This is a genomic window from Arcanobacterium wilhelmae (genome assembly GCF_029632765.1).
GTDB classification, from domain to species: Bacteria; Actinomycetota; Actinomycetes; order Actinomycetales; family Actinomycetaceae; genus Arcanobacterium; species Arcanobacterium wilhelmae.
Genome location: NZ_CP121247.1, coordinates 1,379,260 through 1,436,930 on the forward strand (window position 1 = coordinate 1,379,260; position 57,671 = coordinate 1,436,930).

Here is a 57,671-nt window from a genome sequence, read left to right on the forward strand (position 1 = left end):
GGTGGCGTGATCCCGGAAGCGGCCGTGTCGGTGGCTTCCCACGGGTTGGTGGCGTCCACGATCACGCCGCGAACCGCCGCAAGATCGAGTTGCGCGGTCACCGGGTGCGGCACGGCCAGGACGACGACGTCGGCGCGCTCGGCGAGCTCCTCGAAGGTCACGAGTTGCGCCGCGGGCAGCACCGAACCGAGCACCAGCTCCAGCATCGGGTTCGACCGCGAGTAGACGAGCACCTCGAGCCCGCTCGCCGCTGCGATCCTGCCGATCGCCGTGCCGAGCTTGCCGGCGCCCACAATACCTACGGTTCGAATCTGCGTGTTCATACTTTCTACAATGCCACGCACACCGAAGAAAATTCCCGACGTCGGGGCGCAGCTTGGTGGACAACTTTCGCGACGTCGGTGCTCGGCCCGCGACGTCGGTGCTCGGCCCGCGACGTCGGGACAGCTACTCCGGACGCTACTCACACCCTGGCGTCGGTGGAAATGCGAAAACGACAGGAATAGAAACCGGTAGTTCGCGTTTCAACTACCATGACGACGATTAATCCAGCAGATATTCATTTCGGGCTCGACACCTTCGGTGACGTGCACAATAACGATCCTATCCAGTCGCTCAAGGACGTGGTGGAGCAGGCCAAGCTCGCGGACGAGGTTGGTATCTACGCGTTTAACCTGGGCGAACACCATCGCGACGACTTCGCGATTTCTTCCCCGCACACCGTGCTGGCAAACATCGCGGCCGTGACCACGCAGATCAAGCTCGGCACCGCAGTGGTGGTACTTTCCTCGGATGATCCGGTTCGCGTGTACGAACAGTTCTCCACGATCCACGCACTCTCGGACGGGCGCGCCGAGCTCACGGTGGGCCGCGGCTCGTTTATCGAGTCGTTCCCGCTCTTCGGCTACGACCTGTCCGACTACGAGCCGCTTTTCGAGGAGAAACTCGAAATGCTCGTGAACCTGTGGAAAAACCGCCCCTTCGATTGGAACGGCAAGCTCACGCAGTCCCTCACACATCAGCATCTGTTCCCGCCGATGGACGCCGAAACCTTGCCGATCTTCGTGGCAGTTGGTGGCTCCCCACAGTCGGTGGTGCGCGCGGCACGGCACGACGTCGGGCTGCGGCTCGCGATCATTGGTGGACAGCCGGAGCGCTTCGCTCCGTTCGCGGATCTGTACCGCAACGCGCAGGAGCAGTTCGGCCACACCACACCGCGATCGATCGGCTTCCACTCCCCTGGCCTCGTGGCCGATACGGACGAGGAAGCGATCGAGGCGTTCAAGGCCGAGCACATGGCACACAACGCCCGCGTTGGCGCTGAGCGTGGCTGGCCGGCAATGACGGAGGCACGCTTCGCTAGCGAACTCACAAACGGCGCGCTGTTCGTCGGCTCGGTGGAGACCGTCTCCCAGAAGCTTGCCAAGGCGATTAAGGTCCTCGGCGCGGACACGTTCGATCTGAAGATCGGTACCGGCTCGCATTCCGCCCAGATGAAGTCGATCGAGCTGTACGGCACTCAGGTGGTGCCGCGGGTGCGTGAGCTTCTCGCAGAGAACTGATTGCCGCAGGGCAAAACGCCGGCGCGGGTTTCCCCGCGCCGGCGTTTTTACATGAATCCCTGCGGCACGAATCCTCGCGCCGCACCAATCACTGGATCACACCATTGAATACTTCAGTCGAAGCCGGATGGGTCCAGATGCCGTCACGTAGCGTGGCGGCCGGCGCACCCAGGCGCATCGCGAGCGCCACCGTGTTGATGAGCTCCTGCGAATCGATCGAGTACAGCACGGCGCCAAGAATCTCGTCCGTATCCGCATCGATCATGAACTTCGCCATGCCTGCCGGGTTGCCCACGATCTTCGGGCGAGGCATCACCGGGATCTCAGCGATCTTCTTCGAATCCACGCGCACAGTGCGGCCCGTTTCCTTCGCTTCCTTCTCGCTCATGCCAACAGTGGCGAGCGGCGGGTTGATGAACGTAGCCGTCGGCACGGCCACGCGATCCGCAGTAGAGCGCGTGCCGTCACCGAGCAGTTCGTCAGCCAAAATACGGTGATCATCGAAGGAAATATAGGTGAACTGCGGGCCGCCATTGACGTCACCCACGGCATACACGCCATCAACGTTCGTGCGAAGGTGGTCATCAACCTTCACGAACCCGCGCTCGTCCGTGGCAATACCGGCAGCCTCCAAGCCGAGCCCCGCCGTCGCCGGCGTGCGACCAACCGCGAGCAGAACGGCATCGGCGTTCACGCGCCCGCCGTCGAACACCACATCCAGCCCGTCGTCCGCCTTCTCGATAGCGCTCGCGCGATGCCCGAAGGAAAACTCGATCCCCTGCGCCTGCATCGTCTCGAGCGCGAGCTGTGCAACGTCGTCGTCAAGGCGCGGGAAAAGCCGCTCCCCCGGCGTCACCACGGTGACCTGCGAACCGAACTCGTTGAACATCGTCGCAAACTCAAGCCCGATGGTTCCACCACCCACGATCGCCAAGCGCGCCGGGAACGGCTGCGCGTGCTGAATCGTCGTGGAATCGTACACACCCTCCAGGTCCGTGCCCGGAATGTTTGGAACCGCGGGCACGGCGCCCGTGTTGATAATGATCGTCTCAGCCTTCAGCGTCACTTCGTCAGTGCCGCCGTTGGTTGGCGTAATACGCACCTCGTGCGGGCCAACGAACTCTGCGCGGCCGTCAAACAAGGCAACCTTGCCCTCGAGCATGCCGTGGTTGGCAGAGTTCAGCTTCGAAATCAGCGCATCGCGCTTGGCCACCGATGTCTCAAAGTACGCCGCCGGATCGTCGCCCTCGCGGCGCGCCTCAGCCGCCGTGATCAGCGTTTTCGTGGGCACACAGGCCACATTGATGCAGGTGCCGCCGTACATCGTGGCCGACTGCTCTACCAGCGCCACCTTCTTGCCGGCCGCGACGAGCTTCCCCGCCACCGACTTTCCGGCCTTCCCCCAGCCGATCACCAACACGTCAAATTCCATCGGATTCCTTTCTCGATACGGGAAAAGTGTAGTTTCACCGCCCGACGCCGCAGCGCAAGTTACGCCCGTAGCCTGCGGTAATTTCACTCAGGACGGAACGCGAAAGAAACCGGGCCCATTCCCGTTATCCTGAACAGAGTTTTGATGAAAGGAGAACCATATGGCTACCCCTACTTTGACATTGAACGATTCCCGAATCATTCCGCAGATCGGTTACGGCACGTTCCTCGTGCCGCCGAAGGACACTGTTGAGCGCGTCACCTCTGCTCTTGCGGCAGGCTACCGCCATATCGATACGGCAGCGATCTATGGCAACGAAGCCGAAGTTGGCAAGGCGATCGCCGAATCCGGCATCCCGCGTGAGGAGCTGTGGGTCACCACGAAACTGTGGAATGATCGCCGCGGAAAGTCCCAGACTCGCTCCGCGCTCGAAGAGTCGCTCGAGAAGCTCGGCCTGGATTACGTGGATCTCTACCTCATTCACTGGCCCACCCCCAAGCAGGGCCCGATCCAGGAAACCTGGGAGACGTTCGGCCAGCTGCGCGCCGAGGGCCTGACGAAGTCAGTGGGCGTTTCAAACTTCGATGAGCGCTACCTGCCCGCGATCCTCGAAACCGGCCTGGTGCCGGCCGTGGATCAGATTGAGCTTCACCCGCAGTTCCAGCAGCGCCCGGCCACGGATCTCGCGGGCGAGCACAACATTGCGATCGAGGCGTGGGGTCCGCTCGGCCAGGGCAAGGTCGATTACACCGGCGGAGCGATCGGCGAGATCGCCGCAGCTCACGGCATCACGTGGGCTCAGACAGTTCTGGCATGGCACGTGGCGAAGGGCCACATCGTGTTCCCCAAGTCCTCCACCCCGGAGCGCATGGCCGAGAATCTTGCCTCCGGAGAAGTCACGCTCACATCCGAGGAAGTGGCACGCATCGACGCCCTCGATAAGGGCGCCGAGGGTCGAGTTTCTGCCGACCCCGCCGAACTGAACTAACAGCGCCGACGCCGGAGCACGCCGAGCCCACCAGCGTCAGTTGCGCACCGGCGTCGCCGAATTCGTCAACGCGAGCCGAGCCCCGGCGTCGCGAATCACAACGCAAAAGTGCCAGGCGGTTTTCCGCCTGGCACTTTCGTTGAACTCAGCCTTCTTACGCGGCCTTACCGTTGAGCTTCGCGCTGGTTGCGATCTTCTCTCCCGCGCCGAAACCAGCCTGGTCAGCGGCCTTGACCGTGACCTCGTAGGCGATCCCGCGATGTTCAAACACGTAGATTTTCGCGGCCGGCTTGGCGTCCGTCTTACTCGTCACGTCGAACATCCAGGCGACGGCTCCTGAGATCGTCACATCCGCCCCTTCGCTCACCAGGTACTCCTTGAAGGATTCACCCTTGGACAACAAATCCAGGTAGTCGGCCTTCGTCGTCTCACCCAGCGGCTTGCCGAGCTTCGAGAGCAACACCTGGGTTTCGCCGGCCTGCAACCAGACCTCCGACAGCGGGTTCGTGCCCTTCGTCAGCGCGCGAAAATCAGCAGGCGCAGTGAGCGTAACCGCGCCATCCACAGTGGTGTAGGCAGTCCCGCCCTCGGTGGGTTCCACCTTCAGTTCGCGAGTTGCGGGCAGATCCGGATACTTCTTCTGCGCCGGTTTCGCGCTCGCCGACGCGCTCGCCGACGCCGGGGCGCCACTTTGCGTCGTCGCGGCCGGCTGGCTCGCCGTCGAACATGCGCCAAGCGCGAGGGAACACACAGCGGCAATCACCGCACAACTTTTCTTCATAGGGTCAATCCTAAAACGTTGCGGGAGCCCGCTGACTCATCCGACGGGCTCAATTTTCTTCCACACCATGAGTTTGCCGAGTATGGCGGCTCGTTTCAGGGCCAACGCCGGTGTACGGTTCGACGCCCACACTCCGCTCGGAAACGCCGAATCGACGAGGAAATCGTTGCCAAGCGTCCGCGGGTTCAGGAGGTCAGCTGCGAACAGCATCGCCATGATTGAGGCGGTGCCATCGGCTGGGAATGAGGTGATACCAAACGCACCGATTCCGCGATAGGCGGCTTTGAGGATGGGCGTATCGAGCACCGAATGGGTTTGCGCGAGCGGTGCAACATGGTAGGAGACGCGTTTACCGCGGGCACGCAGGTCCGTTGCCCGCCAACGGCCGATTCGCTTTGCCGCCAGGTAGTTCGGGCCTTGGAGGGGAATCACGGCGTCGAAAACTCCCCCGGCCATCGCCCCGTTTCCACGGGGCCGTCCGCTCCACTCGGCACCGCCGGGTTGGAGGTGTGAAGGGAGAACGAAGGCGTCGAGTGGGGAACCGAGGTAGCTCACGAGCACGTCGCGTGCCTCGGTGACCATGCGGATCACCTGGTCCGCTCCGATCGCGGCCGCGAGGAACTTTGCTCCGGGCGCGTACAGGCACTCAAGAATCGCTTCGACGTCGTTCTCGATCAGCCATCCGGCGATCACTTCAGGTTCCGTGGCGACGTCGCCAACGGCAGGCACGTGGAGAGTGCCAGGAAGTTCGCTGGTTTCGGCGATCAGCCCCGCAAGGCGGGGCGATTGCGGCCGAATCACTGCGAACACATCTGCTCCGCGCGAGAGCAGGAAACGCGTTGGCGCGAGCTCCGCGCCGGCCCCGATCACCGCAATCTTTCGGCCAGACAGATCGAGACCATCGAACGCGGCCCAGGTGAGCCGGTCCGCAGCCGACGTCGTGATCGCATTCGCATGCCGCCAATCCGGCAGGGAACGCACGAACGCCCCTGGAGAAAGTTCTTCGCCGTCGAAGGGGATTGACAGCTCGCCCACGCGGCCGGTACCGACGTATGTTTGTGTTGCGGGCGTTGCGGCGGGGACGATGTCGGCGAGCGTTCCCTCACCGCTTCGCAACGCGCCGAGGAACGCGAGCCCGCGGCGGGCGACGTCGGGGCCCTTGGAGGGATCGTCCCAACGAGTCAGTTCGAGCGCGAGTGCGCCGTATTCCTTGCGCCAGTTCGTGATCCCTGCGCTCACCTTCGCCGCAGGAGCGACGCCCGCAAGCGCGGCCTCCATCATTCCGCGGCTCACCGCACTCGACGACGGCTTTCCGTTGACCAGTGGAAATTCAACGCCCATCTCGGCCCCTTTCGTTCATCTCCAGTGTATGCCAAACGCACAGCGTGCTGTGATCACGCGTTGTGTCATCGGCCGCGCAAACCTTGCTGGGCAAGAAAAAATCCCGATCAGAACTGATCGGGATTTTTCACAACTCGTAACGCTCAGGCGAGATCGAGCTTGCCCTGCTGAGCAGCCTTCGCCAGACGACGCGGGATGCGAACCTCGCGGCCACCAGCGTTGACCACCTGAAGCTCCGTGAGCTTGGCCTTCCACTGGGAACGGCGAGAGCGGGTGTTGCTGCGGGACATCTTGCGCTTGGGTACTGCCATGATCTCCGCTCCTTCCACTACTCCAGGCCGGCGGTTCCGGCCAAGTCTTTCCAGTTGCTCATTATCGAGCACACATCGGGATAGTCTAGCCGATTCGCTCCCCTCGCGCTAACCTGCGCAGGTGATGTGTGTCCAACCACACCGACGTCGTCGCGAGCATGGCATGGACTGCAATAATAGACGTATGTCTTTACTCCTTGCGCGCCAGAACTTGGAGCTCGCCGGCGAGCTCGAAATCAAGCGTTCGCGGTTCATCACCCGTATTCGGCGGGTCTCCAGCGCCGACGAGGCACGCGCCCTTGTGTCGGATTGCCGCGCCGAGTTCCCTGACGCCCGCCACCACTGCTCCGCGTTCGTCGTCTCGGTACCAGGAGCCCAGCCACTCCAACACTCCTCCGACGACGGCGAACCCTCCGGAACTGCAGGACGCCCGATGCTCGACGTCCTCACGGGAGCCGACCTGACCGACGTCGCCGCCGTCGTCGTACGCTACTTCGGCGGCACTTTGCTCGGTACGGGTGGGCTCGTACGCACCTACACCGACGCCGTCGCGGGCACGCTCGCGGGAGCCGCTGTTGTTCAGCGGGTTCCGTACGTAAGGGCGCGAGTTGCACTCATGCACTCGGTTGCCGGCAAGGTTGAGGCAGATCTGCGTGCCGCAGGCTACGAAATCGCGGATGTGAGATACGAAGCATCTCGGGTGCAGCTCGAGGTGGCCGTCGAGAGCCTCGATTCCTTTAATACCGCGCTTGCCGAGCTCACCTCAGGAGCCGCGAGCGCCACAGATGCTGGGGAAATTTGGGCCGAAGAACCAGCCGGAACCCTTTGACATTTGAATCATTCCGATTAAACTACCGAATGTAGTTGAAAGTTGTTACATCTGGAAGGTGGTGTTGAGATGACCGCGATGAACGTAGCCTCCACCACCCGTTGCCAGTGTCTGTAGGGCGTCGGGCTTTTCCCGTGCGCTGATGCGCTCGCTCGCCGCTCATTACTTCGCAACCCCCATTATTTTGCGCGCAACGCGCACTGACTTTGAAGGACACAAGATGACTATTTACAACAACGCAACCGAACTCGTCGGCCGCACCCCTCTCGTCCGCATTAACCGCCTGGGCGACGGCAACGCCAACATCATTGGCAAGCTCGAGTTCTTCAACCCCGCAAACTCGGTCAAGGATCGCATCGGCGTGGCGATCATCGACGCCGCCGAGAAGTCCGGTGCACTCAAGCCGGGCGGAATGATCGTTGAAGGCACCTCAGGCAACACAGGCATCGCACTCGCCTGGGTGGGCGCGGCTCGCGGCTACAAGGTGGTGCTCACCATGCCGTCGTCGATGTCGAAGGAGCGCCGTGCGCTTCTGCGCGGCTTCGGTGCCGAACTCGAACTCACGGACCCCGCCAAGGGCATGCAGGGCGCCGTGGACCGCGCCAAGGAGATCGTGGCTGAGAACCCTGGTTCGATCCTCGCCTCCCAGTTCGCCAACGAGGCAAACTCTGCGATCCACGAGGCAACCACCGGCCCGGAGATCTGGAACGACACCGAGGGCAACATCGATATTTTCATCGCAGGCATCGGCACCGGCGGCACCATCACCGGCACCGGCCACTACCTGAAGTCGCAGAACCCGGACGTTCAGGTGATCGCCGTTGAGCCGGCAGAATCGCCGTTGCTTTCCACCGGCACAGCCGGCTCCCACAAGATCCAGGGCCTCGGCGCAAACTTCGTGCCCGAGGTTCTCGACACGAACGTTTACGACGAGATCGTCACCGTGAAGTCCGACGACGCGATCGCTATGGCGCGCCGCGCAGCTCACGAAGAGGGCCTGATGGTGGGCATCTCCGCCGGCGCTGCACTCCAGGCCGCTGTCGAGGTAGCCGCACGCCCCGAGAATAAGGGCAAGAACATCGTGGCGATCATCCCCGATTTCGGTGAGCGCTACGTTTCTACCGCCCTCTTCGAGGGCCTGGTGGACTAAAACGCATAGGCATACGTAAGGAGTGGTGGAATACTGTGAGTATTCCACCACTCCTCGTCGGCTAAACAAAAGAAAGGGTCCCACATGGGCATTCTCGCCAGGATGCGAGGCGATCTCGCCGCAGCGATGGACAACGATCCAGCGGCGCGTAACCGCCTCGAAGTGGCGCTGACCTATTCGGGTGTCCATGCCGTGTGGGGATACCGGCTCGCTCACTCCCTGTGGAAACACAACGCCAAATTCGCCGCACGTGTGGTCTCACAAGGTGCCCGATTCTTGTCCGGCATCGAAATTCACCCCGGGGCTACGCTCGGTGAACGCCTCTTCATCGATCACGGCATGGGAGTTGTGATCGGCGAAACCGCCGAAGTTGGCGACGACGTGGTGATCTACCACGGCACCACACTTGGCGGAACCTCACGAAACGGCGGCAAGCGCCACCCCACCGTCGGCAACCGCGTAGTGATCGGCTCCGGAGCGAAAGTGCTCGGCCCGATCACCGTCGGCGACGATGCCCAAATCGGCGCCAACGCCGTCGTCGTCAAGGATGTGCCAGCTGGAAACACCGCCGTCGGCGTACCAGCGAAAAACCGCCCACAATCAAAGCCAGACGATCCGCTTATCGACCCAGCCCTGTGGATCTAAAAAACGGGCCCGGAAGCTTACGCTCCCGGGCCCGAAACTTCACTGTTTACTTGTTTTCATAGTCGCTCATCATCTCGATACGCGACTGGTGACGCGAGCTCGGATCAAACTCGAGCGAGAGGAAAATATCCACAAAACGCGTCGCCTCCTCGATCGAATGCTGGCGGGCACCAATCGAAATCACGTTCGCGTTGTTGTGTTCGCGGGCAAGCGTGGCAATCTCCTCGTTCCACACGAGCGCCGCACGCACACCCTTCACCTTATTCGCCGCCATCTGCTCGCCATTACCGGAACCCCCGATCACGATTCCGAGAGAACCCGGATCCGCCACAGTCGCCTCGCCACACGCGATACACACCGGCGGGTAGGCATCCAGCTTGTCGTATGTTTCGTAGCCGTGATCCACAACCTCGTGGCCGGCTGCTGTCAGATGCTCAACGAGGTGAGCCTTCAATTCAAAACCTGCATGATCTGCAGCAATATGTACGCGCATGCTCCTAGCATAACCCGTGCTGGCAACTGTTCTCATCCACTTTGCCCCATGTACACTCTTTTCATGGATATTGATGCAACTACCAAAGAAGTTCTTGCCGGCCTCGATCACTCCGTGCGCCCGCAAGACGATCTTTTTCGCCACGTCAACGGTGAGTGGTTGAAGACCGCCACCATTCCCGCTGATCAGTCCTCCACGGGCTCGTTCATCGATCTGCGCAACCAGTCCGAAGTGGATGTTCGTGCGATTATCGAAGAGCTCAGCGCAGATTCTTCAGATCCGGAAGAAGCACAGATCGCAGGCCTGTACGAGTCGTTTATGGACGAAGTGCGCGTGAACGCGCTCGGCGCCGCTCCCCTCACCGAGGATTTCGATCTCATCAACGGCGCCACCTCGAAGGATGAGCTCGCCACGGTTCTCGGCGGGCTCCTGCCCACCGGCGTGGACGTTCCGGCCTACCCATACGTCTCGAACGATAAGAACAACCCGGATTTCAACGCGGTCTACCTCTACCAGTCAGGCCTGGGCCTGCCGGACGAATCCTTCTACCGCGAGGAGCAGTACGCGGAGATTCTCGCGGCCTACCGCGAATTCGTGCCGGTGCTGTGGGCACTGACGACGGGCGCTGAAGCTGAGGTTGCACAAGAGGCCGCAGCCGCGATTTTGCGCGTTGAATCCGCTTTCGCTTCGCATCACCTCACGCCGGTGCAGATGCGCGACGCCGAAAAGACCAACAACGTCATGGCCTTCGGCGAGTTTGTGGCGAGCGCTCCGGGCTTTGCGTGGGCACCGTTCTTCGCGGCAGCCGGCCTGAGCGAAGAGAACATGGCGAAGTTGATCGTCACCTCGCCGTCGACGATGGCCGGTTTCGCCACCGAGTGGGAGAAGGCGGACCTTCAGGATCTGCGCACGTACGCCACCTGGCACGCGATCCTCGCCCGTGCCCCGTACCTGTCGGAAGAGATCTCGCAGGCGAACTTCAACTTCTACGGCAAGGTGCTCTCGGGTTCGGAGGTGCAGCGCGATCGTTGGAAGCGCGCCGTCGGCTTCGTGAACGGTGCTGTGGGCGAGGCCGTGGGTAAGCGTTACGTGGCTAAGCACTTCCCGCCGCGCTCGAAGGAGCTCATGGACCAGCTGGTGGCCGATCTTCTCCAGGCTTACCGCGAGTCGATCACCACGCTCGATTGGATGACGGAAGAAACGAAGGCAAAGGCTCTCGACAAGCTCGAGCACTTCACCACGAAGATCGGATACCCGGAAAAGTGGATCGATTACTCGGCGCTCGAGGTGAACGCCGAGGATCTCGTGGGTAACGTGCGCGCGTCGGCTCGCTTCGATTGGGCGCGCCAGATCGACGAGCTTTCGAAGCCGGTCGACCGCTCGAAGTGGCTGATGACCCCGCAAACGGTCAACGCCTACTACATGCCACCCACCAACGAGATCGCGTTCCCGGCCGCTATTTTGCAACCGCCGTTCTTCCAGCCGGATGCCGATCCGGCCTGGAACTATGGCGCAATCGGCGCAGTGATCGGCCACGAGATCGGCCACGGCTTCGACGATCAGGGCTCGAAATACGATGGCACCGGCCAGCTCAACAACTGGTGGACCGACGCCGATCGCACCGAGTTCGAAAAGCGCACGGCCGCCCTTGTGGGCCAATACGATGCCTACGTTCCTGCCCAGCTCGGTGAGGATAGCCCGCACCACGTGCAGGGCGCCCTCACCCTCGGCGAGAACATCGGCGATCTTGGCGGCCTGAGCATTGGTCTGAAAGCGTACGATATCGCCTGCAAGCGCGCGGGCCTGGCTGGCTCTGCGGATGCTCCGGTGATCGAAGGCTACACGGGCGTCCAGCGCGTCCTCCTCTCCTACGGCCGCATTTGGCAGGAAATCCGCCGCGACGAGCTGATGATTCAGCGAGTCGCCACCGATCCACATTCGCCGGCGGAGTTCCGCGCGAACGGCGTGGTGAAGAACGTCGATGCCTTCGCTGAAGCGTTTGACGTGAAGGAAGGCGACGCCCTGTACCTTCCTCCGGAAGATCGCGTGCGCATCTGGTAAACACGCCGAATTTGCTTCGTGGGGAGCGTTCCAGCAATGGCTGGAGCGCTCCCCACTTTTGCGGCGGTGACGCCGAAACCTCTAGGCCGACGCCGAGGCACCGCCACCGCGCGAACCCACCAGTGCCCTACGCTCGCCGGCGGGACGCAACCCTCCCGAAAAGAAACTTGCGCCGGGCGGGCGCAACTTGGGCACCGCCGTCGGCGGAAAAATTCGCCCTTCACCTACTTTCACGCGTACCCTGGAAGGGATTTCGTTTTTCTCGTGAAAGGACGTCCATGCCAGGCGAAAACTTAACCCGTATCGAAGCCGAGGCGCGTGCCGCTGTCGTCGCCAACCCGGGGTACCACATCGATCTTGATCTGGTGGGCTCGGAACACACTTTCCGTTCGATCACCACAATGACCTTTGATGCCGCCGCTGGCGAGTCCACGTTCGTGGACCTGCTCGCGAAGTCGGTGGAGAAGATTACGCTCAACGGCGCCGACGTACCGGCAGAAGCTTTCGACGGCGCTCGCATTGCCCTCGAAGGCCTCGCCGAGCACAACACGCTCGTCGTGGATGCCACGATGGAATACTCGCACACCGGCGAGGGCCTGCACCGCACAGTCGATCCGGCCGACGGCGAAGTCTACCTCTACTCCCAGTTCGAGGTGCCCGATGCACGCCGCGTTTTCGCCGTGTTTGAGCAGCCGGATCTGAAGGCCCAGTTCGAGTTCTCGGTGCGCGTGCCGAAGGGCTGGCGCGTGTTCTCTGTCTCGCCCACCCCAGAGCCGGTGGAGGTCGATAGCGAAACTGCCCGTTTCGATTTCACGCCCACAGAGAAGATTTCGTCCTACCTCAACGCGATCGTCACCGGCCCGTACGTGGGCGGCGAAGACACTGCAACCTCGCGCGATGGTCGCGTGATCCCCATGGGTGTGTACGCACGCGCCTCGCTTGCCGAGTACCTTGATTGGCAGGAAATCATTGATATCACGAAGGCTGGCCTCGATTTCTACGAGGACGCTTTCGATGTGAACTACCCGTTCCGCAAGTACGATCAGATTTTCGTGCCCGAGTACAACGCGGGCGCGATGGAGAATCCCGGCTGTGTGACGATCCTGGACGATTACGTGTTCCGCTCCCGCGCCACCGGCGCCCTGATCGAGCGCCGCGCCGTGACGGTCCTGCACGAGCTCGCCCACATGTGGTTCGGCGATCTGGTCACCATGAAGTGGTGGAACGATCTGTGGCTGAACGAGTCGTTCGCCGAGTTCATGAGCCATGTGGCCACCGCCGAAGCAACGCGTTGGACGGACGCATGGGTCACCTTTAACGCCTCGGAGAAGCAGTGGGCGATGGCTCAGGATCAGCTTCCCTCCACTCACCCGATCGCGGCGGAGATCCGCGATCTGGAGGACGTGCAGGTGAACTTCGACGGCATCACCTACGGCAAGGGCGCCTCAGTGTTCCAGCAGCTCGTGGCTTACGTGGGCTGGGATGCGTTCATTGGTGGCGTGTCCGCTTACCTGAAGAAGATGAGCTGGGGCAACGCCACGCTTGCCGATCTACTCTCGGAGCTCGAGAAGGCGTCGGGCCGCGATCTTGCCTCGTGGTCGAAGCTGTGGCTCGAGGAGTCAGGTATTAACACGCTCTCGCCGAAGCTCGAGGTTGGCGACGACGGCGTGATCACTGCTTTGTCGATCGAGCAGGGCTCGGACGGGCGTGCGTCGCTTCGCCCGCATCGCGTGGGCGTTGGCGGCTATTCGCTCGAGGGCGGCAAGCTCGTGCGCGTGCTCCACACGGAGCTGGACGTGGACGGCGCTTCGACGCCGGTGGAGGAGTTTGTGGGCAAGGCACGCCCGGATATTATCCTGATCAACGACGGCGATCTGACGTACGCGAAGGTCCGCCTGGATGCAAATTCGCTCGCGTTCGCCGCCGAGCACATTAACGATTTTGAGGAGAAGCTCCCCCGCACGCTCGTGCTCGCTGCCGCGTGGGATATGACTCGCGACGGCGAGATGCCGGCGTCGCAGTACGCTGAGCTGGCTCTCGAGGCGCTCAAGACGGAAGATCACGGAACTGTTCTTCGTTACGTGCTCTCGCAGCTTGAGACTGCAACGAACCTCTACTCGTCGGTAGCGAAGCGCGATGCCCTGAAGGCACGCGTGGCGGCGGCAATGTTCGAGCTGGTTGCTGGTACCGAGCCGGAGTCGGATCGTCAGTTGCAGATCGCGATGTCGGCAGTGAATCTTGCAGATTCGGATGCAGAGTTGGATCGCATTGCAGGCTGGCTCGAGGGCACGGAGGTTCCGGCGGGTTTGGCGGTTGACGCTAACTTCCGCTGGGTCATCCTGCGCCGTCTCGCAGCCGCTGGCCGCATTGGCGAGGCCGAGATCGAAGCGGAGCGCACCGAGCGTGACAACACGGCTTCTGGCGCCGCTGGTGCAGCTCGCGCTCGCGCGTCGGTATGCGACGCCGGCGTGAAGGATCGCGTGTGGAACGACATCCTCGGCGGCGAGGTTCCGAACACGGTTCAGCGCAACCTGGCACTCGGTTTCGCTGGCGGTAGCGTCGAGCTTCTCGTGCCGTTCGTGGATCGCTACTTCGCGTCCCTCGAGCAGGTATGGAACGATCGCACGCTGGAGATCGCCTCGAACATGATTTCCTACACGTTCCCCACGAAGCTTGTGGGCCACGAGGATCTTGGTGAGGATGTTGTGGCTCGCGGCCAGCAGTGGCTCGCAGATCACAAGGGCGCAGCACCGGCACTGCTCCGCCTCGTCTCGGAGGAAGTGGATCGCGCCGAGCGCGCAGCGAAGGCGCAAGCAGCCGACGCCTAATCACGCGTGATTCGCCACAAGGCGGCGGGTTTGGTTCAACGACCAAACCCGCCGCCTTGTTTTTGGGCCTTTAATCCGCGTTGTTTTCGTTAAGAAAAATCGAGGCGGGGAGGCTCACCATCCTCCCCGCCTCGTGACACTCAAACGTGCGTACACGTGCGTGTCCGCCGGGTTTCCCCGGGCGAGCTGCCATCGGCGGAGGCTAAGCCTGCAACGCTTCTGACGAATCGGCAACTCCCCAACTCACCACTAGGAGCGCCGATGCCATAATCGTAGCACACAGTTTTTTCATTTGGCTAGTGCAATTTCACAGATTTTTCACTCACGACAGGAAGAAAATGACGCCAGATAAAGGTTCCGTCACGATCGCTCGCAAAGATTCAAAAGAGTCCTGAAACAGATCCTCAAAATCGTTCTATTCATTAAACAGTTCACTGACAACTCTGAACAAAAGGAACTTTTTCTGACACACCCGAAAGAAAAATATCCACATTGTGTTTGAGGAAATCCTCTCAGCCGATGACACACCCACGTCACACGATCACACGTTCCGTGTGGAACAGCCCAGCGAAATAGCTCAAAGCTTTGTGAGGACGCCGAATACGCTGATGGGAGTGTGCAGGTCTAGTGCCCTGCACACTCCCATCGCCAGTATCGCGAAATCGCGTACGCCTCTCAGTGGCGCTTCGCTTCCTCTTCAGCCATGGCGGCATTCAAGGTGGAAACCAGCGACTGCAGACGCGGGTTCGTGGAAAGATCCTCCGTGAGAACCACTTCCTCGGTGCCGTCCGCGAGCGGGATACACCAGTTGGGGTACTCGTTGAATGTGCCCGGCTGGTTCTGAGCGCGACGTTCACCAACGGCGTCGACGAGCGACACGCAAACGAGCGGAGCCGGTGTACGAGCCACATACACGTGCAAAGCCTCAACGATCTCACGCTCGGACGGGTTCTCCCCCACCAATCCGTACTCACGCAGACGGTGAAGCACCTGCTCCTTCTCAAGCTCCGCATCGGCCCGGACCTTCTCCACTGGCTCAACAAGCAATCCGAGACGCTCGCGCAGTTCCACGTGCTCGCCCGCAAGATATCCAGCGGCCGGGGGAAGATCGTGCGTATCAACCGAAGCCAGAACATCCGAACGGTACTGCTCAGGCGGGAGCGGCATGCCGTCGTCGCTCTTCTCGAACCAGAACACAGACGTACCGAAGATGCCGCGCTCCTTGAGATAATCGCGGGTCCAGGGTTCAACCGTGCCCAGGTCCTCGCCCACCACGATCGCGCCAGCACGCTGCGCCTCCAGCAGCAGCACGCCAACCATTGCCTCGTGGTTGAAGTACACGTACGTGCCCTTCGCTGCCGAAGCACCAACCGGGATCCACCACAGGCGGAACAAGCCAGCGACGTGGTCCACGCGGATCATGCCAGCATGGCGGAGCACCGTGCGAGCCATGTCGCGAAGCGGCGAGTACGCCATCTTCTCCAGGGAATCTGGGCGCCACGGCGGCTGCGACCAGTTCTGGCCCTGCTGGTTGTACATATCCGCAGGAGCGCCCACTTCAACGCCATTCGCAAACGCCTCAGGGATCGTCCAGCGATCCGATCCGGCCGAGTGCACACCAACGGCAAGATCGTGGGCGATACCGAAGCGCATGCCAGCGCGCGTTGCGAGCTCTTGAGCATCCTCAAGCTGGGAATCCATCACCCACTGGAGCCACATCCAGAACTGCACGCGGTCCGCGAGCTCGCGCCGCTCACGCGCCACGTATGGCGACTTGATATCGCGCAACTTCTCCGGGAAAGCCCCTTCGTAGTGCTCAACAATTGCGCACCAGAGCGCGAAATCTGCCAGGCCCTGGCCTTCCATCTCGCAGTAGCGCTCAAACTCGCGCTGGCGCGACTGTGAACGCCCAGCAGCGTAGATCACCTCGAGGGCCTTGCGCTTCGCACTCCATGAAGCATTGCGATCAATATGCTCATTCTTCAGCGACGCCTTCTTCACGTCCTCGCCAGCCCATGCCACCAACGAGCGATCCGGGCCGGAAAGGTAGGCAACCTCAGGGATATCCTCCGGGCGGATGTACATCGGGTTGAAGAAACGACGGGTAGTCGGAAGGTAGGGAGAGTTCTCGAGCGGCTCGATCGGCTCCGCGGCGTGCAGCGGGTTCACGAGCAGGTAATCCGCGCCAAGAGCACCGAAGGTGGACGCCATTTCCGCGAGATCACGCGTATCACCAATACCCCACGATTCGGCGGAGCGCACCGAGTACAGCTGGGCCATCATGCCCCAGGATCGACGCTCATTGAGCGTCGAGTTATCCAGGCGCGCAGGGGTGACGATCAGCGGAGCTGAATCGTGGCGAACCTCAGAATCCTCAAACGATACCTCAGCGTGAAGGGTGTGATAGCCGGTTGCTGTTCCCGCGGGCACGAGGAAACGAGCCTGACCGATCATGTGTCCGTCAATGTTACGCGGCGGCGTGAAATCGTCGGCCTGCGGCAACGTGATCGTGGTGCCGTCCTCGAGGTATGCTTCGAGCTTCACCGACCAACCGTCTGGCACGTGCACGAGCACAGAGTAGTCCTGATCGTCGCGAGCAACCGTACAGGTAGGAAGAATCTGGCGCCACGGAGCTTCGTCTTTCGCCTTGAGCGCCGCATCCGCGGCCTCGTCCGACGACGTATCAACACCCATAGCTGCAAGGACTGCGGAGAGGGTCTCATCCTCTACCTGGGTAAGATTTCCATCAAAATCCCAATACTCTGTGGCAACGCGGTAGGCGTTTGCCAATGAAAGTAATTTCTCGCGAGAGGCCATATTGACTCCTAATTGTGGAACTTCACTGATCCTTGCCTTAATCATGCCAAGAATTGCAAAATCTTGCAGTCTCGGAGAGGGGTTTTGAGCAACTCAATTCCACGAATTTCCCGCTAGTGTGGAAAGCGCGAGTAGTAGACGACGATGGGAGAGCAAATGGCAACGTACCTGACGATGCCGCAGACCGACGCTGAACCGCTTGGTTCCGTGTTACGAACGTTGCAGTTGCGCGAGATTTCGTTCGGCACGTACGAGGGCAACAACCTCAACCAGGTCACGGGGCGTGTTTACGGCGGGCAGGTGTTTGCACAGGCAGTGATCGCCGCGGCAGCGACGCTCGGCAACGGCGAATCTGACCGTGAGATTCATTCGATTAATGCGGCGTTCCTCCGTCCTGGCGATTTGCGTGAACCCGTCCATTTCGAGGTTGAGGAAATCCTCGACGGCCGCTCGTTTTCCACTCGCATCGTCCATGCCTCGCAGGGTGGGCGAATGATTTTCAATGCACGAGCTTCGTTTCAGGAGGTCCAGCCCGGCGTTGAGCACGAGTCGCCGACGCCGCACGCACCGGACCCGGTGTCGCTTGCGTCGTCGACAGACTTCTTTGCGAACCTGGATCTGCCGGTTGCACGAATGATGAATTCGACGAACGCCGTGGATATTCGGCATGTCCAGCCGCCGCTGTGGGTGCGTCCTGCTCCCGCCACCTCGGAGCCGAATCTGATTTGGTTCCGGCTCCGTTCACCTCTGCCCGAGGCAGGTCAAACGTTACAGCGAGCACTGCTTGCTTACGCGACCGACCAGTTCATGCTCGAGCCGATCATGCGCATGCATGGCATGTTCTGGCTCGATCCGGCGGTTTCTCTGGCAACACTAGATCACCAGATTTGGTGGCACCGCGATGTTGACATGTCGGATTGGGTTCTTGCGGAGCTTTCATCCCCATCGGCGCAGGGCGGTCGCGGACTGGCCGTAGCGAAGTTCTTCCAAAAGGGCCGTCATGTTGCCACGATGAGCCAGGAGGGGATGGTCCGACGCAAAGACTCGAGGGGTTAGTTCCGCTTTCCAGCCCTCGTCAGTAACATGGGCCGGAGCGAAAACCGGCACCGCGCCAGGTCTGTGAACTGTCTCGAATAAGAAAACGGATGGTGGTGTTGAGCCCGAGAGCTCAACACCACCATCCGTATCTGCACGAAGTGTTAGTCGCGAGTCAGCTTGCGGTAGACCTGCGCTCCGGCACGGTTCGCATCCGGGCCGAGACGCTCCACCTTATTCTTCTCGTACGATTCGAAGTTTCCTTCAAACCAGTACCACGACGCTGGATTCTCTTCGGTTCCTTCCCACGCCAAGATATGGGTGGCTACGCGGTCGAGGAACCAGCGATCGTGGGTAATGACCACCGAACAACCCGCAAAGTTCAACAGAGCGTTCTCGAGGGAACCGAGGGTTTCCACATCGAGATCGTTGGTGGGCTCGTCCAGAAGGATGAGGTTTCCGCCCTGCTTGAGCGTAAGCGCGAGATTGAGGCGGTTGCGTTCACCACCGGAGAGGATGCCCGCCTTCTTCTGCTGGTCTGCGCCCTTGAAGCCGAATGCGGAAACGTAGGCGCGCGACGGCATTTCCACGTTGCCAACCTGGATGTAGTCCAGGCCGTCCGAGACAACCTCCCAAAGAGTCTTTTCCGGATCGATACCAGCACGGTTCTGGTCCACGTACGAGAGCTTCACCGTTTCACCGATCTTCAAGTTTCCGCCATCGAGCGGCTCGAGGCCGACGATGGTTTTGAACAGGGTGGACTTGCCAACGCCGTTCGGGCCAATGATTCCCACGATACCGTTGCGCGGAAGTGAGAATGAGAGGTCCTTGATCAAGGTACGGCCGTCGAAGCCCTTCTCCAGATCGGTTGCTTCGAGCACCACGTTGCCAAGGCGCGGCCCTGGCGGGATCTGAATTTCTTCGAAATCGAGCTTGCGTTGCGATTCAGCTTCGGCCGCCATCTCCTCGTAGCGAGCAAGACGCGCCTTCGACTTCGCCTGGCGGCCCTTCGCACTCTGGCGGACCCATTCGAGTTCGTCCTTCAGGCGCTTCTTGAGCTTGGCGTCCTTCTTGCCCTGGACTTCGAGACGGGCAGCCTTCGTATCCAAGTAGGTGGAGTAGTTACCCTCATACGGATAGAGGTGACCGCGATCAACCTCAGCAATCCATTGCGCCACGTGATCGAGGAAGTAACGATCGTGGGTCACGGCGATGACTGCACCGGCGTACTTCTGGAGGTGCTGCTCGAGCCAGAGCACCGACTCCGCGTCCAGGTGGTTGGTCGGCTCGTCAAGGAGCAACAGATCCGGAGCTTCAAGGAGAAGTTTGCACAGTGCCACACGACGGCGCTCGCCGCCAGAAAGCACGTTGACCGGCATATCACCGGGCGGGCAACGCAGAGCATCCATCGCCTGCTGAAGCTGCGAATCAAGATCCCACGCGTTCGCCGCGTCGATCTCCGACTGGAGCTTGCCCATCTCTTCCATCAGCGCATCGAAATCGGCATCCGGTTCGCCCATTTCGAGGCCAATCTGGTTGAAACGCTGCACCTTCTGAAACATTTCGCCCATACCTTCCTGGACGTTCTCCAGGACGGTCTTTTCCTCGTTCAGGGGCGGCTCCTGCTGCAGGATGCCCACCGTGTAACCCGGCGAGAGGCGCGCCTCCCCGTTGGAGGGCTCATCCAAGCCGGCCATGATCTTCAAGATGGTCGACTTGCCAGCACCGTTCGGACCGACCATGCCGATCTTCGCCCCGGGGAAGAACGACATCGATACGTCGTCAAGGATCACTTTGTCGCCGACAACCTTGCGGGCACGGCTCATCGTGTAAATAAATTCAGCCACGTTTCTCCACTCATCGTTTCGCGGATATTCTCGTAACTCACCCTAGCGAAAAAAGCGCGGTTATCCCAGCCCAAAACCGCTAAATACTGGGAGATTATGCCCACGTCAGAGCGTGTGGGCGGCGCCGCGGCCGCCCACACGCTCCCGGCTAGACATGGGCAAGATTATCCGCGACGTCGGTGGTGCGAGCCTGTGGCCCCTCGCCCATCTCCTGTGCCGAAACCTCCCCCTCGAGCACCTCGCCGGTAGCTTCATCTACTGATTCCTCTCGCGGTGCTCCAGGTTCGCCCTTAACACCCGGCAAAGGCTCACGCCGGCGCTTCACCAAACGTCCAGTTCCCGAATTCAAATCGAGCCCCACGCTATCAGCGATAATGACGTTATCGGAACGCATGGTTCCCTCACTGTCTTTGTACTGACGCACGGTGAACCGGCCGCGCACCATCAAAGCCGTGCCCCGGGTGACCGATTCCTCAACGTTATCCGCGAGCGCGCCGTACGTGCGCACGGTGTACCAAGCAGTCTCGCCGTTACGGAAATCCTTCGCTTGCGTCGAATAGTATGAAGGGGTTACCCCGATCCGAAAAACGGTGCATTTACGCTCGAAGCTCTCACCAGACTCCGCATTGATGGCATTGGTGTAGACCTGAGGGTCGGCCGCAGCGAAACCGCGGACTGAAATGATGGTGTCGTTCGACATGGTGTCTCCTTCGAATCTAATTGTGTTGACACCCCAAGTCTGGACGCCTGCACGGCGCAACAAAACGGGTGCCGGCTCCCCTGTGGAAAGAACCGGCACCCGCTTGAAATGTGGATAAGTTTTTAGAAGCTGAGAGCCTCACGAGTCACGCGGTGGCGTTCAAGGAACGTATCGACCCCGTCAACGAGATTCTCACGCGTTACGCCGACAATTGCCTGGCGTACCTCTTTCTCGTAACGCTCAGCCGCCTGACGCGCAAAGTGTGCGAGCCTGCGCTTCGCTAGCCACCAGTACACTCCAAACGCCAGTACGCCGAACACTGCGAACGCGAAACGACCCACGACGTCGTCGAAGGGAACGCCAATAATCGCCAATACGAGCCCCGCCACCATGAAAATCACGCCCAGTGCAACCAGCACAATCGACGGGAAACGGCTAATCGACGGCAATGGCACCGAACGCAACGCGCCGCCGATCGCGCGTCGCAAGCGTTCAGCGCTCGCTACCTCCCCAGCAACAGCGTTCTGCCACGGAATCGGTAACCCCTCACGAACGTGCGCCATCCACGTATCACGGATCGCAGTGACCATGGTGTTCGACGGCTGTTCGGGCATCACCAGAGCTGAATCCGTGAGCCCCTGCGAATCTCGAATCGACTCGACGACTGCACCAACACCGGACGCACGAACAATCCGCTCAGAAATCTCGTCAATCGCATCTTCGTCCATCCTCGGCTCCGACTCACCCAAATTCGCACGCAACCGAGACGCGATCGCATTAAGCTCCGCCGCAGCCGTCCGCGCAGTCATCGACTCCGCAGAAACAGCGTCCTCCAAGCGGTCGCGGATCGCATCGATGCCCTGCCCATGCAGCGCCGATGCCGTCATCACGGGAACGCCGGGCAAGCCGTCACGTTCGAGCAAAGCCTTGACGTCTGCAACCAGCGCCTCACGCCCGGATTCGGGAACCGTATCAATCTGGTTCAACACCACAACCATCGAATCCGCACGCGAAACGAGGGCGGACAAAAAGCCGCGGTGCAGAACCTCGTCAGCATACTTTTGAGGATCAAGCACCCAGATCAGGAGATCGACCATCGGCACCAAACGCTCCACAAGCACCGAATGCCCCACCGCCACCGAATCGTGATCGGGCAGATCGAGTAGCACCAGCCCGTCAAGCCTGTCGGTACCAGCCGTCAAAATCGAACCATGCTCGATCCGGCGATCCTCGCTGACCTCAAGGTAATCCAGCAACACGTGCGAATCCGCGTTCCACGTGCACGCTGCAGCACGCTCCGTCGTCGGGCGAAGCTCGCCCGCATCCGCAAAATCAAGCCCTGTGATCGCGTTGAACATCGTCGACTTGCCGGAACCTGTACCACCCACCAGCGCCGCAACAGTCAGATTCGCACCAAGTTCCATGCGCTCCTCGGCTCGCCGCAGGTCGTCTTGCGCACGAGCAGAGACGAATGGGTCAAAAAATTCACCACCCGAATTCACCGCCACCTGCAAGCGACGCAGGCGCTCACTGAGCTCACTAGTGACTTCCTTGGCCATCATGCCCTCTCAACCATGTGTTCGATATCCAACAATTCACTTGCCCTCAGGCGCAACGCTCGGGCGTCCCCGACCGAAATTTCATCGAGCGCTCCAGTATATGCGGAGGTGACCTCATCGAGCGCCTCGCGCACATGCGAGGCGAGCGAGGCGCGCGCAGCCTCCACCTGGCTCCCATACCCGAGTTCTGCCGCGGCCTTCTGCGCGCCAGCAACCCCGCCAGCTGCGGCACCGATCAACGCCGCAACACCGACGCCGGAGAGCCAGGCGTTGTCCTTCGAACCAGATGCACGAAGATCACGTGCCCACGCAGCAAGTGTACGATCCGCGATTTCGTCTGGATTTACCGAGGCCGACGCGGCCTTCGCGAGCTCATCAAGGTTCGCAATATCCTCACGCCAAGCCGTTTCCACATTTCCCCGAGCCGCCAAGATCCCCTGGACAAGAGCCACACGCGCGGACGAGAGAACCGCATCGAAAATCGCCGACATGGCATTATCGCGCTCGCCGCCCCTCCGCTTCGCGAAAAGACCCGGCTTCCTTCCCGCAACCAGCGACGCCAGCGGGCCGCCTGTAGACGCGAGGGAGAGCCACGACGTCGTTGGCGCACCACGCCCGAAACGCCCGTGTTCGATGTTGGTTGCCAACTTCTCAAGTGGCGCGGAAGTGGCCTCGCGAGCCTTGTCCTTTAAATCGGTAATCGCGTTGGACTGCATCTCTACAGCCTCAGCGAGCACAGTCAAGTCGGTGCGCAGATGCGGCAGCGTGGCCGCCGTCGTACGGTCAACCAACGCCTCCCCCATCTTGCGCGCTGCGATCGTCTCCAACCAACCGCGGAACTCGGCAACGACATTCGCGGGTAGTAGCCCCTCGTGCGGACCCTGATCCGGGATAATAAACAGCGGCGAATCGGCAAGATCCATCTGGGCCATCCGGCTCACCAGATCTTCACGCACCGGCGCGAAAGCGCGCTCCGAAACGCGATCAAGCACAACCGCAGTGGTGATGCCACGACGGCGAGCAGTCTCCAGCGTGGACCAGGCAACGGCATCACCATAACGCGAAGCTGTGGTGACGAAAACCCACAAATCCGCCGAATCCATCAGGCGTGCGGAAAGCTCACGGTTCGATTCATCTACCGAATCTAGATCCGGGGCATCGACGAACGCGATTCCCGGGATTCCGCCCGCCACCTCAACAAACTTGCCGTAATTGCCAATGCCATGACGGCTCATCGAGCGCTTGTCACTGGGGTGAATCGCGATCACTGGGGTGCGAGTTGTGGGCCGTAGCACGCCCGCCTCGCTCGCCTCCTCGCCAAGAACTGAGTTGAACAGCGTCGATTTCCCTGCACCCGACGAGCCGCCCAACACCACGATCGTGGGAACTTCAGTTTCACGCAGGTGCGGCAAGATACGGGACTCGAGCTGGGCAAGCAACTGGCGGCGAGTGGTGTTCAATTCGTTAGCGCCGGGCATGTCCAAAGGCAAAGTAACTCCCTTAAGTGCGCCAACAGTGCGCTCAACAAGGGCCACAAGTTCCGAATTCGATGCAGTATTCACAACTTCTATTATGCTTGAAAATACGCCTATAAGTGGTGTTCGACGCGGCATTTTCTCACCACATTTGCCATGATCACTCTCAGCCAAGCCGCTCAAGTTTCAGCCGCACCCACTTCCCCACTACACTGGCTACTGCGCCTCCATAGCTCAACGGATAGAGCAACAGACTTCTAATCTGCAGGTTTCCGGTTCGAATCCGGATGGGGGCACTGAGGGCTGGTAAAATAGGGCGCGTGAGTAATTTTCCTGCGCAAAATACGCCAATTGTTTGGATTGATTGTGAAATGACGGGCCTCGACCTGGAAAAGGACGCGCTCGTCGAAATCGCCGTTGTGGTCACCGATTCGGAACTCAACCCGCTCGATGCCGGCTTGGACCTCGTGATGAAGCCCACCCCCGGCTCGGTTGAGCATATGGACGATTTTGTCCGCAACATGCACACCGTTACCGGCCTGATTAACAAATGGGACGACGGGCTGGAGATGGCCGACGCCGAAGCTCAGGTGATCGAATACATCTCTCGTTTCGTCGAAAAAGGCAAAGCTCCGCTCGGCGGCAACTCGGTGGGAACTGATCGCATGTTCCTGTACCGCGATATGCCGGCGCTTGTGGACTACCTTCACTACCGCATCGTGGACGTCTCGTCGATTAAGGAGCTCGCGAAACGCTGGTATCCGCGCGCATACTTCGCTGCTCCGGAGAAGTCGGGCAACCACCAGGCACTAGGCGATATCTACGATTCGATCGACGAATTGCGCTACTACCGCGCAGTCCTCATGCCGAAGGGCGACGGCCCTACCTCCGAGGAAGCTCGCGCGGCAGCAGCTGACGTTCTCAACAACCTCACCCGCACACGAGCCGACCAAGCTCACGAAGCCAACTAATCGGCGTCGTAAAAAATAAAAATCCCCAGCACTTTCGTGCTGGGGATTTTTATTGGGGTGGCTGACGGGACTTGAACCCGCGACCTCCTGGACCACAACCAGGCGTTCTGCCAGCTGAACTACAGCCACCATTGCGTTGTTCCCATGGGAACGAAGAACAACTATAGCAGGCACATTGGTGCGAGCGAAATTCGAGGCGCGTGATGCACCTCACCAGCACGAATGCCCCTCAATTAGCGATCAAACACGCGCACTTGGATCGCATTCGCAAAACGATCGAGGTGTTCGTCGCTGGAACCAAGGTAGAGAGATCCGTCAATCAAGGAAATCTCCATCACATAGAAATCCTCAGGAGAGTCTGGCCCACCCTGGACAACATCCACCCGATTGAAAAGCAAGAGTTCATCGTGCCCAGCAAACTTGCGCAGCTCCGAGTGGAGGGCCTGACGAATCCGTTCACCCCAGTGCCAGTACTTCTCCGATGGTGCCGCAGCATGCACCACCTCGTCAGCAATCGAGGAATCCATGGCCGACCGGTAGCGCGGGTGAAGCATTGCCGCCTTCTCCACCTGATGAGACGCGAGCCCATTGAAGTAGATCAGGGATGTCTCACCCGAATGATCGATTTCGGACAGGTATCGCTGGACCATCACCGTACGCCCACGCTCAAGCTCATACTGCGCATGCAAGATCGCTTCTGCGCGCGACTTCGCGTCGGTGGCCGTGTAACGCCCCGTTCCACGGCCGCCCGAGGACACAGCCGGCTTGACCACAAAATCACCCCACGCAGGGAAACGGGAGTGGATCTGCTGCTTCGAGAGCTTCTGCTCCGGCTCGAGCCAGGTAGTCGGAATCGTCGGGAGGCCCACCTCTTGTAGGCCCTTCAGGTAGTGCTTGTCGAGATTCCATTCCATCGCCCACGGCGAGTTGAAAACACGAGGAAGCGATTTTGCCCAGCCAATGAACCCCTTCGGATCGCGAGCATAATCGCGAGTGGACCGCACGATCACCGTGCCAGCTTCAGCCCAGTTCACCGACGGATCGTTCCACACCGCAATACGCGGCTCCATGCCACGCTCTCGCAGAGCATCAGGCAGATTCTGATCGTCAGAATCGAGATGCGGAAATTCTTCTGCCGTTGCCAGTGTGACGATCGGTGCTGCCACGTTGCCTCCCTTTGCTCTACGCCAATTCGCTCCCCAGTTTAGCGGGAAAGCACCCCCACGGCTCCCCAATGCTTGATTCATGCCAGAAAACACCATGTGCGAGAGGTCACAGCAAAATAAGGGCGAACGAATTTGCATTCACCAGCGAAGAGGTCTAAAGTATTTTTTCGTTGCGAGGCAATCAACGCAAAGCAACGAGCACCGCTAGCTCAACTGGCAGAGCATCTGACTCTTAATCAGAGGGTTCTGGGTTCAAGTCCCAGGCGGTGTACGAATCGAAAATGACCAACCGAAAGGTTGGTCATTTTCGTATCCACTCCTCACATTTTCAGGACCCTCATGAAGAAAATTGCCATCGCACTGGTTCCGCTCACTGTGGTCACGGCGTTGATCGCCGTCGGGTGGTGGATCATCGCCGCTACTCGCCCTGGTTCGACCACCTCGAGCAAAAAGGAGCCTCTCGACGTCGTTCTCCTTGGCGATTCTTACGCGTCCGGCAATGGCGCGGGCGAATATACCGACACTGATTGCTGGCGCTCTCCTTTCAACTACGGCGCCCTAGTTGCCACGGCACTCAACGCACGCTTCACCGACGCGTCCTGCTCTTCTGCGGTGCTCGATTCCATCACGTCCGCTCCGCAGAAGCTCGGAAACTTCACACACGAAACACGCACCTTCACGATCACGGAGGCAAACGATCCGTGGAAGGAATGGCAGGAGCGTGCTCGTTCCGAGGGAGTATGTGCAACGAAAAGCGCGAATCTGGATATCTCGATGTCTCTGAGCGCACAATCCAACCACGGAAATGACTACACAGCGACGGCGTGGTGCTCAGCGACGAACAAAACGCAGGTCAGCGCCGTAACGAAGACCACCGACGTCGTACTCGTGAGCATCGGTGGCAACGACGCCGGTTTCGCCGCAATCGCCGCAGGATGTCTCACAGCCCGCTCAGCTCGCGCCTGCAACGTTGCACTCTCCCACGCCGAAAACTACGTGAGCGGAGAGTTTCGTAGCGAACTCACGCGCACGCTCACCGGCATCTCCGAAGCGTCTGGAAGCAACACGCAGGTCTTCCTCGTTGGCTACCCCACACTCCTCGGCAATGACCATTTCACACTCGGTGGCACCATTGCTCCGAAAGTGGACGTGAGCAAGCGCCTGACTGCCCTCCAAAACGCTGCGGACCAAGCAGGGGAAGCTGCCGCTGCGAGCGCGGGAGCCAATGTCCACTTCGTCTCTACCCGCTCCGCCCTCGCAAAGCACTCCTTCGACCCCGAAGCGCCAGAGGACTCGTGGATCATCGGCCCGTTCGGCACGTGGAATGTGCGCGAGTATTTCCATCCGACGCGCGAGGGCTGGGCGGCGATCGCCAGCGTCGTCGAGAAGCAGGTGCGCGAAACGCTCCAGTTACCCGCAAAGTGACACAGCTCCCGACGTCGGTGCCCGCCGACGTCGGCGAGAAGCCGTTTGCGTAGAATAGACGTTATGAACGACTCCCTGAACCGCGCACTTGACGCGCTCGAAGATACCCACGGCCTCACTCCCCCGCCGGAGGCGATCGCGGAGGCGTTCGAGAATTGGGTGGCCTCCACCGGCAAAGAAATGTACCCTCACCAGGCGCAGGCCCTGTTGGATATCGTCTCGGGCGATCACGTGATCGTTGCAACCCCCACGGGCTCGGGCAAGTCGATGATCGCCATGCAGGCACTGTTCTGTGCGCTCGCCACAGGGAAAACTGCCTACTATACGGCTCCGCTCAAGGCCCTCGTTTCGGAGAAGTTTTTCGAACTGATCGGCTCATTTGGCGCCCACAACGTCGGCATGGTGACGGGCGATTCGTCGATCAACGCGGGCGCACCGATCGTGTGCGCAACGGCCGAGATTTTGGCGAATATCGCGCTCCGCGACGGCGATGATGCCGACGCCGACGTCGTGGTGATGGACGAGTTCCACTTCTACGGGGATCCGCAGCGCGGGTGGGCCTGGCAGGTTCCGTTGCTCGAAATCACTCACGCACAACAGATCCTGCTCTCGGCCACACTTGGCGATACCTCTGCTCTCGAAGCGGATCTCGAGCGCCGCTCCGGCCGCCCCGTCTCGGTCGTGTCCGAGGCGCAGCGCCCGGTTCCTCTCCACTACACGTGGTCGACGGAGCCAATCGCCGAGGTCATCAAGGAGCTCGTCGATACGCACATGGCGCCCGTGTACGTGGTGCATTTTTCGCAGCGCGAGGCCGTCGCACAGGCGATGGCGCTGCAGTCGATCTCCGCGATTTCGAAGGAGGCGAAGGAAAAGATCGCCACGGCGCTCGGGAACTACAAGTTTTCCCCCGGCTTCGGGAAAACGCTTTCCAAGCTCCTGCGTTCCGGAATCGGCGTCCACCACGCGGGTCTTCTTCCCCGCTACCGCAGGCTGGTCGAACGTCTCGCGCAGGCGGGCCTGCTGTCCGTGATCTGCGGGACCGATACCCTCGGCGTCGGGATCAACGTGCCGATCCGTACGGTACTTGTCACGTCGCTCGTGAAGTTTGACGGCGCTGGGATGCGCCACCTCCAGGCGCGCGAATTCCACCAAATCGCGGGCCGCGCGGGCCGCGCGGGCTTCGATACGATGGGTTTCGTCGTCGTGCAGGCTCCCGAGCACGAGATCGAGAACGCGCGCCGTCTGCGCAAGGCTGGCGACGATCCGGCGAAAATCAAGCGCGTGCAGAAAGTGAAAGCCCCGGAGGGGCTGTCGTGGTCAGAGAAGACGTACGAGCGGATCATCGAGGCCGAGCCGGAGAAGCTTTCGTCGCAGATGCGCGTCAACCACGCGATGATCTTGAACTTGCTCCAGCGCACACGCCCCGTGGAGGCGATCTGGCAACTCCTGACGGACAACCACCAGCCGAAAGAGCCACGCAACCCGCTCCTGCGCCAGGCACTGTCAATCCTTGCCTCTCTCGAACAGGCGGGCGTGATCCGCCACGAGAGGCGCGATTGGCGTGCCGCGCATCCCGGCGACAATGCCGTCCACTTCACCCGCGACGTCCCAGACGATTTTGCGCTGAATTCCCCTCTCGCGCCTTTCGCACTCGCCGCGCTCGACCTCCTCGACAAAGAGAGCGAAACCTACGCCCTCGACGTCGTCTCCGTGATCGAATCCGTGCAGGAGGATCCGTGCCCAGTGCTGTACGCCCAGCGCAACGCCGCGAAGGGTGAGCTGATCGGCAAACTGAAGGCGGAAGGGATGGACTACAACGAGCGGATGGCGCTGGCTGATGAGGTCACGTGGCCGAAGCCGCTCGCAGAGCTCCTCGAGCCTGCCTTGGAAACCTACGCGCAGACGAACCCGTGGGTTCTGGGGCATGATCTGAGCCCGAAGTCGGTGGTGCGTGCAATGATCGAAGAGGCGATGACGTTCTCGGAGCTGGTTTCGCGTTACGATCTGGCGCGTTCCGAGGGCGTGTTACTTCGTTACCTCACCGACACGTACCGCGCGATGCGCCAGACGTTGCCGAACGAAGCCCGCACCGATGAGGTCGAGGACATCATTGACTGGCTCGGACGGCTCGTGCGTTCGATCGACTCCTCGCTCCTCGACGAGTGGGAGGCCCTTGCCGATGGTAAAGTCACGCCCGGCGAGCTGGCGCTCCTTTCCGACGACGACGCTACCGACGGCGAGGAGGCAGCTTTCGGCGCCGACGCCGATGGCAACGTCGCGTTCACGCGCAACCGTTTTGCGTTGCGCAAGGCGGTGCGAAGGGCAATGTTCACGCGTGTAGAGGCGATCGACCGTGAGGATTGGGACGCGCTCGGCGCGCTCGATGGCGGCGCCGGATGGGACGCAGACCGCTGGGCCGATTCTTTCGACCCGTACTGGGACGACTACGAGTACGTTGGCACGGACACGTCCGCCCGCGGGGAGGCGTTCTTTGCGGTGCTCGAGGATCCGTCATACGCGGATTTGCTCACGGCTGGCATGAGCGAGGACGACGCGGCTGCCCTGCTCGAGGCGCACGCGCCCGGGCGCGTGTGGCTAGTGACGCAAACAATCGACGACGGCGAAGGCGACGGCGATTGGGCGCTGTGGGCGTACGTTGATCTCGATGCCTCCGACGAGGCACACTCGCTGGCACTTCACTTGATTAAGGTGGGAGCACGATGAGCATTCCAGACAACATTTCCGTCGTGCGCGAACGCATTGCCGCTGCCGAGGCTGTAGCGGGACGCGACACCGGGAGCGTCGTCTTGCAACTTGCCGCGAAGTATCAACCAGTAACGGCTCTGCTCGAGGCACTCGAGGCGGGAGTGACAGATTTCGGGCATAACATGATCCAGCAGCTTGTCGAGGCAGAGACCGGGCTCAGTGACGCACACGCCCCACGCCACTCAACGACGGTGATCGGGCACGTACAGTCGAACAAGCTTGCCACAGCGATGGAATACGCTACGCGCATCGATACCGTCGATTCCGTGAAAATTGCTGAACGAATTGCGCGTCGACAGGGGGTACGGATCGCCGAGGGGACGGCGAAAGGCCCTTACTCCGTCTTGTTGCAAATTAACGCCTCTGGCGCACAGTCTCAGTTCGGGATCGAACCGGATACTGCCCGGGCAGTTGCCGAAAAGATCGCAGCAATCAGCCTTGTGCGCGTGGACGGGCTGATGACCATCGGTGCGCATACAGATGACGAGCGTGCGATTGCACGTTCTTTCGCGGCGACTCGCGCGCTACTCGAGGACATGCACTCCGACGGGACCGTCGCGGGCAACGTGCTGTCCATGGGGATGACCAGCGATCTTGAGATTGCGATCGCGGAGGGTTCGACCCTTGTGCGTGTTGGGACTGCGGTGTTCGGGCCACGCCCGCGCGCATAGTTCCAGCCACCCGCCCCGTATGAGCCTGGCATGGAGTTCGGGCCACGCCCGCGCGCATAGTTCTGTGACCGCACCGACGCTCCGGGAGATGGCAAAACAAATGTGGGTGGGCACTGCCCACCCACAACACGTATTGTGACGCTCGCACAGAAACGATCGGCTAGTAGACCGTCTTTCCGTACTTGCGGAAGACTTCGCGCACCGCTTCCGTCGCTTCCTTCGACGGCGGCTCGACATCCTTGAGCTGGTATTCCAGACCCAGGTTCGACCACTTATCCTTCGCCATCTGGTGGAACGGAAGGACCTCTATTCGGGAAACAGTGGCGATCGACGACGCGAGCTTTGCGACGTTCTCAATATTCTGCGGATCGTCAGTAAGCCCCGGGATCAGAACGAAACGCACCCAAACTTCGACGCCGGCTGCCTCGAGCCGCTTTGCAAAATCGATGGTTGGCTGAAGCGAACGTCCCGTGACCCGCTGGTATGTTTCTTCGTCCCCCGATTTGATGTCCAAGAGAACCATGTCGACGTTCTCCATCATCTCGTCCGTCAAGTTGCGGCCGAGGAAGCCAGACGTATCAAGTGCGACATGTACCCCCCATTCCTTCAACGGCTTGAGCACGCGCTTGAGGAAGGCAGGTTGCATGAGGACTTCCCCACCGGAGAATGTCACTCCGCCGTTCGACGCTTTGAACACAGGAACGTAACGCTTGATGCGATCGAGAAGGTCTTGAGCACGAATCGCCGTGCCATCCTTCATCTTGAACGTATCGGGATTGTGGCAGTAAAGGCAACGAAGCGGGCAACCGGCCATGAACACCGTCATACGGGTGCCGGGGCCGTCCATCGCTGTAACGAGCTCCCATGAGTGGATCGAGCCGATCTCGCCAGCGCGCACGGCAGCGAGATGTTCCTCGTGGCTCATCTCTCCTGCAGCCTCGATGCCTGCGGTTCCAGCGCCGCTCAGGCGCGGAACCTCATAATCGAGAGGATCGGGACGATATTCTCCGGTTGATCCTTCAGAGCCAAAATAAACTCGAGCATCAAATTCGGTCATATCGTCCCGATCCTTTCGTTATGTGTTGGTTAGCTTAACGCTACTTCGAATCCAGGAATCACATGCCCTGGTGGAAGGTGCGGGAAAGCACGTCGAGCTGCTGCTCGCGGGTGAGCTTCACAAAGTTCACCGCGTAGCCCGACACGCGAACGGTCAGCTGCGGGTACTTCTCCGGGTTCTCCATGGCGTCCTCGAGGGTCTCACGGTTGAGAACGTTGATGTTCGCGTGGTAAAGACCCTGAACTCCACCGTTCTCGACGCGGGCTGCCTTCATCTCTTCGAGGCGCTCTGCATAGGTCTTGGTCATAATTATCAATCCTTCTTAATGAAGCCGGCATCCATGATGCCAACAAGGTTGGTGACTTGTTCGTCCAGCGTGCGTCCGAGCGAGGACGGCACGATGGTGTTTGTCAGGGAGATGCCGTCGAGGGCGTCCTGATAGTTGAGCTTACCCACCGAAAGCATCGAGGAGAGCATTCCGTGAGTATCCATGCCGTTCTCCGGGTTTGCACCAGGTGCGAACGGCGTTCCCGCACGGTGTCCCGACGGGAAGTTTCCGGTGTTCTTACCGTAGACCACGTTCGACGTAATGGTCAGCACGGACTGAGTCGGAAGAGCGTTGCGGTAAAGCTTGATCGCGCGGATCTTCTGCATCACCGTGTGGACAACCGTTGCGGCGATGTCGTCAGCGCGGTCATCATCGTTGCCGTAGAGCGGGAAATCGCCCTCGGTCTTGTAGTCGACCACGAGGCCGGTCTCGTCGCGGATCGGGGTCACCTTCGCGTACTTGATCGCGGAGAGCGAGTCAGCCACGATCGACAGACCTGCAATGCCACAACCCATGGTGCGCAGGATCTTCGAATCGTGCAGAGCCATCTCGAGCGACTCGTAAGCGTAGCGATCATGGGTGTAGTGGATGATGTTGAGAGCCTCAACGTAGGTACCAACGACCCAGTCGAGCATCTTCTCGTACTTGTCCCAGACCTCGTCGAAGTCGAGCGGGCCATCACCCTGAATCGGCTCGAAACCGCTAACGATCTGCTTTCCAGACATCTCATCGCGGCCACCGTTGATAGCGTACAGAAGAGCCTTCGCCGAGTTCACGCGAGCACCGAAGAGCTGCATCTGCTTGCCAACGCGCATCGGGGACACGCAGCACGCGATCGCGGCGTCATCGCCCCACTGAGCGGTGATCTGCTCATCGGACTCGTACTGCACCGAGGAAGTCTCGATCGACACCTTTGCACAGAACTCCTTGTAGCCCTCCGGGAGCTTCTTCGACCAGAAGATCGTGATGTTCGGCTCCGGAGCCGGACCGAGGTTCATGAGGGTCTGGAGGAGACGGAAGGAGGTCTTCGTCACCAGGGTGCGGCCATCTTCGCCGGTACCGCCGTCGGACCAGGTAGCCCAGTACGGATCGCCGGAGAAGATCTGATCGTAGGCCTCGGTACGAAGGAAGCGCACGATGCGCAGCTTCACAACGAGAGCCTCAATGATCTCCTGAGCCTCAGACTCGGTCAGAATTCCACGAGCGAAATCACGCTCGAAGTAGGAATCGAAGAAGCCGGAAAGTCGGCCGAACGACATAGCTGCGCCGTCCTGCGACTTCACCGAGCCGAGGTAAGCGAAGTAGGTCCACTGGACTGCTTCCTTCGCAGTGGTTGCCGGGCCCGAAATGTCGAAACCGTAATCAGCAGCCATCTTCTTGAGTTTCTTCAGAGCCTTGATCTGCTCCGAGATCTCCTCACGATCGCGTGCCCAGTGCTCGCTAAACGGCTCGTCAGCGTTAAGATCCTTATCCTTCAGCTTCTCGTTGATGAGGTAATCCACACCGTAGAGAGCTACACGTCGATAATCACCGATGATACGGCCACGACCGTATGCGTCCGGAAGGCCAGTGATGATGTGCGACGAACGAGCCGCGCGAATGTTCGGAGTGTAGATATCGAACACACCGTCATTGTGGGTCTTGCGGTACTTGGTAAAGATCTTCTCGACGTCCGGATCGACTTCCTTGCCAGCCTCGGCAAGAGCGGTCGCAACCATGCGCCAGCCACCGTTCGGCATCATGACGCGCTTGAGCGGAGTATCGGACTGCAGGCCGACGATCACATCGTCGTCTTCCGAGATATAGCCAGGCTTGAAAGCATCAATATCGGCCGGAGTGTGCGTATCAACGTCGTAAACGCGGCGCTTACGCTCAACCGACAGGTAGTTCTTCTCGAGATGATCCCAGAGGCGCAGGGTCTTCTCGGTGGAAGGAGCGAGGAACGACGCATCGCCCTCGTACGGGGTGTAGTTCTTCTGGATGAAGTCGCGGACATCCACGGCCTCCTGCCAGTGGCCGCCCTGGAAGCCTTCCCACGCCTCAGCGTACTTGGCATCGGCTTCAACAGTTGCACTCATGAGCTTTCTCCTTTGGACTCGACGTGCTTCGTGTTCATTTCCATTCTTATGAGAATTTTTGGTTTAGTCCAGAAAAAACCGTGTAAGCCACGATACTTTTTCTTACCGATCGCACTTTGGGCATGTTCCGCATCACACGATATGGACTCAAGTCCCAAATAGTCCTCTCGGACACATTGCACGCATTGGCGCAAAACATGTGCTAGTACCGCCAAAAAAGTGGGGGCGTTCGCGTACGAACACCCCCACCAACAGCCCCAGGACTTTCTGCCCTAGCAGATCCGATAGCACCATCCGAAGCGGTCCTCCACACGGCCCATCTGGATACCTACCAACTCCTCGTACACCGACTGGACGACGTCACCTCCGGGTAGACGTACATCGAAATCGTCCGACGCGAGCCGACCGATCGGCGCCACCACAGCCGCCGTTCCGCAGGCAAACATTTCAGCAACGTCACCAGACTTGACGCCGTCAATCACCGACTGGAGCGAAATAGTGGTTTCACGCGCATCGACACCTCGGGCGCGGAGAAGCTGAAGAATCGACGATCTTGTGGCTCCCGGCAAGATATTGCCGGATAACGCCGGGGTCTCAACATGGCCATCGGCATACACAACGAACACGTTCATGCCACCGAGCTCGTCGAGGTTCGTGTTCGTTGCAGCGTCCAGGAACAGCACCTCATCAAAGCCGGCGTCGTGGCTCACCAACTTCGGCAGAAGCGACGCAGCGTAGTTACCGCCCGTCTTCACGTTTCCCATACCACCCGGGCCCGCACGATGGTACGTGCGATCCACCCATACGTCAATCGCCTTCACTCCATCGCCAAAATAGGCAGACGCTGGAGACGCCACGACCATGTACTCGTACTTCGTCGCTGCACGCACGCCAAGAAATGCCTCCGACGCGAAGGTGAATGGGCGAAGATAGAGCGACGTCCCCATCTCGGACGGCACCCAACGCTCGTTAGCCCGCACGACCGAGACGATCGAGGCAACAAAATCTTCCACTGGAAGCTCCGGGATCGCCAGGCGCCGGGCCGACATGTTCAAGCGTGCAGCGTTATAAGTTGGCCGGAACGTCCACACCGAACCATCCTCGTGTCGGTATGCCTTCAAGCCCTCGAAGATCTCCTGTCCGTAGTGGAGGACAGAGCCTGCGGGGTCAAGCGAAATTGGCCCATACGGTACAACCGACGGGTTCTCCCACTGCTGGCCCGTCCACGTTGCACGCGCCATATAGTCGGCGAAAGCGTTGCCGAAACCAGGGTTCGCCTTCAGCTCGCGCACGACGTCGTCCGAGGCTTCCTGCCCCTGAACAAACATAAACTTCTGCGCGAGGGAATCAGCCGAAGCGATCGGCCTAGCAGAAATATTTTCCAGCTCTTCTTGCACTTGTCTCTCCATATCGCCCGAACGGATCGTTACGAGTTAGCGTATACGACGATCCTGGAGAACATCGCAGGGAACGCCCGAGGGAGAAATTTCGTGAAGAGCGTCGCAAAGTCAGGCGACCCGTGTGGCCGGTATCCTACCGAAGATCACGGACGCCAGCGATAAAGTGCGACTCCAGCGCCCGCACCGGTCAGTACCACCACGGCGGCCGCGCCAATAAGCAATGGGGTAGCGGCCGAGTCCAGGCTACGCGACGCCTTCGGACCGTCAAAGACAAGCACCGCTGGCTGCGGGCCAGCCTGGGTAGAGGTATTATCACCCTGCTTCGTCACAGCGAGATGATCTTTAGCCCCGCTCGACACTGGGTCTGCTGCCTGAATGCGCTGGTGGGCACCCGCGCGAGTTTGCGTATCACCTCGTAATGGGCTGTCCGCCGCGTTATCGCCGCGATCAGCGACATCTGCGGTGGCGTTCTGGTCAACTGTTCCCACTTCCTCAGGACCATGCGGCTGGTGATCAGCCTGTGACTGTGCAGACCCAGCGGACGAGTTTCCGATTCCTTGAAGTGTTTCCCCAGACGGAATATGCGCACCCGCCCCCTGCTCGTGAGGAACGTCCGCGCCCGCATGCGAAGCCTGCGTGGAGCCGCCCTGGTGGGCGCCCGCATTCTGATCGCCTGCGACAGCCCCACCAGCCGGTTGAGCCGGTCGTAGCTGAGGATCCTGTTGCTGGGCAGGTTGCTCAGAGTGCGACTGCGACTGCTGCGCGGGCAGCGACTGCTGAGCCAGTGTCGGCCGAGCTGGAATCGGACGGGCATGCCCGCGCTTGGGCGTATCCGTCTTCTTCGAGGCATCGAAAGTCAAGACAACCTCTGGCGACGAAGGCTGGGCCTGCGCACCGCTCTCAGAGGGGGCGGAAGGTGCGAGAGACTCGCCCGCAGGCGCAGGAACGATCGTCGCCCACGGGGTCGACGCCGGAGTCTGCGCCGGGGTAAGCGGAATCAACGGAGTCCCCGACGGCGCCGTCGTCGGCGCAGAAACCGTTGGCTCAACGGTGACAGCAGGCGCAGACGGCGCGCCTGTATCGGCCGGTGTCAGTGGAACAAGTGGCGTGTCCGACGGGCCCTCGGTAGCGGCATCTGTCGGAGAAGCCGAAGCCTGCGAGGTTGGGGTTGGCATAATCGGCTGCACAGGAGCGCTCGGAGACTCGCTGGCACCCGGAATCGGAGTAGCCGGAACAAGATCAATCCACGGAACAAACACCGAAGCCGACTCGCTCGGAGCAGGCTCAGTCGGCTCAACAGAAACCGTTGGCTCAACGGGCACAGTCGGCTCAACGGGCACAGTCGGTTCAACAGAAACGGTGGGCTCAACAGAAACGGTTGGCTCAGCCGTCACGTTTGGAGTTTCCGTCACACCCGGAATCGGAGTAGCCGGAACAAGATCAATCCACGGAACAAAAACCGAAGCAGACTCGCTCGGAACGGGCACAGTCGGCTCACCGGGAACAGTCGGTTCAACAGAAACGGTGGGCTCAACAGAAACGGTTGGCTCAGCCGTCACGTTTGGAGTTTCCGTCACACCCGGAATCGGAGTAGCCGGAACAAGATCAATCCACGGGAGGCCAGCTGACTCGGTAGCCGACGGCGAAACCGACGGAGTGAGCTGTGGACCAACAACTTCCGCAGAAACCTGCGTCGATACCGGCTGGCTCGGATCATACGCAACAGAACCCGACGTCGACCCCGCCGACACCGACTCGGTAGCCGACGGCGAAACCGACGGAGTGAGCTGTGGACCAACAACTTCCGCAGAAACCTGCGTCGATACCGGCTGGCTCGGATCATACGCAACAGAACCCGACGTCGACCCCACCGACACCGACGGCATCGTTACAGAAAACTCGCTGATCGAAAAGACATCCATTCCCACCGCGAGGACGCCGTAACGCCCCTCCGGAAGAAGACCAAAAGACGCAGTCCAGCCAGACTCAACCGCCTCAGAATCCACAACAGCAATGTGCATGCCAGTCGTAGCATCATAAAGATGGATGTATACCGGAGCGTCGCCATAATCTGCAAAGAGAGTCGAGTTGAAAAGAACAGAGACTGGCTCAGCAGCGGAAACATCGCCAGAGAAGATGCGATCGCGGCTCATCTTGGTGGATGCCGCCTCCGTCGTATCTAGGAGCAACCGCCAATCCTCGAAAGCGCTCCGTTGCGACGCGATCATGCTCTGTGGCATCGCAAATTCATGCGCATCAACCATGTCTGCATAGGCGACGGCACTTGGGAAGGAGAAAACGGCACACGATAACATTGCCGCAGATACAAAAGCGGTCTTCTTACGCATACGTCCCCCTTCCGAACCAAGAACTAATAATCGCTGAAGGCATTCTGGTGAGAAATTGAAAAAAGCCTTAAAGTTCTCCCACCAATTATGCCAGAGACATCATTACATTGCCATTAATGCCGCAATCATCACACTGCCTGCAATCAATGAAACTACGGCGATTGCCGCGATAACGCGGGTGGCGATCGGGTATCTGCGCGGCTCTGAGGATTCTGAGAAATTGATGTGCTCTTCCTTCACAGAAACCACAATACATGATCGCGCACAAATGTTCTACAGTCATGAGAATCCGCCCCTACGGAACTCTTTCCTCATTTTCTGTCCGAAGACCAGGAAAAAGACAGATACGGAAGCTCGATTAGGTTGTCCTCGTGGTAACCCATTTCATCGAGGTACCGATCTAGGTTCGCACGCATTCTCGTCCGGTTTTCTCCAGTTGATTTGATCCAGGAGGCGCGTGTCGTACCTAGCTGCCGAAGCTCGTCAGGCGCAAGATACTGAACCCAGGAGTCGAGGGCGAGCGACGGCAAAGAGAAACGTCTCCCCCACTGCGGCGGCTTCGTCAGCCTATGAACATCTCCTGATCGCATGATGCGCGTCAAACGCTTGACCCATGGGAAACTCACATCGAGTTGATTGTAGACGGCGGCGAGCTTTCCGTCCTTTTTGAGTAACCTGAATGCCTCGTTTGTGGCCTCACGAGTAGCGACCCAATGCCAAGACTGACTGAAGACCACAAGGTCGAACGCGTGACGTTCCAAAGACGTCGATTCTGCTGAAGCTTCGACGACGGCGAGACGGTCACCGAAACTCTGCTTGAGCCGATACAGACCCTCGAGCATCAGCTCCGAAGGCTCAATAGCGACCACCGAAAATCCACGCTCAAGCAACTGACGGGTGAGTTTCCCTGTGCCAGCACCCATATCGATCACGCGGGCAGATGGTGGCAGGCCAGCCACAAGTGAATCAACAAGACACTCTGGATAGGACGGACGCACGTCCACATAAGTTCCAGCGTCGACACCGTCAAGCTGATAGGGATTCATGCAGTTCCTTCCTGTATGCAGCCACCCGTGCCTTAATGTCTGCGAGCGTTGCGTGTCAGGGTGCTGCGCAAAACCATAGTGAAATCGTATTGTGGACGCGGTTGTGAAACCAAAAGAAGAAGCCCGCGCGCTAGCGGCGGCTATTGTTAAACACGCAGTGACAACAGAGTTGTGGCTTGCGCGCTGGCTTGGCTGGGGATGAAAAAGTCCCCCGCGTGTGCGGGGGACTTTTTATGAAGTTTGATGACGGCGGTGTCCTACTCTCCCACACCCTCGCGAGTGCAGTACCATCGGCGCTGGTAGGCTTAGCTTCCGGGTTCGGAATGGGACCGGGCGGATCCCTACCGCTATAGCCACCGTCAAACGGGTGGAGCAAACACTGTGTGTTTGGTGGTCCAGAATTGTATAGGGGACGCGAGGCAATCTCGTTTTATCTTTTTGTCAGTGGTTGGCCATTAGTACCAGTCAGCTCCAGCAATTACTTGCCTTCCACGTCTGGCCTATCAACCCTATCGTCTTTAGGGGGCCTCACACACCACGAAGGGTGTTTGGAAACCTTATCTTAAAGCAGGCTTCCCGCTTAGATGCTTTCAGCGGTTATCCCTTCCGAACGTAGCCAACCAGCCATGCTCCTGGCGGAACAACTGGCACACCAGAGGTTCGTCCATCCCGGTCCTCTCGTACTAGGGACAGCCCTTTTCAAGTTTCCTACGCGCGCAGAGGATAGGGACCGAACTGTCTCACGACGTTCTGAACCCAGCTCGCGTGCCGCTTTAATGGGCGAACAGCCCAACCCTTGGGACCTACTCCAGCCCCAGGATGCGACGAGCCGACATCGAGGTGCCAAACCATGCCGTCGATATGAACTCTTGGGCAGGATCAGCCTGTTATCCCCGGGGTACCTTTTATCCGTTGAGCGACGGCGCTTCCACAAGCCACCGCCGGATCACTAGTTCCTGCTTTCGCACCTGCTCGACCTGTCAGTCTCACAGTCAAGCTCCCTTGTACACTTGCACTCGCCACCTGATTACCAACCAGGCTGAGGGAACCTTTGAGCGCCTCCGTTACATTTTAGGAGGCAACCGCCCCAGTTAAACTACCCACCAGGCACTGTCCCTGAACCAGATCATGGTCCAAGGTTAGACATCCGGCACAACCAGAGTGGTATTTCAACAATGACTCCACACACACTGGCGTGCATGCTTCACAGTCTCCCACCTATCCTACACAAGCCGTACCAAACACCAATACCAAGCTATAGTAAAGGTCCCGGGGTCTTTCCGTCCTTCTGCGCGTAACGAGCATCTTTACTCGTAATGCAATTTCACCGAGTTCGCGGTTGAGACAGTGGAGAAGTCGTTACGCCATTCGTGCAGGTCGGAACTTACCCGACAAGGAATTTCGCTACCTTAGGATGGTTATAGTTACCACCGCCGTTTACTGGGGCTTAAATTCACAGCTTCAACACACGTGTTTAACCGTTCCTCTTAACCTTCCAGCACCGGGCAGGCGTCAGTCCGTATACATCCACTTACGTGTTCGCACGGACCTGTGTTTTTGATAAACAGTCGCTTCTCCCTGGTTTCTGCGGCCATCACCCCTAGCACGCAAGGTGCTTCAAGGATCAGGCCCCCCTTCTTCCGAAGTTACGGGGGCATTTTGCCGAGTTCCTTAACCACGATTCTCTCGAACGCCTTAGCATACTCTGCTCGACTACCTGTGTCGGTTTAGGGTACGGGCGGCTCGGACCTCGCGTCGAGGCTTTTCTTGGCAGCACAGGATCACTCTACTTCCCCACCACTGTGGGTCATCATCCAGCCTCACCCTGAAATTGTTTCCCGGATTTGCCTAGGAAACGGGCTGCGCTGTTAAACGTGGCAAGCCATTAGCCACGCGGAAGCTACCACTCTGCGTCACCCCTGTTAACACGCTTGCCTACACACAAGTTCAGGTCCCACGCTCCCCACAACCCCAATCCCGAAGGAAAAGAGCGTGGTTTGGATGGTTAGTATCACAAGCTTCAGCATTGGACGGTCCTTCGCCGGTACCGGAATAACAACCGGTTGCCCATCGACTACGCCTGTCGGCCTCGCCTTAGGACCCGACTAACCCAGGGCGGAACAACCTGGCCCTGGAACCCTTAGTCATTCGGCGGACGGGATTCTCACCCATCATTCGCTACTCATGCCTGCATTCTCACTCGTACGAAATCCACAACCAGTTCCCTGACTGCTTCACCTCACGCACGACGCTCCCCTACCCAAACAAAAAATTGTTTGCCGCGGTTTCGGCGGTGTACTTAGCCCCGCTACATTGTCGGCGCAGAATCACTTGACCAGTGAGCTATTACGCACTCTTTCAAGGGTGGCTGCTTCTAAGCCAACCTCCTGGTTGTCACAGCAACTCCACATCCTTTCCCACTTAGCACACGCTTAGGGGCCTTAACCGGCGGTCTGGGCTGTTTCCCTCTCGACTACGGAGCTTATCCCCCGCAGTCTCACTGCCGCGCTCAACATTGATGGCATTCGGAGTTTGGCTGACGTCAGTACCCGGGTAAGGGCCATCAGCCATCCAGTCGCTCTACCTCCACCAAGCAACACGCGACGCTGCACCTAAATGCATTTCGGGGAGAACCAGCTATCACGGAGTTTGATTGGCCTTTCACCCCTACCCACAGCTCATCCCCTCCATTTTCAACTGAAGTGGGTTCGCGCCTCCACACGCTCTTACACGTGCTTCACACTGGCCATGGGTAGATCACCCCGCTTCGGGTCTAGGACATGCAACTCAAAATCGCATTTTAAAACTCGCTTTCGCTACGGCTCCCCCACACGGGTTAACCTCGCTACATGCCACTAACTCGCAGGCTCATTCTTCAAAAGGCACGCCATCACCCCCACCAAGAAGGCTCTGACGGATTGTAAGCGTCCGGTTTCAGGTACTATTTCACTCCCCTCCCGGGGTACTTTTCACCATTCCCTCACGGTACTCATTCACTATCGGTCACATAGAGTATTTAGGTTTACCCAGTGGTCTGGGCAGATTCACACGAGATTCCACGAGCCCCGTGCTACTCGGGAACACCACAACAAGCCAACCACATTTCACCTACGGGACTCTCACCCTCTGCGGTACTGCTTCCCAACAGCTTCGACTATATGGCTGGTTTCTCACTTGCTAGAAAAACGTCGGTTTTTCCTAGTAGGTCCCACAACCCCGATCATGCAACACCCGACGGCTATCACACACAACCGGTTTAACCTCATCCGCTTTCGCTCGCCACTACTCACAGAATATCTTTTCCTCCGGGTACTGAGATGTTTCACTTCCCCGAGTTACCCCCAACTACCCTATACATTCAGGCAGCGGTCACCAGAAACAACTCTGGCCAGGTTTCCCCATTCGGACACCCTCGGATCACAGCTCGTTCGCCAACTCCCCGAGGCTTATCGCAGGCAACAACGTCCTTCATCGGCTCTATGTGCCAAGGCATCCACCGAACGCCCTTGAACACTTACAAAAAACCAAAAGATGCTCGCGTCCACTATACAATTCTCAACCACCACACCAACACCACAACCACACACAACCACAACGGCCGCAGATGATCACAGGTAGCACAGGGTGTTACCCCAGAACCCAACAGCATGCCAACTTCCCATGTTCCACTAGAAAACCCAACCCCACAAACACTCAATCCATGAGGCCCCCTCGAACACTAGACAAAAACCGAGGAGAAAATAGGCTCCTTAGAAAGGAGGTGATCCAGCCGCACCTTCCGGTACGGCTACCTTGTTACGACTTCGTCCCAATCGCCAATCCCACCTTCGACCGCTCCCCCCACAAGGGTTAGGCCACGGGCTTCGGGTGTTACCAACTTTCGTGACGTGACGGGCGGTGTGTACAAGGCCCGAGAACGTATTCACCGCAGCGTTGCTGATCTGCGATTACTAGCGACTCCGACTTCATGGGGTCGAGTTGCAGACCCCAATCCGAACTGAGACTGGCTTTAAGGGATTCGCTCACCCTCACAGGATCGCAACCCTCTGTACCAGCCATTGTAGCATGCGTGAAGCCCAAGACATAAGGGGCATGATGATTTGACGTCGTCCCCACCTTCCTCCGAGTTAACCCCGGCAGTCTCTCGTGAGTCCCCACCATCACGTGCTGGCAACACAAGACAAGGGTTGCGCTCGTTGCGGGACTTAACCCAACATCTCACGACACGAGCTGACGACAACCATGCACCACCTGTACACCAGTCCGAAGACGCACACATCTCTGCATGATTCCGGTGTATGTCAAGCCTTGGTAAGGTTCTTCGCGTTGCATCGAATTAATCCGCATGCTCCGCCGCTTGTGCGGGCCCCCGTCAATTCCTTTGAGTTTTAGCCTTGCGGCCGTACTCCCCAGGCGGGGCACTTAATGCGTTAGCTACGGCGCAGAACCCATGGAAAAGGCCCCACACCTAGTGCCCAACGTTTACGGCATGGACTACCAGGGTATCTAATCCTGTTCGCTCCCCATGCTTTCGCTCCTCAGCGTCAGTAACGGCCCAGTAACCTGCCTTCGCCATCGGTGTTCCTCCTGATATCTGCGCATTCCACCGCTACACCAGGAATTCCAGTTACCCCTACCGCACTCTAGTCTGCCCGTACCCACTGCAGCCCCGGAGTTAAGCCCCGGTCTTTCACAGCAGACGCGACAAACCGCCTACGAGCTCTTTACGCCCAATAATTCCGGACAACGCTCGCGCCCTACGTATTACCGCGGCTGCTGGCACGTAGTTAGCCGGCGCTTATTCAACACCTACCGTCACTTTCGCTTCTTCAGTGTTAAAAGGAGTTTACAACCCGAAAGCCTTCATCCCCCACGCGGCGTCGCTGCATCAGACTTGCGTCCATTGTGCAATATTCCCCACTGCTGCCTCCCGTAGGAGTCTGGGCCGTATCTCAGTCCCAATGTGGCCGGTCACCCTCTCAGGCCGGCTACCCGTCGACGCCTTGGTAGGCCATCACCCCACCAACAAGCTGATAGGCCGCGAGCCCATCCCCCACCAGAAAAAACCTTTCCAACACCAACCATGCGGCCAGCGCAGAATATTCAGTATTAGACCCAGTTTCCCAGGCTTATCCCAAAGAAGGGGGCAGGTTACTCACGTATTACTCACCCGTTCGCCACTAATCCACCAAAAGCAAGCTTCCGGCTTCATCGTTCGACTTGCATGTGTTAAGCACGCCGCCAGCGTTCGTCCTGAGCCAGGATCAAACTCTCCAAACAAAAACCAAAACCACAAGGGTTCCAATCAATAATTCAGAAAACCAATCGGCTCCAAAAAAACCAGACAAACTGGCATAAAAAACAGCCCAACCAAACCCACAAAAACGCGAGCCCAGCCAGACCAAACAAAAACCAACCCCAACCAAAAACAGTCAAGGTCAGACATAAAAAGCTGACACACTATTGAGATCTCAAACAACACACTCACCCCCGACAACCAGACCCACAACCAGGACCCAGCCCCCAAGGAAGCAACTTCGCTAGCCTACCAAACCCTCAAACATCCTGTCAAACCAGAACCCCAAGAACCTTGGAAAACCAACCCGCCAGAAACTCACTCGCTCCCGGCGACAGGTAAATACTTTAGGAGGAAATCCTGCTCGGGTCAAAGCAGATTCACGTGTCGCTCTTCACGTTCCGCCTAAATCGTTGATTCATCACCAAAAACTACCTGTGCGGCGGGCGTTACACCGTTTCAACTTGACGCAAGCGTAGGCTGTCATTCAGCGCTCGTTTTCACCGGTTTTTCGTATGAAATAGCGGGATGGGCCGGCGGGTTTTCCCGCCGGCCCATCCCGTTTGCGATGAATTTATTTGCTCGATCAGAATCTGAACTATGTTGCTCGATCAATCCTCGATTGATCGAGCCCCTGAGTTCAAATATGTGAACAGCGGTTGCTCGATCAGAGGCCGAGCTTTTCGGCAATCAGTTCGTTGACACGCTTCGCGTCTGCCTGCCCGCGGGTTGCCTTCATGACGGCACCCACGATCGCGCCAGATGCCTTCGCATTGCCTCCCTTGATCGACTCGACGACCTTCGGATTCGCCTCCATCGCCGCCTCAATGGCTGCGATCAATGCAGAATCATCCGATACGACCTCGAGGCCGCGCTTCGCCACGACCTCCTCAGGCGAGCCCTCGCCGGCCAGTACGCCCTCGATCGCGCTACGTGCCAGGCGATCGTTGAGCTTGCCATCGGCAACCATGCGATCCACCGCCGCAACATCCTCGATCGACATCGGCACATCGGTAAGCGCGAGCTCGTTCTCCTTCGCGTAACGGGCAAGCTCACCCATCCACCACTTACGTGCACCCGCAGATGTTGCACCCGCAGTCACCGTATCTTCGATGATAGTCAGAGCCTCGGCGTTGACGATATCGCGCATCTCGAGATCCGTGATACCCCACTCGCGCTGCAAACGCTTACGCTTGGCAGCTGGGAGCTCCGGCAACGACTGGCGGATCTCCTCCACCCATTCACGCGACGGAGCAAGAGGAACCAGATCCGGCTCCGGGAAGTAACGGTAATCGTCCGCATCCGACTTCGGGCGTCCCGGGAGTGTGCTCTGATCGGTTTCCTGCCAGTGGCGGGTCTCCTGGAAGACCTTCTCGCCGAACTCGAGCACAGCAGCCTGGCGAGAGAGCTCGTAGCGCACTGCGTTCTCGATCGCGCGGAACGAGTTTACGTTCTTGGTCTCCGTACGAGTACCCAGCGGATCCGACGGACTCTTACGCAGCGACACGTTCACATCCGCACGGACATTCCCACGCTCCATACGCGCCTCGGACACGCCAATAGCACGAGCGATATCGCGCACGGTCTGAACGTACTTTGCGGCAACCTCTGCAGCGCGAGCACCCGTGCCCTCAATCGGGCGAGTCACGATTTCCACCAGCGGCACGCCAGCACGGTTGTAATCCACCTGCGAATGATCCGCACCATGGATACGGCCCTCGCCACCGATGTGAGTGTTCTTTCCAGCGTCTTCCTCGACATGCGCACGCTCAATCGGAACGCGGAACACCTCGCCGTCGTCGAGCTCAACATCTAAGTAGCCGTCGTATGCGAGCGGTTCGTCCGACTGCGACGTCTGGAAGTTCTTCGCCAAATCCGGGTAGAAGTAGTTCTTACGCGCAAAACGGCACGACTCAGCGATCTTGCAGTTCAGCGCCAACCCGAGCCGAATCGCGTACTCGATCGCCTTCTTATTCACCACCGGCAACGACCCCGGAAGACCCAGCGAAACCGGGGTAATGAACGTATTCGGCTCGCCACCAAACACATTCGGCGCGGCGTCGAACATCTTCGTATCCGTCGCAAGCTCCACGTGAATCTCGATGCCCAGCACCGGATCGTAGTGTGCCACCACGTCCTCGTATTCCATCAGTTCATCCATCAGAGGTTCTCCTCCCAAGTCTCAATCGGAGTGGCGGTAGCAGACGCATCCACATCGCGCTCAATCGCGGCGCCCACCTTGTACATGCGAGCATCCTCCTTCGCAGGAGCAAGCACCTGCACGCCCACCGGAAGCCCCTCGGAAAGGCCAGCCGGAACCGTCATCGCCGGCGTACCCGCAAGGTTCGCCGGGATCGTGGTCAGATCATTCATGTACATCGCGAGCAGATCGTCGATCTTCTCACCAAACTTGAACGCAACCGTAGGCGCCGACGGCGCAAGAAGCACATCCGCCTTCTCGAACGCCGCCTCCAGATCGCGCTGGATCAGTGTGCGCACCTTCTGCGCAGCACCATAGAAGTGATCGTAGTTACCGGCCGACAACGCGTAGGTACCAAGCAGGATACGCCGCTTTACCTCGTCGCCGAACTTCTCTCCACGCGTCGCACGCATCATCGTCTCAGCAGTAACCGGGCCCTCCTTCGGGAGCACGCGGTTACCGAAACGAACGCCGTCGTAACGGGCCAAGTTCGAACTCATCTCCGCAGGCATGATCAGATAGTACGCGCCAATCGTGTACTTGAACGACGGGCACGACACGCGAACAATTTCCGCGCCGCGAGCCTTGAGCGCATCGAGACGCGCGTGGAACACCTCGCGCACGCCCTCGTCGATACCCTCGCCGTCCAGTTCCTCCACCAGACCGATACGTACGCCCGACAGATCGTCCATCGCGGCGCCCGCCTCGGCAGCAACCGTGAGTCCCTCAGAAACGCCACGCAGCGACGTCGAATCAAAATGATCGTAGCCGCCAACGATCTCCTGAAGCGCAGCCGCATCCGCAACCGTGTGGGCAACCGGACCAACCTGATCCAGCGACGACGCCATTGCAATAATGCCGTAACGCGACACCGCGCCATACGTGGGCTTCGTGCCCACAGTTCCCGTGAACGCGCCCGGCTGGCGGATCGAACCACCCGTATCCGAGCCCAACGCCCACGGCGCAAGATAGGCAGCAACCGCCGCGGCGCTACCACCACCGGAACCACCCGGAGTCAGGTTCTCGCCCCACGGATTATGTGTGGGGCCGAACGCCGAATGCTCCGTGGACGAGCCCATCGCGAACTCGTCCATATTCGTGTGGCCAAGAATCGGAAGTCGTGCTTCCTTCAGTTTCATCACCACCGTAGCGTCGTAGGGAGGCTTCCAGCCCTCGAGCATCTTCGATGCAGCCGTGGTTGGCACGCCGTGCTCACACATATTGTCTTTGATCGCAACCGGGACACCAGCGAACGGCGGAAGCTCGACGCCGGCTACGCGATCGGCGTCGACAGCCTTCGCGGCTTCCAACGCACCCTCGCGGTTCACGAACAGGAACGCGTTCATCTTGCCATTCAGCTTCTCGATGCGCGAAAGATAGCCTTCAACAAGCTCAACCGACGTGACCTCGCCAGCGCGAAGCATCGCCGCTAGCTCGTGTGCATTCTTCTTCATCCACTCCATGGCTTCACTCCTCTCCCAAAATCTGAGGCACCTGGAACTTGCCATCAGCAGCATCCGGGGCCATCGCCAAAACCTCATCACGATCCAGGGTTTCACCCACAACGTCCTCACGCATCACGTTCGTGAGCGCGATCGGGTGAGAGGTAGCCGGAACATCCGAATCTGCAACCTCTGCTACGGTGGCAACGGCGTCGGCGATCACCGAAAACTCGCCGGCCATCCGTTCTACTTCTTCTTCCGTCAGCGCGATACGCGCCAGGTCCGCCAAACGCTGGACCTCTTCTTTAGAAAATGTCGACATACCGTCATTCTAACTGCGCAATCTCATTGGTGCGAACGTGCATGGGCGCTAGACTGGAACGCATGGGGAAATTTCGCACGCGTGCATGGCCGCACATTAAAAAAGCACTCCAATGGACCGCCATCGGGGCTGCCAGTGCACAAGTCGTGGCGGCGGCGTCGATCATCGCCATCGATTCCCACCGCAAAAAGCGAAACCCACCCACCGGAGAATTCCCGCACCTGCCTCCGCGAACCGTTGAGGTAGATGGCAACGAAATCACGGTTTACACATTCGGCGCAGATCTCTACGCGGACATGCTCGACGCGATCCGCGGCGCGAACCACACCGTCTACTTCGAATCGTTCATCGTCAAAGCCGACGAGGTGGGCGACGCATTCAAGGTGGAACTCATCGCGGCAGCCGAGCGCGGCGTGAAGGTGAACATCATCCTCGACACTCTCGGAAATCTCAATCAAAACCCACGCTTCCGTTACTTCCCCTCACATCCAAATATCGACGTGATCCACTTCCCGCTCGTGCGCCTCGGCACGCTCACCGGGCTGGCGAAAGACAAAGGCTACGACCACCGCAAGCTCCTCATCGTCGATTCAAACGTGGCGTTCATCGGTGGATACAACATCGGCGAACTCTACGCACACTACTGGCGCGATACGCATATTCGCATCACCGGTCCGCAAGTATGGGAGCTCGAGAACTCGTTTGTGGACATGTGGAACGTGTTCCGACGCCGAAAGGCCGCGCTCCCAGCGCCACGGGTGCGCCACTGGTCGCCTGCAGTGCGCGCTGTGCAAAATATTCCCGCCTACCACTCGTACCCGGTTCGCACCCTATATATGGAAAATATTGACCGTTCATCAACGAACGTGTGGATCACGATGGGTTACTTCATTCCCGACGCCGGAGTACTGAACTCTCTCACAGCCGCGGCGAAGCGTGGGGTAGATGTGCGAATCTTGATCCCACAGTATTCGAACCATATTTTGGCCGACTGGGTGGGCCGCCCTCACTACTCCGCGCTCCTGCGCGCGGGAGTGAAGATCTTCCTGTTCGAAGAAGCGATGGTTCACGCGAAAACAATGACGGTTGACGGCGTGTGGTCAACCGTTGGCACCACGAACATTGACGCCCTGTCCATGAACGGGAACTACGAGGTGAACGTGGAGATTTATTCGCGCGAGTTTGCGAAGGTAATGGAAGATATCTTCGCTTCCGACCTGACGAACGCGCACGAACTCCTGCCCGAGGTGTGGGAACAGCGCGGGGCGCTGGCGCGAGCTGCCGAGAACATTCTCGGCCCGCTCGCACCGTTCTACTGATGCGATTCAGTGGCTTTGTGAGTTGCTGATGACTCGCACAACGGCGGGTGGGCGCGATTTTCGCGCCCACCCGCCGTTGATGCATCACAGCACGGCCACAATCACAGTGCGTGACGCGGCCTCTGCCTGGGAGTTTAGGCCGGCAACTCGCCAGTTTCGAGGAGCCGGTTGAATTGTTCCTCCGTGAGCGTCGGCACACCAAGTTCGATCGCTTTAGTTTCCTTCGACCCTGCTTTTTCGCCGACGACGACGGCGGTGGTCTTCTTTGAGACCGAACCGGTAGCTTTTCCTCCATGAGCCTCAATCGCCTCGTTGATGGAATCGCGCGAATAGCCCTCGAACGAGCCGGTTGCCACGAGAGTCATGCCGGCGAGAGTTTGCGGCACCTGAGATTGGCCTGACAGGGGCGCATCTTCGAACTTCACTCCAGACGCCTGCCAACGATCAACGATTTCTTGATGCCACTCCTCCTCGAACCAGCTCAGGAACGACGTGGCAATCACCTCGCCGACACCATCGACGCTCGAAACCTCCTCAAGGCCAGCATCGCGGATCGCCTGAAGTGAGCCGAACGTAGCCGCGAGCGCCTTCGCAGCAACCGGGCCGACATGGCGGATATTGAGCGCAACGAGCTTGCGCCACAGTTCCTTCCCTTTCGCCACCTCGAGCTGGTCAAAAACCTTGAGTGTGGTTCGGCTCGGTTCGCTCGGCTTCTTCAACTCCGGCTCGGGACGCGCGACTGTTGCTTTGAGCCATGTGGGTTTCGTCCACGCGGCGCGCACATAGCGCCAATCACCCGTTTCCTCACCGCTCTTCTTCACCGGCTGCCAGATCCACACGTTCTCCACCGACGCTGGAGTGAGATCAAAGAGCCCTGCCTCAGTTTCCAACACCGGAACGGCCGGCTTCGGGAATCCCAGCGACTCCAGCACAGGGGCGGGAATGACCGACTCGGTGTTCAAAATTGCGCCATCCTCATCCACGATACCCAACTCTTGGCGCTTCGCAAGAGACAACTTCAGGTTCACAGCTTGGCCGTACTCCCCTTCAAGTGTGACCTTGTGACCGGTGGCAAGCGCAATGAGCGCATCCATCCTGAAACGATCCGGATCTGCGAGCCACAGGCCTGTTTCATCGCCCAAGGCCTCCACATCCAAGCCACCACGCGAGCCAATGTGAACGATGCGCTGAGTAAGCTGGGCCGGGCACGAACGCGTGTTTTGGCAACGCAGATCGGCATCACCCTCCTTCGAGGCGCGAATTTCCCCACCGCAGGCAGGACAGTGCGTGGGCATCACGAAATCGCGCTCTGAGCCATCGCGTAAGGCCTCGATCGGGCCCAAGACCTCCGGGATAATATCCCCTGCCTTGCGCAGAATCACCATATCGCCGATCTTCACGCCCTTGCGTGCCACCTCCGTGGGGTTGTGGAGGGTTGCCTGCGACACTGTGGAACCATCAACCCACACCGGCTCCATCACCGCGTACGGCGTGACGCGCCCGGTGCGCCCCACCTGCACGCGGATATCCAGCAGGCGAGTTTGCACTTCCACCGGCGGGAACTTGAACGCCACCGCCCAGCGCGGTACGCGCGTCGTGAAACCGAGCGCCTCCTGAACGGTGCGATCTTCAAGTTTGATCACAACGCCATCGAATTGGTGATCAAGCGAATCGCGCGCGTTTTGGAATTTATCCAGGTACGCTTCGATTTCTTCCATTGACGAGACCATCGCAGTTTGATCCGACACCGGCACACCCCACGAGGCAAACTCCTCGTACACACCCTCTTGCGTAGCAAGCTTCGCTGTAAGCGCCTTATCCGCTCCCTCGAGATAGCCAATCCCGTGCGCGATGAACGACAGCGAACGCAAAGCAAAAGAGGTGGTATCTTCCTGGCGAAGCGTGCCCGAGGCCGCATTGCGCGGGTTGACGAACTCCTTCAAGAGCGGCTCGGTACGCAGCGTGGGAAGCGGCTCGAGCCCTTCCCGACGTCGGGCAGCATTTTCCTTTCGGATCTGCACGTTGTGTGCCCGGATCTCCTCGTTACGGCGGGTGATCTCCTCGTTGCGCGCCTCCACCAGGGAGTTGTATTCCTCAAAGGCAACCACCGGAAAATACACCTCGCCACGGATCTCCACCAGCTCCGGATGATCATCACCCTCAAGGCGCTGGGGAATCACTGAAATCGCGAGCGCATTCGGCGTGACATCCTCGCCCGTGATGCCATCGCCGCGTGTGGCCGCAGTTTCAAGCATCCCACGCCGGTAGGTGAGGTTCAGTGCCAGGCCATCGATCTTGACTTCCGCGGTGAAACGTGAACCTGCAGGGAGCTCCGCCGCAATCGACTCATACCACTGGCGCAATTCCTCGCGAGAGAAAACATCTTGCAATGAATACATCCGCTCACGGTGCGCGATCTCCGGCAGGCCGCCACGCGCCACCTTCGCTCCAACACGCATCGTTGGCGACTGTGGGCTCCACAGCGCTGGGAACTGATCCTCGAGCGCACGCATCTCATGAATCAGGGAATCATACGTGGCATCCACCATCACCGGCTCACCGGTGGAGTGATACGCATCCTGGGCATGCTTCACGATCGGTGCGAGTTCTTCCCACCGCGCCTTGGCAATGTCAAAATTCTTTTCCACGCACCCATTCTACAAACGCAGGTACGACAATAAATCGCGATCACTTCGTGCGCCGTCACACCGACGTCGTGGCTCTCAGGCCCGCCAACATCCACCCGCCGTCGCGCGCCACTGCCACAGCGAACGTGCGAAGATGTATCCGACAAGAAAGCAACTCGCGAGGACACGCAATGAAACGACAACTCACGCTCGAGGAGCCCACCACCTTCGTCACAGTCAAAGGGGTTTCGCCTCTCGACGCCATGCTCGCGCTCATGCTCGCCGTCTTCTACATCGACTCGTTCTCGACGGCGGCCGCCACCTGGGGTGCGCTGGCAACGTTCGCGCTCCTCATCGTCGGGATCACAACGAGTTGCGCGACGATATTCCGGCGAACCTCCCCCGTGCGCTCGGCGGGCATCGTCTACATTTCTGCGCTCGTGCGATTCCTCGTAGCCCCCACCGACCTGATTCTCCCCGACCTCGCCGTCCTGCTCGCACTGTGGGCTGTCGTTGCATACGGCCCGTCCCTCGTGCGCTACCTTGCGATCATCACGACGCTCATGGCCGGAATCCTCATCACAATTGCGCGCGTGACCATCCTCTCCGGCACCGATCTCGCCGTCTTCCTCATCCTCATCGAATCCGTGGTCATCATGGTCGCAGCGACGGCAACCATCCGCCGCTTCCGGATCGAACGCATCCACCACGTCGTCCACCAAGCAAACCGCGCACAACGCGAGGCAGAGCGCGAAGCCGAACTCGCCGTCGCCGAAGAACGCAACAGGATCGCGCGCGACATGCACGACGTCGTCGCACACACACTCACCACCGTCATCGCACAAGCCGACGGCGGACGCTACGCCGCGAAGACCAACCCTGCAGCCGCGGAAAAAACGCTCGACCTCATCTCGTCCGTCTCACGCGAAGCGCTCAGCGACATTCGTGCCATCATCGGAGTGTTACGCGCCGGCGACGACCCCGCCTCCCCTCGCCACCCACAGCCCGGCGTCGACGACATCCCCTCACTCTTCGACCAAGTCCGCGAACTCGGACACGGATCAACCTACACCGTCTCCGGAACACCCAGTACGCTCCCCACCGGCGTCGGCACCGCGCTCTTCCGCATCGCACAAGAAGCGATCACGAACTCGCTCAAATACGGAGGAGAAAACGTCGCCATCGACGGCACACTCACGTGGGCACGCAACGAAGTGACGCTCGCGATCGTCGACGACGGGCCCGGAGTGAGCGTCACCGACGGGCGCGGGCACGGTATTATTGGCATGCACGAACGCGCTGGAGCGTTCGGCGGAACGGTGAACACCGGAGCAGGAGAACGCGGCGGATTCCGAGTCACAGCCACGTTCCCCACAAACTGACAGAAACGAGAGAGAAAATGACTATTCGCGTAGGTTTGGTGGACGACCAGGTACTCGTCCGGTCCGGTTTCGCCATGGTGATCGACTCCCAAGACGACATGGAAATCGTGATGGAAGCCGGAAACGGCAAGACGGCGCTGGAGCGGCTCGCGCTCGTCCCCGCCGATGTCGTGCTGATGGACATCCGCATGCCAGACATGGACGGAATTACAGCAACCGAGCAGCTCACCTCACGCGAATTCCCGCACGGGGTCTCACCGAAGGTTGTCATTTTGACGACTTTCGACATCGACGAATATGTGATGGCCGCGATCAAGGCCGGCGCCTCCGGCTTCCTGCTCAAGGATGCTCCGCCGGACGATCTGCTTGCCGCGATCCGCACCGTCTACAACGGAGACGCCGTGATCGCCCCCGCGCCCACCAAGCGGCTCGTGGAGAAGATCGCGGCGAACCAGGTGCGCACCGATTCCATGCACCCCGAGATCCTCGACGACCTCACAGATCGCGAACGCGACGTGCTGATTTTGATGGCGAAGGGCTACTCGAACCAGGAGATCGCAGCGAAGTTGTACGTTGCCGAAGCCACCGTGAAAACACACGTGGGCCGCATCTTCTCCAAGCTCGGGGCACGCGACCGCGTGCAGGCCGTCGTGGCCGCTTTCGAAGCCGGGATCGTTACCCCAGGTGCCAGTGATGACGAATAGTTAGGCCGTCCATGGTGGTGCTCGGTCACACTTTTCACGACACGCGCGCAACCGATCGTCGAGATGCGTATCATCAGAAAGCGACACTTACCCCCGAAGTGAAAAGGAGAGACCGCATGGATTGGCGTAACAAGGCCGCCTGCTTGCACGAAGATCCAGAACTCTTCTTTCCCGTGGGTTCGTCCGGGCCAGCGATGGCGCAAATGGAGCGAGCGAAGCTCGTGTGCCAGAACTGCCCAGTGGCGCAAACATGCCTGAAAGTGGCACTCGAGACGAACCAGGATTGCGGAGTGTGGGGCGGCAAATCGGAAGACGAACGCAAGGCTCTCAAGCGCAAGGCTGCGCGTTCGGCCCGCGTCGCATCCATGGCCTGAAAGTATTTGATACCGACAGGCTCAAGTTAGCGACAGTATAGGACTTAAGTGCGAGGGAAGCCCGGGTTGTTCCGGACTTCCCTCGCACTGTTTTACTCTGCTGACGACGGCGAGCCCGTGCACAACTCTGCCAATCCGGCCGGTAGGTTCTTGGGGTCAATGCACTATCTGATTGGGGTGTGTTGGTATGGCCGGGAAGTGGCTTTGTGTGAAGCCTGTGGTGTTGGAGTGTATTCGGGGTGGGGAGAGCGCGTCGAGTCTTTCTCGCCGGTTGGGAATGTCACGGGAAACGATCCGCAGGTGGTGTCGTGAGGCGGGTCTAGTCCTCGCGACGGGCCCGCATGGGTCTCTTGCCTAGGTTCGTGAGCGTGATCGTCAACGTGCGGTCGAGTTGATTGGCCAGGGATGGACGAATACTGATATTGCGCATGAGCTTGGGTATTGCCGTGAATGGGTCCGTCAATGCAGGGTAGCGTTAGGCGACATGGAAAATGCGTTACGACGAGGCCGCCGTGGCGGGACTCGTCATCTTGCAAGTGTGGACCAGGTTGGTAGCGGCAACGTTGGGCGCGGGCGTCGTATCACGAGTAAAGAACGTGTCGCGATCGCGTTGCTGTTAGACCAAGGATACTCTGGCCGGCAGATCGCGATCCGCCTCAAACGCTCCCCGTCAACGATCACGCGTGAGATTAACCGTTCCCAACGCGTGGATGGGTCCTATGATGCGGGTGTGGCTTCACGCAAAGCATTCGAGCGTAGGGCACGTCCTAAACCATTGAAACTCCAGGCCAACACGCGTCTTCGGGAGGTTGTGGTGGGGTTGCTCAATCAACGGTATTCACCCCAGCAAGTCGCGGTACGGTTACGACACTTGTATCCAGATGATAGGGAGATGCACGTGAGTGTCGAAGCGATTTATCAAGCCTTATATGTTCAAGGGGTAGGTTCACTCGCGCAGGAACTGAAACGTGAAAAAGCGTTGCGTTCGGGACGGAAGAATCGTATTCCTCGGTCGCGTCTTGCAGGGCTTCCGGGGCGTGGGAGGAAAACATGGGTCGAAGGTGCCCAGATCTCGATGCGCCCTCCCCAGGCCAGTGATCGGGCTGTTCCTGGGCATTGGGAAGGCGATCTGGTTGTTGGTGGTGGTAAGGATGGGCATGGGACAGCGTTGATCACGCTCGTTGAGCGGCGTTCACGGTTTGTGTTGATGCACCGGCTCGGAGCGGGACGTGACTCGAAGACTGTGGTCGATGAGTTGGTCACGATGGTGAAGTCTTTACCCGGGAAGTTTGAAAGAGGGTGTCAAATATTTTGTGTAAGTGGTCAATCTAGGAGAAAGAAGATTGACTATGTCTATGACTAAGAATTCGGGTTCAGAGCCGGTGGCTCGTCAGATTCGTCGTGAGTTGATTGATGATGAATTACTTGACCAGCTCGTGAAATCCACATCTGATCGCGGGATCGAGCTCACGGGTGAGGGTGGGTTCTTACCTGAATTGATTAAAGCTGTTCTCGAGCGTGGTATGAAAGCCGAGCTCACACAGCATCTGGGATATGACAAGCACGAGGCTGCTGGTCGTGGGAGTGGGAACTCGCGCAACGGGACCAGCCCGAAAACGGTCACGACCGAGGTCGGTCCGGTCACGATTGACCAGCCCAGGGACAGGGCAGGGACTTTTCATTCCCGCCTTGTCCCGCCCGGCCAACGGCGCTTGGGTGGTTTGGATGACATGATCATCTCCCTATATGCCGGGGGAATGACGATCAGGGAAATCCAACACCACCTCGCGGCCACGATGGGGAGCGAGCTTTCTCATGAGACGATCTCCAACATTACCGACGCCGTGTTAGAAGAAGTCGCCGCGTGGCAGACCCGGCCCTTAGAAGAGTTCTATCCAGTGATGTTCCTCGACGCGATCCAGGTCAAGATCAAGAACCAGAACAGGGTCACGTCCCGTGCGGCACATATCGCGATCGGAGTCGATCTCGATGGTGTCAAGCACGTGCTCGGGATCTGGGTCCAGGCCAGTGAAGGAGCGAAATTCTGGGCCGGGGTATGTGCCGAACTCGCTAACCGCGGGGTGGGTGACGTCTTGATCGTTGCTTGTGATGGGCTGACAGGGTTTCCTGAAGCTATCGCAGCGACCTGGCCAAACGCAGTGGTCCAGACCTGTGTGGTCCACTTGATCCGTTCCTCGATGAGGTTCGTGGCCTACCAGGACCGTAAAGCCGTCGCGGCTGGCTTGCGCCCGATCTATGCCGCGGTCAACGAAGAAGCCGCGCTCACGGCCTTGAAAAATTTCCAGGCGAGCGCGTGGGGAGTGAAGTATCCCGCGACTGTCGCGGCCTGGGAACGCGCCTGGGACCGGTTCATTCCGTTCCTTGCGTTCGGGCCAGCCACGCGTAAAGCGATCTATACAACGAACGCGATCGAGTCGTTAAATTACCAGCTACGTAAGATCACGAAGAACCGTGGCCACTTCCCCTCCGATATGGCAGCGGTCAAGCTCTTATGGTGAGCGATCACGAATATTGAAGACAAGCGCGCCCGTGAGCGTGCCAAGGAAGCCGGCCTTCCCAAAGGCGCTAAAAGGAAAGCACCCGGCCGGCTCATCCAAGGACAAGGAATCCAGGGCTGGCAAAAAGTCCTCGGCGAACTCGCGCTCCACTACCCAGACCGATTCCCCCAAATATAAGAAAGAAGAAAACAAGCCACTTACACAAAAAACTTGACAGGCTCGTTTGAAACGATCACGTGGGACCAGGGCTCGGAAATGGCTCAAACCCCGTCCTTCACGATCGCGACAGGAGTGAAAGTGTTTTTCGCTGACCCCCACTCTCCCTGGCAGCGGCCCTCGAACGAGCGACTCAACCGTGACATCCGCGAGTACTTCC

General features: G+C 59.4%; 41 protein-coding genes, 3 tRNA genes, 3 rRNA genes and 1 pseudogene (2 of these 48 only partly in view). 22 read left to right on the plus strand and 26 right to left on the minus strand.

Features of this window, described 5'->3' with window-relative positions:
• Positions 1 to 323, minus strand: partial view of an NADPH-dependent F420 reductase gene (locus tag P8A24_RS06220; RefSeq protein ID WP_278057756.1) — the 5' portion only. Its footprint begins 283 nt before the window's first position; 323 of the gene's 606 nt are visible here — the first part of the coding sequence; its start codon is at positions 321 to 323; the stop codon falls past the left edge of the window.
• Positions 324 to 533: 210 nt separating this feature from the next.
• Here P8A24_RS06220 and P8A24_RS06225 point away from each other — a divergent pair, with 210 nt between their 5' ends.
• Positions 534 to 1,562 carry an LLM class flavin-dependent oxidoreductase gene (locus tag P8A24_RS06225; RefSeq protein WP_278057757.1) on the plus strand — a complete coding sequence of 343 codons (1,029 nt, stop codon included), beginning with the start codon at positions 534 to 536 and terminating at the stop codon, positions 1,560 to 1,562.
• Positions 1,563 to 1,650: 88 nt separating this feature from the next.
• On the opposite strand, the gene P8A24_RS06230 is transcribed toward P8A24_RS06225, so the two are convergent.
• Positions 1,651 to 2,994, minus strand: coding sequence for an FAD-dependent oxidoreductase (locus tag P8A24_RS06230; protein WP_278057758.1), 1,344 nt, complete (start codon positions 2,992 to 2,994; stop codon positions 1,651 to 1,653).
• A 160-nt stretch (positions 2,995 to 3,154) separates the two neighbouring features.
• On the opposite strand from P8A24_RS06230, the gene P8A24_RS06235 reads away from it, so the two are divergent.
• Complete coding sequence (locus tag P8A24_RS06235; RefSeq protein ID WP_278057759.1) at positions 3,155 to 3,982, plus strand: aldo/keto reductase; 828 nt, start codon at positions 3,155 to 3,157, stop codon at positions 3,980 to 3,982.
• 154 nt (positions 3,983 to 4,136) lie between these two features.
• Here the strand turns inward: P8A24_RS06235 and P8A24_RS06240 are convergent, their stop codons facing one another.
• The 3 genes from P8A24_RS06240 to rpmF all read right to left on the minus strand — a co-directional run bounded on the left by P8A24_RS06240 (position 4,137) and on the right by rpmF (position 6,415).
• Entirely contained in the window at positions 4,137 to 4,763 is a 627-nt protein-coding gene (locus tag P8A24_RS06240; RefSeq protein WP_278057760.1) for a hypothetical protein, read from the minus strand.
• 36 nt (positions 4,764 to 4,799) lie between these two features.
• A complete protein-coding gene (locus P8A24_RS06245; RefSeq protein WP_278057761.1) occupies positions 4,800 to 6,104 on the minus strand; it encodes a hypothetical protein in 1,305 nt (434 codons plus the stop codon).
• A 143-nt stretch (positions 6,105 to 6,247) separates the two neighbouring features.
• Complete coding sequence (rpmF, locus tag P8A24_RS06250; protein ID WP_278012338.1) at positions 6,248 to 6,415, minus strand: 50S ribosomal protein L32; 168 nt, start codon at positions 6,413 to 6,415, stop codon at positions 6,248 to 6,250.
• A gap of 184 nt (positions 6,416 to 6,599) precedes the next feature.
• Between rpmF and P8A24_RS06255 the strand changes: the two genes are divergently transcribed.
• From P8A24_RS06255 to epsC, 3 genes are all read left to right on the plus strand, one after another.
• Positions 6,600 to 7,244: an IMPACT family protein gene (locus P8A24_RS06255; RefSeq protein ID WP_278057762.1), complete on the plus strand. Its 645-nt coding sequence runs from the start codon at positions 6,600 to 6,602 to the stop codon at positions 7,242 to 7,244.
• Positions 7,245 to 7,464: 220 nt separating this feature from the next.
• Entirely contained in the window at positions 7,465 to 8,394 is a 930-nt protein-coding gene (gene cysK / locus P8A24_RS06260; RefSeq protein ID WP_278057763.1) for a cysteine synthase A, read from the plus strand.
• Positions 8,395 to 8,478: 84 nt separating this feature from the next.
• Positions 8,479 to 9,039, plus strand: a complete 561-nt coding sequence (epsC, locus tag P8A24_RS06265) for a serine O-acetyltransferase EpsC (protein ID WP_278057764.1) — start codon at positions 8,479 to 8,481, stop codon at positions 9,037 to 9,039.
• A 46-nt stretch (positions 9,040 to 9,085) separates the two neighbouring features.
• On the opposite strand, the gene P8A24_RS06270 is transcribed toward epsC, so the two are convergent.
• Complete coding sequence (locus P8A24_RS06270; protein WP_278057765.1) at positions 9,086 to 9,532, minus strand: ribose-5-phosphate isomerase; 447 nt, start codon at positions 9,530 to 9,532, stop codon at positions 9,086 to 9,088.
• Positions 9,533 to 9,595: 63 nt separating this feature from the next.
• Between P8A24_RS06270 and P8A24_RS06275 the strand changes: the two genes are divergently transcribed.
• Entirely contained in the window at positions 9,596 to 11,593 is a 1,998-nt protein-coding gene (locus P8A24_RS06275; RefSeq protein ID WP_278057766.1) for a M13 family metallopeptidase, read from the plus strand.
• Between the two features lie 278 nt (positions 11,594 to 11,871).
• The gene (pepN, locus tag P8A24_RS06280; protein ID WP_278057767.1) at positions 11,872 to 14,421 is read left to right on the plus strand and encodes an aminopeptidase N; all 2,550 of its coding nucleotides are present in this window, start codon (positions 11,872 to 11,874) and stop codon (positions 14,419 to 14,421) included.
• Between the two features lie 675 nt (positions 14,422 to 15,096).
• Here pepN and malQ read toward each other — a convergent pair.
• Positions 15,097 to 17,238, minus strand: a complete 2,142-nt coding sequence (malQ, locus tag P8A24_RS06285) for a 4-alpha-glucanotransferase (RefSeq protein ID WP_278057768.1) — start codon at positions 17,236 to 17,238, stop codon at positions 15,097 to 15,099.
• Between the two features lie 156 nt (positions 17,239 to 17,394).
• Between malQ and P8A24_RS06290 the strand changes: the two genes are divergently transcribed.
• The gene (locus P8A24_RS06290) at positions 17,395 to 18,294 is read left to right on the plus strand and encodes an acyl-CoA thioesterase (RefSeq protein ID WP_278057769.1); all 900 of its coding nucleotides are present in this window, start codon (positions 17,395 to 17,397) and stop codon (positions 18,292 to 18,294) included.
• A 143-nt stretch (positions 18,295 to 18,437) separates the two neighbouring features.
• On the opposite strand, the gene ettA is transcribed toward P8A24_RS06290, so the two are convergent.
• The 4 genes from ettA to P8A24_RS06310 all read right to left on the minus strand — a co-directional run bounded on the left by ettA (position 18,438) and on the right by P8A24_RS06310 (position 23,941).
• Positions 18,438 to 20,120 carry an energy-dependent translational throttle protein EttA gene (ettA, locus tag P8A24_RS06295; RefSeq protein WP_278057770.1) on the minus strand — a complete coding sequence of 561 codons (1,683 nt, stop codon included), beginning with the start codon at positions 20,118 to 20,120 and terminating at the stop codon, positions 18,438 to 18,440.
• A gap of 148 nt (positions 20,121 to 20,268) precedes the next feature.
• Complete coding sequence (locus P8A24_RS06300) at positions 20,269 to 20,820, minus strand: single-stranded DNA-binding protein (RefSeq protein WP_278057771.1); 552 nt, start codon at positions 20,818 to 20,820, stop codon at positions 20,269 to 20,271.
• 122 nt (positions 20,821 to 20,942) lie between these two features.
• On the minus strand, positions 20,943 to 22,382 hold the full coding sequence (locus tag P8A24_RS06305; RefSeq protein WP_278057772.1) for a GTP-binding protein: 1,440 nt from the start codon (positions 22,380 to 22,382) through the stop codon (positions 20,943 to 20,945).
• Positions 22,379 to 23,941, minus strand: a complete 1,563-nt coding sequence (locus P8A24_RS06310) for a GTPase (RefSeq protein ID WP_278057773.1) — start codon at positions 23,939 to 23,941, stop codon at positions 22,379 to 22,381. Before P8A24_RS06310 ends, P8A24_RS06305 begins: the two co-directional genes overlap by 4 nt.
• A gap of 136 nt (positions 23,942 to 24,077) precedes the next feature.
• On the opposite strand from P8A24_RS06310, the gene P8A24_RS06315 reads away from it, so the two are divergent.
• Together P8A24_RS06315 and orn are read left to right on the plus strand one after the other, a co-directional pair.
• A tRNA-Arg gene (locus tag P8A24_RS06315) sits at positions 24,078 to 24,150 on the plus strand.
• A complete protein-coding gene (gene orn, locus P8A24_RS06320) occupies positions 24,142 to 24,825 on the plus strand; it encodes an oligoribonuclease (protein ID WP_370870583.1) in 684 nt (227 codons plus the stop codon). The genes P8A24_RS06315 and orn overlap by 9 nt, the downstream gene beginning before the upstream one ends.
• 53 nt (positions 24,826 to 24,878) lie before the next feature.
• Here the strand turns inward: orn and P8A24_RS06325 are convergent.
• Positions 24,879 to 24,954, minus strand: a tRNA-His gene (locus tag P8A24_RS06325).
• Between the two features lie 104 nt (positions 24,955 to 25,058).
• On the minus strand, positions 25,059 to 25,991 hold the full coding sequence (locus P8A24_RS06330; protein WP_278057775.1) for an ATP-grasp domain-containing protein: 933 nt from the start codon (positions 25,989 to 25,991) through the stop codon (positions 25,059 to 25,061).
• Between the two features lie 198 nt (positions 25,992 to 26,189).
• On the opposite strand from P8A24_RS06330, the gene P8A24_RS06335 reads away from it, so the two are divergent.
• From P8A24_RS06335 to P8A24_RS06350, 4 genes are all read left to right on the plus strand, one after another.
• Positions 26,190 to 26,262, plus strand: a tRNA-Lys gene (locus P8A24_RS06335).
• A gap of 68 nt (positions 26,263 to 26,330) precedes the next feature.
• On the plus strand, positions 26,331 to 27,416 hold the full coding sequence (locus P8A24_RS06340) for an SGNH/GDSL hydrolase family protein (RefSeq protein ID WP_278057776.1): 1,086 nt from the start codon (positions 26,331 to 26,333) through the stop codon (positions 27,414 to 27,416).
• 63 nt (positions 27,417 to 27,479) lie between these two features.
• Positions 27,480 to 30,140, plus strand: a complete 2,661-nt coding sequence (locus tag P8A24_RS06345; protein WP_278057777.1) for a DEAD/DEAH box helicase — start codon at positions 27,480 to 27,482, stop codon at positions 30,138 to 30,140.
• Complete coding sequence (locus P8A24_RS06350) at positions 30,137 to 30,853, plus strand: YggS family pyridoxal phosphate-dependent enzyme (protein WP_278057778.1); 717 nt, start codon at positions 30,137 to 30,139, stop codon at positions 30,851 to 30,853. Before P8A24_RS06345 ends, P8A24_RS06350 begins: the two co-directional genes overlap by 4 nt.
• Before the next feature lie 160 nt (positions 30,854 to 31,013).
• Here P8A24_RS06350 and pflA read toward each other — a convergent pair whose 3' ends face one another.
• From pflA to gatC, 12 genes are all read right to left on the minus strand, one after another.
• Complete coding sequence (gene pflA, locus P8A24_RS06355; protein WP_278057779.1) at positions 31,014 to 31,910, minus strand: pyruvate formate-lyase-activating protein; 897 nt, start codon at positions 31,908 to 31,910, stop codon at positions 31,014 to 31,016.
• Between the two features lie 58 nt (positions 31,911 to 31,968).
• Entirely contained in the window at positions 31,969 to 32,217 is a 249-nt protein-coding gene (grcA2, locus tag P8A24_RS06360) for an autonomous glycyl radical cofactor GrcA2 (RefSeq protein WP_370870584.1), read from the minus strand.
• Between the two features lie 5 nt (positions 32,218 to 32,222).
• The gene (pflB, locus tag P8A24_RS06365; RefSeq protein ID WP_278057780.1) at positions 32,223 to 34,316 is read right to left on the minus strand and encodes a formate C-acetyltransferase; all 2,094 of its coding nucleotides are present in this window, start codon (positions 34,314 to 34,316) and stop codon (positions 32,223 to 32,225) included.
• A gap of 272 nt (positions 34,317 to 34,588) precedes the next feature.
• Complete coding sequence (locus P8A24_RS06370) at positions 34,589 to 35,725, minus strand: branched-chain amino acid aminotransferase (RefSeq protein WP_370870585.1); 1,137 nt, start codon at positions 35,723 to 35,725, stop codon at positions 34,589 to 34,591.
• 134 nt (positions 35,726 to 35,859) lie between these two features.
• A complete protein-coding gene (locus P8A24_RS06375) occupies positions 35,860 to 38,064 on the minus strand; it encodes a hypothetical protein (protein WP_278057782.1) in 2,205 nt (734 codons plus the stop codon).
• Positions 38,065 to 38,375: 311 nt separating this feature from the next.
• Positions 38,376 to 39,110: a class I SAM-dependent methyltransferase gene (locus P8A24_RS06380; protein ID WP_278057783.1), complete on the minus strand. Its 735-nt coding sequence runs from the start codon at positions 39,108 to 39,110 to the stop codon at positions 38,376 to 38,378.
• Positions 39,111 to 39,354: 244 nt separating this feature from the next.
• Positions 39,355 to 39,471 (minus strand): 5S ribosomal RNA (rrf, locus tag P8A24_RS06385).
• Between the two features lie 75 nt (positions 39,472 to 39,546).
• Positions 39,547 to 42,630 (minus strand): 23S ribosomal RNA (locus P8A24_RS06390).
• Positions 42,631 to 42,863: 233 nt separating this feature from the next.
• Positions 42,864 to 44,390 (minus strand): 16S ribosomal RNA (locus tag P8A24_RS06395).
• The 16S, 23S and 5S rRNA genes sit together here, the layout of an rRNA operon.
• A 683-nt stretch (positions 44,391 to 45,073) precedes the next feature.
• Complete coding sequence (gene gatB / locus P8A24_RS06400) at positions 45,074 to 46,567, minus strand: Asp-tRNA(Asn)/Glu-tRNA(Gln) amidotransferase subunit GatB (protein ID WP_278057784.1); 1,494 nt, start codon at positions 46,565 to 46,567, stop codon at positions 45,074 to 45,076.
• Positions 46,567 to 48,069: an Asp-tRNA(Asn)/Glu-tRNA(Gln) amidotransferase subunit GatA gene (gatA, locus tag P8A24_RS06405; protein ID WP_278057785.1), complete on the minus strand. Its 1,503-nt coding sequence runs from the start codon at positions 48,067 to 48,069 to the stop codon at positions 46,567 to 46,569. The genes gatB and gatA overlap by 1 nt, the downstream gene beginning before the upstream one ends.
• A 4-nt stretch (positions 48,070 to 48,073) precedes the next feature.
• The gene (gene gatC, locus P8A24_RS06410) at positions 48,074 to 48,370 is read right to left on the minus strand and encodes an Asp-tRNA(Asn)/Glu-tRNA(Gln) amidotransferase subunit GatC (RefSeq protein ID WP_278057786.1); all 297 of its coding nucleotides are present in this window, start codon (positions 48,368 to 48,370) and stop codon (positions 48,074 to 48,076) included.
• Between the two features lie 62 nt (positions 48,371 to 48,432).
• Between gatC and P8A24_RS06415 the strand changes: the two genes are divergently transcribed.
• Positions 48,433 to 49,689 (plus strand): phospholipase D-like domain-containing protein, encoded by a 1,257-nt coding sequence (locus tag P8A24_RS06415; RefSeq protein ID WP_278057787.1) that lies wholly within the window; start codon positions 48,433 to 48,435, stop codon positions 49,687 to 49,689.
• A gap of 134 nt (positions 49,690 to 49,823) precedes the next feature.
• On the opposite strand, the gene ligA is transcribed toward P8A24_RS06415, so the two are convergent.
• A complete protein-coding gene (gene ligA / locus P8A24_RS06420) occupies positions 49,824 to 52,337 on the minus strand; it encodes an NAD-dependent DNA ligase LigA (RefSeq protein ID WP_278057788.1) in 2,514 nt (837 codons plus the stop codon).
• 170 nt (positions 52,338 to 52,507) lie between these two features.
• Here ligA and P8A24_RS06425 point away from each other — a divergent pair, with 170 nt between their 5' ends.
• The 7 genes and pseudogenes from P8A24_RS06425 to P8A24_RS06450 all read left to right on the plus strand — a co-directional run.
• Positions 52,508 to 53,698, plus strand: a complete 1,191-nt coding sequence (locus P8A24_RS06425) for a sensor histidine kinase (protein WP_278057789.1) — start codon at positions 52,508 to 52,510, stop codon at positions 53,696 to 53,698.
• Positions 53,699 to 53,715: 17 nt separating this feature from the next.
• On the plus strand, positions 53,716 to 54,402 hold the full coding sequence (locus P8A24_RS06430) for a response regulator (RefSeq protein ID WP_278057790.1): 687 nt from the start codon (positions 53,716 to 53,718) through the stop codon (positions 54,400 to 54,402).
• Positions 54,403 to 54,518: 116 nt separating this feature from the next.
• Positions 54,519 to 54,776: a WhiB family transcriptional regulator gene (locus P8A24_RS06435; RefSeq protein WP_278057791.1), complete on the plus strand. Its 258-nt coding sequence runs from the start codon at positions 54,519 to 54,521 to the stop codon at positions 54,774 to 54,776.
• Between the two features lie 187 nt (positions 54,777 to 54,963).
• Complete coding sequence (locus tag P8A24_RS08930) at positions 54,964 to 55,134, plus strand: helix-turn-helix domain-containing protein (protein ID WP_370870582.1); 171 nt, start codon at positions 54,964 to 54,966, stop codon at positions 55,132 to 55,134.
• Between the two features lie 126 nt (positions 55,135 to 55,260).
• Entirely contained in the window at positions 55,261 to 56,139 is an 879-nt protein-coding gene (locus P8A24_RS06440; RefSeq protein WP_278057792.1) for an IS30 family transposase, read from the plus strand.
• Positions 56,126 to 57,472 (plus strand): annotated as a pseudogene (locus P8A24_RS06445) (IS256 family transposase). The gene P8A24_RS06440 and the pseudogene P8A24_RS06445 overlap by 14 nt, the downstream one beginning before the upstream one ends.
• A gap of 33 nt (positions 57,473 to 57,505) precedes the next feature.
• Positions 57,506 to 57,671 carry the 5' portion of an IS30 family transposase gene (locus P8A24_RS06450; protein ID WP_370870586.1) on the plus strand. 146 nt of this gene lie beyond the right edge of the window, so the window shows 166 of its 312 coding nt (coding positions 1-166); its start codon is at positions 57,506 to 57,508; its stop codon lies off the right edge, out of view.

Excerpts from the sequence above, each read along its gene's own strand:
- P8A24_RS06225 (WP_278057757.1), top strand. The coding sequence starts at position 534 with ATGACGACGATTAATCCAGCAGATATTCATTTCGGGCTCGACACCTTC.
- P8A24_RS06230 (WP_278057758.1), bottom strand. The coding sequence starts at position 2,994 with ATGGAATTTGACGTGTTGGTGATCGGCTGGGGGAAGGCCGGAAAGTCG.
- P8A24_RS06235 (WP_278057759.1), top strand. The coding sequence starts at position 3,155 with ATGGCTACCCCTACTTTGACATTGAACGATTCCCGAATCATTCCGCAG.
- P8A24_RS06240 (WP_278057760.1), bottom strand. The coding sequence starts at position 4,763 with ATGAAGAAAAGTTGTGCGGTGATTGCCGCTGTGTGTTCCCTCGCGCTT.
- P8A24_RS06245 (WP_278057761.1), bottom strand. The coding sequence starts at position 6,104 with ATGGGCGTTGAATTTCCACTGGTCAACGGAAAGCCGTCGTCGAGTGCG.
- rpmF (WP_278012338.1), bottom strand. The coding sequence starts at position 6,415 with ATGGCAGTACCCAAGCGCAAGATGTCCCGCAGCAACACCCGCTCTCGC.
- P8A24_RS06255 (WP_278057762.1), top strand. The coding sequence starts at position 6,600 with ATGTCTTTACTCCTTGCGCGCCAGAACTTGGAGCTCGCCGGCGAGCTC.
- cysK (WP_278057763.1), top strand. The coding sequence starts at position 7,465 with ATGACTATTTACAACAACGCAACCGAACTCGTCGGCCGCACCCCTCTC.
- epsC (WP_278057764.1), top strand. The coding sequence starts at position 8,479 with ATGGGCATTCTCGCCAGGATGCGAGGCGATCTCGCCGCAGCGATGGAC.
- P8A24_RS06270 (WP_278057765.1), bottom strand. The coding sequence starts at position 9,532 with ATGCGCGTACATATTGCTGCAGATCATGCAGGTTTTGAATTGAAGGCT.
- P8A24_RS06275 (WP_278057766.1), top strand. The coding sequence starts at position 9,596 with ATGGATATTGATGCAACTACCAAAGAAGTTCTTGCCGGCCTCGATCAC.
- pepN (WP_278057767.1), top strand. The coding sequence starts at position 11,872 with ATGCCAGGCGAAAACTTAACCCGTATCGAAGCCGAGGCGCGTGCCGCT.
- malQ (WP_278057768.1), bottom strand. The coding sequence starts at position 17,238 with ATGGCCTCTCGCGAGAAATTACTTTCATTGGCAAACGCCTACCGCGTT.
- P8A24_RS06290 (WP_278057769.1), top strand. The coding sequence starts at position 17,395 with ATGGCAACGTACCTGACGATGCCGCAGACCGACGCTGAACCGCTTGGT.
- P8A24_RS06300 (WP_278057771.1), bottom strand. The coding sequence starts at position 20,820 with ATGTCGAACGACACCATCATTTCAGTCCGCGGTTTCGCTGCGGCCGAC.
- P8A24_RS06305 (WP_278057772.1), bottom strand. The coding sequence starts at position 22,382 with ATGATGGCCAAGGAAGTCACTAGTGAGCTCAGTGAGCGCCTGCGTCGC.
- orn (WP_370870583.1), top strand. The coding sequence starts at position 24,142 with ATGGGGGCACTGAGGGCTGGTAAAATAGGGCGCGTGAGTAATTTTCCT.
- P8A24_RS06340 (WP_278057776.1), top strand. The coding sequence starts at position 26,331 with ATGAAGAAAATTGCCATCGCACTGGTTCCGCTCACTGTGGTCACGGCG.
- P8A24_RS06345 (WP_278057777.1), top strand. The coding sequence starts at position 27,480 with ATGAACGACTCCCTGAACCGCGCACTTGACGCGCTCGAAGATACCCAC.
- P8A24_RS06350 (WP_278057778.1), top strand. The coding sequence starts at position 30,137 with ATGAGCATTCCAGACAACATTTCCGTCGTGCGCGAACGCATTGCCGCT.
- pflA (WP_278057779.1), bottom strand. The coding sequence starts at position 31,910 with ATGACCGAATTTGATGCTCGAGTTTATTTTGGCTCTGAAGGATCAACC.
- grcA2 (WP_370870584.1), bottom strand. The coding sequence starts at position 32,217 with ATGACCAAGACCTATGCAGAGCGCCTCGAAGAGATGAAGGCAGCCCGC.
- pflB (WP_278057780.1), bottom strand. The coding sequence starts at position 34,316 with ATGAGTGCAACTGTTGAAGCCGATGCCAAGTACGCTGAGGCGTGGGAA.
- P8A24_RS06370 (WP_370870585.1), bottom strand. The coding sequence starts at position 35,725 with ATGGAGAGACAAGTGCAAGAAGAGCTGGAAAATATTTCTGCTAGGCCG.
- P8A24_RS06375 (WP_278057782.1), bottom strand. The coding sequence starts at position 38,064 with ATGCGTAAGAAGACCGCTTTTGTATCTGCGGCAATGTTATCGTGTGCC.
- P8A24_RS06380 (WP_278057783.1), bottom strand. The coding sequence starts at position 39,110 with ATGAATCCCTATCAGCTTGACGGTGTCGACGCTGGAACTTATGTGGAC.
- gatB (WP_278057784.1), bottom strand. The coding sequence starts at position 46,567 with ATGGATGAACTGATGGAATACGAGGACGTGGTGGCACACTACGATCCG.
- gatA (WP_278057785.1), bottom strand. The coding sequence starts at position 48,069 with ATGGAGTGGATGAAGAAGAATGCACACGAGCTAGCGGCGATGCTTCGC.
- gatC (WP_278057786.1), bottom strand. The coding sequence starts at position 48,370 with ATGTCGACATTTTCTAAAGAAGAGGTCCAGCGTTTGGCGGACCTGGCG.
- P8A24_RS06415 (WP_278057787.1), top strand. The coding sequence starts at position 48,433 with ATGGGGAAATTTCGCACGCGTGCATGGCCGCACATTAAAAAAGCACTC.
- P8A24_RS06425 (WP_278057789.1), top strand. The coding sequence starts at position 52,508 with ATGAAACGACAACTCACGCTCGAGGAGCCCACCACCTTCGTCACAGTC.
- P8A24_RS06430 (WP_278057790.1), top strand. The coding sequence starts at position 53,716 with ATGACTATTCGCGTAGGTTTGGTGGACGACCAGGTACTCGTCCGGTCC.
- P8A24_RS06435 (WP_278057791.1), top strand. The coding sequence starts at position 54,519 with ATGGATTGGCGTAACAAGGCCGCCTGCTTGCACGAAGATCCAGAACTC.
- P8A24_RS08930 (WP_370870582.1), top strand. The coding sequence starts at position 54,964 with ATGGCCGGGAAGTGGCTTTGTGTGAAGCCTGTGGTGTTGGAGTGTATT.
- P8A24_RS06440 (WP_278057792.1), top strand. The coding sequence starts at position 55,261 with ATGGAAAATGCGTTACGACGAGGCCGCCGTGGCGGGACTCGTCATCTT.